General features: G+C 62.4%; 49 protein-coding genes (1 of these 49 running past the window's edge). 22 read left to right on the top strand and 27 right to left on the bottom strand.

The annotated features are described in order from the left end of the window. The 3 genes from CCR95_RS05530 to gyrA form a co-directional block, all read right to left on the bottom strand. Positions 1-819, bottom strand: the 5' portion of a protein-coding gene (locus CCR95_RS05530; RefSeq protein ID WP_201092623.1) for a phosphoglycerate dehydrogenase. The gene continues 351 nt to the left of window position 1, outside the view; the window shows 819 of its 1,170 coding nt (coding positions 1-819); it begins with the start codon at positions 817-819; its stop codon lies off the left edge, out of view. A 105-nt stretch (positions 820-924) separates the two neighbouring features. After that, positions 925-2,007 carry a 3-phosphoserine/phosphohydroxythreonine transaminase gene (gene serC, locus CCR95_RS05525; RefSeq protein ID WP_201092621.1) on the bottom strand — a complete coding sequence of 361 codons (1,083 nt, stop codon included), beginning with the start codon at positions 2,005-2,007 and terminating at the stop codon, positions 925-927. Positions 2,008-2,448: 441 nt separating this feature from the next. Next, the gene (gene gyrA, locus CCR95_RS05520; RefSeq protein WP_201092619.1) at positions 2,449-5,550 is read right to left on the bottom strand and encodes a DNA gyrase subunit A; all 3,102 of its coding nucleotides are present in this window, start codon (positions 5,548-5,550) and stop codon (positions 2,449-2,451) included. 339 nt (positions 5,551-5,889) lie between these two features. Between gyrA and CCR95_RS05515 the strand changes: the two genes are divergently transcribed. Continuing rightward, the gene (locus CCR95_RS05515; RefSeq protein WP_201092617.1) at positions 5,890-6,852 is read left to right on the top strand and encodes a SphA family protein; all 963 of its coding nucleotides are present in this window, start codon (positions 5,890-5,892) and stop codon (positions 6,850-6,852) included. 57 nt (positions 6,853-6,909) lie between these two features. Here the strand turns inward: CCR95_RS05515 and alr are convergent, their stop codons facing one another. From alr to ubiG, 11 genes are all read right to left on the bottom strand, one after another. Next, positions 6,910-8,001 (bottom strand): alanine racemase, encoded by a 1,092-nt coding sequence (alr, locus tag CCR95_RS05510; protein ID WP_201092640.1) that lies wholly within the window; start codon positions 7,999-8,001, stop codon positions 6,910-6,912. A 5-nt stretch (positions 8,002-8,006) separates the two neighbouring features. Beyond that, positions 8,007-9,662, bottom strand: a complete 1,656-nt coding sequence (locus CCR95_RS05505; RefSeq protein WP_201092615.1) for a BatD family protein — start codon at positions 9,660-9,662, stop codon at positions 8,007-8,009. Further along, on the bottom strand, positions 9,656-11,413 hold the full coding sequence (locus CCR95_RS05500; protein ID WP_201092614.1) for a tetratricopeptide repeat protein: 1,758 nt from the start codon (positions 11,411-11,413) through the stop codon (positions 9,656-9,658). Before CCR95_RS05500 ends, CCR95_RS05505 begins: the two co-directional genes overlap by 7 nt. After that, positions 11,410-12,486 carry a VWA domain-containing protein gene (locus CCR95_RS05495; protein WP_420825645.1) on the bottom strand — a complete coding sequence of 359 codons (1,077 nt, stop codon included), beginning with the start codon at positions 12,484-12,486 and terminating at the stop codon, positions 11,410-11,412. Before CCR95_RS05495 ends, CCR95_RS05500 begins: the two co-directional genes overlap by 4 nt. Then, positions 12,479-13,519, bottom strand: coding sequence for a VWA domain-containing protein (locus CCR95_RS05490; protein ID WP_201092613.1), 1,041 nt, complete (start codon positions 13,517-13,519; stop codon positions 12,479-12,481). The genes CCR95_RS05495 and CCR95_RS05490 overlap by 8 nt, the downstream gene beginning before the upstream one ends. Continuing rightward, entirely contained in the window at positions 13,512-14,051 is a 540-nt protein-coding gene (locus CCR95_RS05485) for a DUF4381 domain-containing protein (RefSeq protein WP_201092611.1), read from the bottom strand. Before CCR95_RS05485 ends, CCR95_RS05490 begins: the two co-directional genes overlap by 8 nt. A gap of 253 nt (positions 14,052-14,304) precedes the next feature. Beyond that, positions 14,305-15,222, bottom strand: a complete 918-nt coding sequence (locus tag CCR95_RS05480) for a DUF58 domain-containing protein (RefSeq protein ID WP_201092609.1) — start codon at positions 15,220-15,222, stop codon at positions 14,305-14,307. A gap of 172 nt (positions 15,223-15,394) precedes the next feature. Next, entirely contained in the window at positions 15,395-15,877 is a 483-nt protein-coding gene (locus CCR95_RS05475; RefSeq protein ID WP_201092608.1) for a response regulator, read from the bottom strand. 214 nt (positions 15,878-16,091) lie between these two features. Further along, entirely contained in the window at positions 16,092-16,862 is a 771-nt protein-coding gene (locus CCR95_RS05470; protein WP_201092607.1) for an SDR family NAD(P)-dependent oxidoreductase, read from the bottom strand. A 114-nt stretch (positions 16,863-16,976) separates the two neighbouring features. Next, the gene (locus CCR95_RS05465) at positions 16,977-17,654 is read right to left on the bottom strand and encodes an HAD family hydrolase (RefSeq protein ID WP_201092601.1); all 678 of its coding nucleotides are present in this window, start codon (positions 17,652-17,654) and stop codon (positions 16,977-16,979) included. Further along, complete coding sequence (gene ubiG, locus CCR95_RS05460; RefSeq protein ID WP_201092599.1) at positions 17,647-18,369, bottom strand: bifunctional 2-polyprenyl-6-hydroxyphenol methylase/3-demethylubiquinol 3-O-methyltransferase UbiG; 723 nt, start codon at positions 18,367-18,369, stop codon at positions 17,647-17,649. Before ubiG ends, CCR95_RS05465 begins: the two co-directional genes overlap by 8 nt. 219 nt (positions 18,370-18,588) lie before the next feature. Between ubiG and glyA the strand changes: the two genes are divergently transcribed. Beyond that, positions 18,589-19,845 carry a serine hydroxymethyltransferase gene (gene glyA, locus CCR95_RS05455; RefSeq protein ID WP_201092597.1) on the top strand — a complete coding sequence of 419 codons (1,257 nt, stop codon included), beginning with the start codon at positions 18,589-18,591 and terminating at the stop codon, positions 19,843-19,845. A 130-nt stretch (positions 19,846-19,975) separates the two neighbouring features. Here the strand turns inward: glyA and CCR95_RS05450 are convergent, their stop codons facing one another. From CCR95_RS05450 to CCR95_RS05440, 3 genes are read right to left on the bottom strand one after another with little or no spacing between them, the layout of a single operon-like run. Continuing rightward, the gene (locus tag CCR95_RS05450; protein ID WP_201092594.1) at positions 19,976-23,107 is read right to left on the bottom strand and encodes a helicase HerA-like domain-containing protein; all 3,132 of its coding nucleotides are present in this window, start codon (positions 23,105-23,107) and stop codon (positions 19,976-19,978) included. Between the two features lie 14 nt (positions 23,108-23,121). Further along, complete coding sequence (locus CCR95_RS05445; protein ID WP_201092592.1) at positions 23,122-24,177, bottom strand: hypothetical protein; 1,056 nt, start codon at positions 24,175-24,177, stop codon at positions 23,122-23,124. Continuing rightward, complete coding sequence (locus CCR95_RS05440) at positions 24,174-25,487, bottom strand: DUF559 domain-containing protein (RefSeq protein WP_201092590.1); 1,314 nt, start codon at positions 25,485-25,487, stop codon at positions 24,174-24,176. Before CCR95_RS05440 ends, CCR95_RS05445 begins: the two co-directional genes overlap by 4 nt. Positions 25,488-25,599: 112 nt before the next feature. On the opposite strand from CCR95_RS05440, the gene nrdR reads away from it, so the two are divergent. Together nrdR and ribD are read left to right on the top strand one after the other, a co-directional pair. Further along, positions 25,600-26,115 carry a transcriptional regulator NrdR gene (gene nrdR, locus CCR95_RS05435; protein ID WP_201092589.1) on the top strand — a complete coding sequence of 172 codons (516 nt, stop codon included), beginning with the start codon at positions 25,600-25,602 and terminating at the stop codon, positions 26,113-26,115. After that, entirely contained in the window at positions 26,112-27,323 is a 1,212-nt protein-coding gene (gene ribD, locus CCR95_RS05430) for a bifunctional diaminohydroxyphosphoribosylaminopyrimidine deaminase/5-amino-6-(5-phosphoribosylamino)uracil reductase RibD (RefSeq protein WP_201092587.1), read from the top strand. Before nrdR ends, ribD begins: the two co-directional genes overlap by 4 nt. A gap of 34 nt (positions 27,324-27,357) precedes the next feature. Here ribD and CCR95_RS05425 read toward each other — a convergent pair whose 3' ends face one another. Beyond that, on the bottom strand, positions 27,358-27,600 hold the full coding sequence (locus tag CCR95_RS05425) for a CopG family ribbon-helix-helix protein (RefSeq protein ID WP_201092585.1): 243 nt from the start codon (positions 27,598-27,600) through the stop codon (positions 27,358-27,360). An 86-nt stretch (positions 27,601-27,686) separates the two neighbouring features. On the opposite strand from CCR95_RS05425, the gene CCR95_RS05420 reads away from it, so the two are divergent. The 11 genes from CCR95_RS05420 to soeC all read left to right on the top strand — a co-directional run bounded on the left by CCR95_RS05420 (position 27,687) and on the right by soeC (position 38,485). Next, positions 27,687-28,349 carry a riboflavin synthase gene (locus CCR95_RS05420; protein WP_201092584.1) on the top strand — a complete coding sequence of 221 codons (663 nt, stop codon included), beginning with the start codon at positions 27,687-27,689 and terminating at the stop codon, positions 28,347-28,349. A 54-nt stretch (positions 28,350-28,403) separates the two neighbouring features. Beyond that, complete coding sequence (gene ribBA, locus CCR95_RS05415; RefSeq protein WP_201092583.1) at positions 28,404-29,534, top strand: bifunctional 3,4-dihydroxy-2-butanone-4-phosphate synthase/GTP cyclohydrolase II; 1,131 nt, start codon at positions 28,404-28,406, stop codon at positions 29,532-29,534. Between the two features lie 42 nt (positions 29,535-29,576). Continuing rightward, positions 29,577-30,050 (top strand): 6,7-dimethyl-8-ribityllumazine synthase, encoded by a 474-nt coding sequence (gene ribH / locus CCR95_RS05410; protein WP_201092582.1) that lies wholly within the window; start codon positions 29,577-29,579, stop codon positions 30,048-30,050. Between the two features lie 4 nt (positions 30,051-30,054). After that, positions 30,055-30,606 carry a transcription antitermination factor NusB gene (gene nusB, locus CCR95_RS05405; protein WP_201092581.1) on the top strand — a complete coding sequence of 184 codons (552 nt, stop codon included), beginning with the start codon at positions 30,055-30,057 and terminating at the stop codon, positions 30,604-30,606. A gap of 41 nt (positions 30,607-30,647) precedes the next feature. After that, on the top strand, positions 30,648-31,613 hold the full coding sequence (gene thiL / locus CCR95_RS05400; RefSeq protein ID WP_201092580.1) for a thiamine-phosphate kinase: 966 nt from the start codon (positions 30,648-30,650) through the stop codon (positions 31,611-31,613). 42 nt (positions 31,614-31,655) lie between these two features. Then, positions 31,656-31,811, top strand: coding sequence for a hypothetical protein (locus CCR95_RS05395; protein WP_201092579.1), 156 nt, complete (start codon positions 31,656-31,658; stop codon positions 31,809-31,811). 90 nt (positions 31,812-31,901) lie between these two features. Then, positions 31,902-32,993 carry a homoserine O-succinyltransferase MetA gene (gene metA, locus CCR95_RS05390; RefSeq protein ID WP_201092577.1) on the top strand — a complete coding sequence of 364 codons (1,092 nt, stop codon included), beginning with the start codon at positions 31,902-31,904 and terminating at the stop codon, positions 32,991-32,993. A gap of 396 nt (positions 32,994-33,389) precedes the next feature. Next, positions 33,390-33,665 carry a hypothetical protein gene (locus CCR95_RS05385; protein WP_201092575.1) on the top strand — a complete coding sequence of 92 codons (276 nt, stop codon included), beginning with the start codon at positions 33,390-33,392 and terminating at the stop codon, positions 33,663-33,665. Between the two features lie 166 nt (positions 33,666-33,831). After that, positions 33,832-36,732 (top strand): sulfite dehydrogenase subunit SoeA, encoded by a 2,901-nt coding sequence (soeA, locus tag CCR95_RS05380; protein WP_201092573.1) that lies wholly within the window; start codon positions 33,832-33,834, stop codon positions 36,730-36,732. Then, positions 36,729-37,451, top strand: coding sequence for a sulfite dehydrogenase subunit SoeB (gene soeB, locus CCR95_RS05375; RefSeq protein WP_201092570.1), 723 nt, complete (start codon positions 36,729-36,731; stop codon positions 37,449-37,451). The genes soeA and soeB overlap by 4 nt, the downstream gene beginning before the upstream one ends. Positions 37,452-37,507: 56 nt before the next feature. After that, on the top strand, positions 37,508-38,485 hold the full coding sequence (gene soeC, locus CCR95_RS05370; protein WP_201092568.1) for a sulfite dehydrogenase subunit SoeC: 978 nt from the start codon (positions 37,508-37,510) through the stop codon (positions 38,483-38,485). Positions 38,486-38,492: 7 nt separating this feature from the next. On the opposite strand, the gene hflD is transcribed toward soeC, so the two are convergent. Together hflD and mnmA are read right to left on the bottom strand one after the other, a co-directional pair. Then, on the bottom strand, positions 38,493-39,113 hold the full coding sequence (gene hflD, locus CCR95_RS05365; protein WP_201092560.1) for a high frequency lysogenization protein HflD: 621 nt from the start codon (positions 39,111-39,113) through the stop codon (positions 38,493-38,495). A 96-nt stretch (positions 39,114-39,209) separates the two neighbouring features. Further along, complete coding sequence (gene mnmA, locus CCR95_RS05360; protein WP_201092558.1) at positions 39,210-40,334, bottom strand: tRNA 2-thiouridine(34) synthase MnmA; 1,125 nt, start codon at positions 40,332-40,334, stop codon at positions 39,210-39,212. A 1,036-nt stretch (positions 40,335-41,370) separates the two neighbouring features. On the opposite strand from mnmA, the gene CCR95_RS05355 reads away from it, so the two are divergent. The 5 genes from CCR95_RS05355 to CCR95_RS05335 all read left to right on the top strand — a co-directional run bounded on the left by CCR95_RS05355 (position 41,371) and on the right by CCR95_RS05335 (position 46,674). Beyond that, positions 41,371-42,435, top strand: coding sequence for a hydrogenase small subunit (locus tag CCR95_RS05355; protein WP_201092556.1), 1,065 nt, complete (start codon positions 41,371-41,373; stop codon positions 42,433-42,435). Between the two features lie 58 nt (positions 42,436-42,493). Further along, a complete protein-coding gene (locus CCR95_RS05350; RefSeq protein ID WP_201092554.1) occupies positions 42,494-43,144 on the top strand; it encodes a respiratory nitrate reductase subunit gamma in 651 nt (216 codons plus the stop codon). Then, the gene (locus tag CCR95_RS05345) at positions 43,141-44,544 is read left to right on the top strand and encodes a (Fe-S)-binding protein (RefSeq protein WP_201092552.1); all 1,404 of its coding nucleotides are present in this window, start codon (positions 43,141-43,143) and stop codon (positions 44,542-44,544) included. Before CCR95_RS05350 ends, CCR95_RS05345 begins: the two co-directional genes overlap by 4 nt. Next, positions 44,541-46,271 (top strand): nickel-dependent hydrogenase large subunit, encoded by a 1,731-nt coding sequence (locus tag CCR95_RS05340; protein WP_201092550.1) that lies wholly within the window; start codon positions 44,541-44,543, stop codon positions 46,269-46,271. Before CCR95_RS05345 ends, CCR95_RS05340 begins: the two co-directional genes overlap by 4 nt. Positions 46,272-46,380: 109 nt before the next feature. After that, the gene (locus tag CCR95_RS05335; protein ID WP_201092638.1) at positions 46,381-46,674 is read left to right on the top strand and encodes a hypothetical protein; all 294 of its coding nucleotides are present in this window, start codon (positions 46,381-46,383) and stop codon (positions 46,672-46,674) included. Between the two features lie 331 nt (positions 46,675-47,005). On the opposite strand, the gene CCR95_RS05330 is transcribed toward CCR95_RS05335, so the two are convergent. The 3 genes from CCR95_RS05330 to CCR95_RS05320 all read right to left on the bottom strand — a co-directional run bounded on the left by CCR95_RS05330 (position 47,006) and on the right by CCR95_RS05320 (position 50,763). After that, positions 47,006-48,835, bottom strand: a complete 1,830-nt coding sequence (locus CCR95_RS05330) for an AMP-dependent synthetase/ligase (RefSeq protein ID WP_201092548.1) — start codon at positions 48,833-48,835, stop codon at positions 47,006-47,008. Then, positions 48,819-49,901: a Clp protease N-terminal domain-containing protein gene (locus CCR95_RS05325; protein ID WP_201092546.1), complete on the bottom strand. Its 1,083-nt coding sequence runs from the start codon at positions 49,899-49,901 to the stop codon at positions 48,819-48,821. Before CCR95_RS05325 ends, CCR95_RS05330 begins: the two co-directional genes overlap by 17 nt. A gap of 547 nt (positions 49,902-50,448) precedes the next feature. Then, positions 50,449-50,763, bottom strand: coding sequence for a hypothetical protein (locus CCR95_RS05320; RefSeq protein ID WP_201092544.1), 315 nt, complete (start codon positions 50,761-50,763; stop codon positions 50,449-50,451). Positions 50,764-50,802: 39 nt separating this feature from the next. Here CCR95_RS05320 and CCR95_RS05315 point away from each other — a divergent pair, with 39 nt between their 5' ends. Beyond that, complete coding sequence (locus CCR95_RS05315; protein WP_201092542.1) at positions 50,803-52,830, top strand: C1 family peptidase; 2,028 nt, start codon at positions 50,803-50,805, stop codon at positions 52,828-52,830. Between the two features lie 19 nt (positions 52,831-52,849). Next, positions 52,850-53,353, top strand: coding sequence for a protease inhibitor I42 family protein (locus tag CCR95_RS05310; protein ID WP_201092540.1), 504 nt, complete (start codon positions 52,850-52,852; stop codon positions 53,351-53,353). 445 nt (positions 53,354-53,798) lie between these two features. Here CCR95_RS05310 and CCR95_RS05305 read toward each other — a convergent pair whose 3' ends face one another. The 4 genes from CCR95_RS05305 to CCR95_RS05290 all read right to left on the bottom strand — a co-directional run bounded on the left by CCR95_RS05305 (position 53,799) and on the right by CCR95_RS05290 (position 57,362). Next, on the bottom strand, positions 53,799-53,954 hold the full coding sequence (locus tag CCR95_RS05305; RefSeq protein ID WP_201092538.1) for a hypothetical protein: 156 nt from the start codon (positions 53,952-53,954) through the stop codon (positions 53,799-53,801). A 55-nt stretch (positions 53,955-54,009) separates the two neighbouring features. After that, complete coding sequence (locus CCR95_RS05300) at positions 54,010-54,249, bottom strand: CCDC90 family protein (RefSeq protein ID WP_201092536.1); 240 nt, start codon at positions 54,247-54,249, stop codon at positions 54,010-54,012. A gap of 646 nt (positions 54,250-54,895) precedes the next feature. After that, positions 54,896-55,588, bottom strand: coding sequence for a class I SAM-dependent methyltransferase (locus tag CCR95_RS05295; RefSeq protein ID WP_201092534.1), 693 nt, complete (start codon positions 55,586-55,588; stop codon positions 54,896-54,898). A gap of 241 nt (positions 55,589-55,829) precedes the next feature. Next, entirely contained in the window at positions 55,830-57,362 is a 1,533-nt protein-coding gene (locus CCR95_RS05290) for a hypothetical protein (RefSeq protein WP_201092532.1), read from the bottom strand. Positions 57,363-57,671 lie beyond the last annotated feature (309 nt).

Raw genomic sequence — 57,671 nt, 5'->3', positions numbered from 1 at the left:
CAGATGCGGCAGGGTCACGACGCGCGGATGGTTTTTCAGCAGGTTACTCGGAAAATCGCAGCAATAGGCGTAGAGATGGCCTTGATCCAACGCGGCAACCACGGCGGCATCGTCGAGAATGCCCTCGCGGGAGAAGTTCAGCAGCACGGCGCCCTTGGGCAGGGTGCGGATGCGCTCGGCGTTGATCATGTGCCGGGTCTCGTCGGTGAGCGGCACATGGAAGGTCACGAAGTCCGAGCGCGAGAGCAGATCGTCGATGCTCAGGGCCGGCTGGACATCGCTGGCGAGCTGCCAGGCGCGGTGGACGGTGATGGTCGGATCGTAGCCGACGACCTTCATCCCCAGGGCGCGCGCGGCGTTGGCCACCTTGACGCCGATGGCGCCGAGTCCGACCACGCCGAGAGTGCGACCGGGAAGCTCGAAGCCGCCGAATTGTTTTTTGCCGGATTCGACCGCCTGATTGATGGCGGTGTCGTCGCCGTCGAGCCCGCGCGCGAACTGCCACGCTTGCGCGATGTTGCGGGCGGCGATCAGCATGCCCGCGATCACCAGTTCCTTGACGGCGTTGGCGTTGGCGCCGGGGGCGTTGAAAACCGCCACGCCGCGTGCCGTCATGGCCGGGACCGGCACATTGTTGGTGCCGGCGCCGGCGCGTCCGATGGCCTTGACCGTGGCGGGGATCTCCATGTCGTGCATCTTGGCGGAGCGCACCAGGATGGCGTCCGGATGGGCGATCTCGGAGGCGACCTCGTAGCGGTCGCGCGGCAGGCGCTCCAGTCCGGCGACGGAGATATTATTCAGCGTTTGGATTTTGAACATAAGATCAAAGGTGTCAGTTTTTAGTTGTCAGGTGTCAGGTGTCAGTGATCAGTTGTCAGTGAAGAGGTCGTTGCCAACTGACAACTGCCACCTGACAACTTGCGTTTAACCTTGTCTGCGCTCGAACTCCCGCATGAAGGCCACCAGCGCCTCGACGCCCGCCTCGGGCATGGCATTGTAGATGCTCGCGCGCATGCCGCCGACTGACCGATGCCCCTTGAGCGTGGTCAGATTTGCCGCCTTGGCCTCCTTGAGGAAGGTTTCGTCCAGCTCGGGATTGGCCAGCGTGAAGGGTACGTTCATCCAGGAACGCGCATCCGGCTGGACCGGGTTGGCGTAGAAACCGGACGCATCGATGGTGTCATAGAGCAGCTTAGCCTTGCGCGCGTTGATCACGGCCATCGCCTCGAGACCGCCCAGATCTTTCAACCATTTGAACACCAATCCGGCCAGATACCAGGCATAGGTGGCCGGGGTGTTGTACATCGAATCGTTGTCGGCGTGGATCTTGTAGTCGAACATGGTCGGCGTGCCCGTGATCGGTTGACCGAGCAGATCCTCGCGGACGATGACGATGGTCAATCCAGCCGGGCCGATGTTCTTCTGCGCGCCCGCGTAGATCAATCCGAAGCGCGAGACATCGATCGGGCGCGACAGCAGGGTCGATGACATATCGGCCACCAGCGGAATGCCGGCAGTCTCGGGCACGTAGGGGAACTCGACGCCCTCGATGGTTTCGTTCGGAGTGTAGTGAACGTAGGCCGCGCTATCGCTCAGCTTCAGTTCGTCCTGGGACGGCGCGCGGGTGAATTTGCTGTCCTCGGTGTTTGCCGCGACGTTCACGGTGCAGTAACGCCGCGCCTCCGAGATGGCCTTCTTGGACCAGGAGCCGGTGTTCAGATAGTCGGCCGCGCCGCCGCCGCGCAGCAGGTTCATCGGGACCGCCGAGAACTGGCTGGAGGCGCCGCCCTGCAGGAACAGCACCTTATAGTTGGCCGGAATCTTCAGCAGATCGCGCAGGTCCGACTCGGCCTGGGCGGCGATGGACATGTATTCCTTGCCGCGGTGGCTCATCTCGGCCACGCACATGCCGCTGCCCTGCCAGTCGAGCATTTCATCCCGGGCCTGGCAGAGCACCGACTCAGGCAGCATCGCCGGACCGGCGCTGAAATTAAAGACGCGAGCCATATTGACCTTCCTCATGCGGATTGCAGTTGTTCATTGCTATTTTCGACCCTTCGGCTCCGCTCAGGAGTCAGGACGAACGGAAAATCAGTCAAATTTTTTACCTGAAATGACCTGGGGCGCGCCATCAATTGTTTTCGTGTGGGACGATCATCGCCCCGCCAGGCTGTTCCAAGGTGCGGATGTTACGCGCCCAACGCGGCGAATAAATTCGCCCCTACATCCCCTCGATCAGTCAGGAGTTAAATCCTTTGGCGCAAACCGCCTAATGCACCTGTGCGAAAGTCCCAAGGCCGTCTCAGGTCGTTGTCGTTGTCGTAATCGTAATCGAATATTCGCCATGTCGAGACCGCGACAACGACAACGACAACGACAACGACAACGACAACGACAACGACAACGACAACGAGGATGCCCCGGTCTCGGAACTTGAGCAGCGAAGCACTAATCTTCCGCGTCGGTTTCCGAATCGCTGTCGTCTTCCGGATCCGGTTCGCCGTTTTCAATGGGATCGTCTTCAGGTGCGCGATTCTGAAGCGGATCTTCGGTCTCGCCGTTCTCCCCATCGCTCTCCAGGGCCACGATTCGCTCGACATAGACCAGACGCTCGCCCTCGCCCAGGTTGATGAGTTTAACGCCCTGCGCGCTCCGACCGACGACCGGGATCTGATCGACGGTGGTTCGGATCAGGGTGCCGCCCTCGGTGATCAGCATGATCTCGTCGCCGGGGCGCACCAGCACCGCGCCGACCTGGGCGCCGTTGCGCTCGGAGGTGCTGATGCCAATCACGCCCTGAGTGCCGCGCCCCTTGGTCGGGAAATCCTCGACCCGGGTGCGTTTGCCATAACCGTTTTCGGTCACGCTGAGTACGGTTCCGGGCTCCGGCACCAGCAGCGAGATGACGCGCTGACCGTCCTGCAGGCGGACACCGCGCACGCCGTGCGCGGTGCGTCCCATGACCCGGACATGTCCCTCGGAAAAGCGCACCGCCTTGCCGTCGGACGTAAAGAGCATCAGATCCCGCTTGCCGTCGGTGATGACAACCCCGACCAGCACCTCGTCCTCGCGCAGATCGATGGCGATGATGCCGCGCGACAGCGGTCGCGAGAAGTCCGTGAGCGGGGTCTTTTTCACCGTCCCGGCGCTGGTCGCCATGAACACGAACAACCCTTCCTCATACTCGCGGATCGGCAGCAGCGCATTGATGCGCTCGCCCGGCTCCAGCGGCAGCAGGTTGACCATGGGCCGCCCGCGCGCGCCCCGCCCGGAATGGGGCAGTTCGTAGACCTTGAGCCAATAGACCCGGCCGCGGCTGGAGAAACAGAGCACGGTATCGAGCGAGTTGGCGACGAAGATGCGATCGATGAAATCCTCTTCCCGGAACGAGGTCGCGCTCTTGCCCTTGCCGCCGCGCCGCTGGGCCTGATAATCGCTGATCGGTTGGGCCTTGACATAGCCCTGATGCGAGAGCGTCACCACCACATCCTCGGGATTGATCAAGTCCTCCAGGGTCAGATCCGTATGATCGACCTGAATCTCGGTGCGCCGGGCGTCGCCGAACTGGTCGCGGATGGCGACGAGTTCCTCGCGAATCACCTCCATCAGACGATCCGGATCCGACAGGATCAGCAGCAGCGCGGCGATCTGGTCCAGAATCTCCTCGAATTCCTTGAGGATCTTCTCCTGCTCCAGGCCGGTGAGCCGATGCAATTGCAGATCCAGGATCGCCTTGGCCTGACGCTCGCTCAACCGATAGCCCGAGTCGGTCAGACCGAATTCGCGTTCGAGATCCTCCGGACGGGTTTGGTCGGCCCCCGCGCGCGCCAGCATGCCGCTGACGGCGCCGGGCGCCCAAGCCCGCGTCATCAGGCGCTCGCGCGCATCGCTCGGACTCGCCGACGCCTTGATGGTGGCGATCACCTCGTCGATGTTCGCCAACGCGATCGCATAGCCTTCCAGGACATGTGCCCGATTGCGCGCCTTGCGCAGTTCGAACAGGGTACGGCGCGTCACCACATCGCGGCGATGGCGCAGGAAATATTCGAGGATCTGCTTGAGATTGAGCGTCAGCGGCTGGCCGTCCACCAGCGCGACCATGTTGATGCCGAACACCTGCTGCATCTGGGTGTGCTGATACAGATTGTTCAGCAACACCTCGGCGTGTGCGTCGCGTTTCAGCTCGATGACGATCCGCATGCCGTCCTTATCGGACTCGTCGCGCATGCCGTCCTGCGCGATACCGTCGATCTTCTTTTCCTTGACCAACTCGGCGATGCGCTCCAGCAGGCGTGCCTTGTTGACCTGATAGGGAATCTCGGTGACGACGATCGCCTCGCGTCCGCTGCGCTTCTGCACCTCGGTGATGGTGCGCGCGCGCATCACGCAGCGCCCGCGCCCGGTGCGATAGGCTTCGCGGATACCGCGTACCCCATTGATGAGCGCCGCCGTCGGGAAATCCGGCCCCGGCACGATCTCCATGAGTTCCTCGATGGCGATCAGCGGGTTCTCGATGATCGCCAGGCAGGCATCGATGACCTCGCGCAGGTTATGCGGCGGGATATTGGTCGCCATGCCGACCGCGATCCCGGACGATCCGTTGACCAGCAGATTCGGAAAGCGCGCGGGCAACACCGTCGGTTCGTGCTCGGTGTTGTCGTAGTTTGGAATGAAATCGACGGTTTCCTTGTCCAGATCGTCCAGCAAAGCATCGGCGAGGCGCATCATGCGCACTTCCGTGTAACGCATAGCCGCCGGCGGATCGCCATCGACGGAGTTATGGACGAACACGCCAGCGGCTAACAGGAAATTGTGGTGCTCGTCGACCGTGATGTCGTAGGTGTCCGCCGTGTCATCGAGCATGCGCATCGCGACGACGCGGTAGTCATTCATGCCCTGCTTGACTGGCGCCGTGTCGAAAACCCCCGGCATCAGGCTGTCGTCGGGCGTCAGCACCTGGGCTGCCTTATAGGTTCCGTCACGCAGCATGAACCGATGGTCGGGTGTGCAGCGGATGGCGACACCATGATCGAGCGTCAGCTCCATGAGCGCGGTCTCGGGACGGGTCACGCGCGAATAACGACCCTCGGCGATGACGATCTTGCCGGTCTTGTCGACCGCATAGACATGGAAAATCTCGTCCGGTGGCAGCTTTGCCAGTTCCGCGAAGGTTTTTTCGGTGCCGTCGGCAAGTTTGATGGCGGTATCGCCGGTAAAACACCCGAAGTTACCTTGGCCATCGACCAAGAGATAGCGCAGCGAGAAACGTTGGGCCATGCGGACCATGGTGTCGTAGATGGCCGAGTCGCCATGCGGGTGATACTTACCCATGACATCGCCGACCACGCGGGCGGACTTGCGATAGGCGCGGTTCCAGACGTTGCCCTGCTCGCTCATGGAGAACAGAACCCGTCGATGCACGGGCTTGAGACCGTCGCGGACATCCGGCAGGGCCCGCCCCACGATCACGCTCATGGCGTAATCGAGGTAGGACTTGCGCATCTCGTCCTCAAGATTGATGGGTATGACTTCTCTGGCGAAATCTGGCATGGGCGTGATAAACCGGCTGTGATCTAACTGCGCGATCCTAAAGCATGGATCGCGTTATGCTTAATCTCAAAAACAGTCAATTCTATCATGCTGGCAGGTTCCTCGCTCCCACCCTGTTACCTTGCGATTGCTGGCATGAAACTGGCTTGAATTCAACCGGCGTGATTATCCCCGGCGAGAACGTGGCAGTGGATGCGGGCGACTGGCGCTAGGAAATATGCCGGTTCGGTGGATACCCTGACCCTGATCAAGCGACAGTCTTCCCGGCTTGGGTTTCCGGATTAACCTTATGGTAATGTTCCGCCCGTTTTCATCTCCAGAGAAGAGTAGGGCGCGACGATGCAATATTCCGGCTTGAAGGCGTTGGCGGTGACATGTGGACTGGTCGTGGCGCCGCTGGTGTCCGCGTATGATCTACCGGCCGTCAACATTGGTTTCACTAGCTTTCTGGACGGCGCACCGCCTGCGGGTCCAGGCTGGTATGTCCAGCAATATGTTCAGTTCTACCGGAGCGGCCGACTCAAGGACTCCGACGGCGACGATCTGCGTCTGCCGACCCTGCGTGGTCTGGAAAAGGCCGAGGTGGATGTCAACATCGGCATCACTCAACTGACGTTCCAGTCCGATCAGGCGCTGGCGTTCGGCGGCAAATGGGGGATGAACCTGATGCTGCCCTATGCCGCCTTCGATCTGGAGCCCGAAGACAATTTTGCGCTCTCCGCCAACAGCGCCAATCTCGGCGATCTGCTGATCGGTCCTTTTCTCCAGTGGGATCCCATCATGGGGCCAAACGGACCGAGGTTCGTGCAGCGGGTCGAGTTGCAGATGCTCCTGCCGACCGGCGCTTATGACGAGGACCATGCGCTGAATCCGGGCAGCAACTTTTTTTCGTTCAATCCCTACTGGGCCGCGACCGCCTTCCTGATGCCGAAATGGACGCTCTCCTGGCGTCTGCATTATCTGTGGAATGCCGAGAACGAGGATCCCTACCGACCGCTGGGCGCCGACGATGCGCAGGCTGGACAGGCCGTCCATCTCAACTTCGCGAGCGAATACGAGGTGCTGCCGAATCGGCTGCGGGTTGGAATCAACGGCTACTATCTCAAGCAGTTCACCGACAGCAAACTCGACGGTCATGACGTTGCCGATAGCAAGGAGCAGGTGTTCGGGATTGGCCCTGGACTCGTCTACCACTTCTCGCAACACGACCATGTGTTTCTCAATGCCTATTGGGAGACCGGCGCGGAGAATCGTCCGGAGGGATCGCGGATGAACCTGCGGTATGTTCATCACTTTCATTGAATCAGAACCGGCCCGCTTGAAGATCCCCGCCCTGAAGGGCGGGTTTTGTCGTGGCGGTCAAACGCCCTCATGAATTAAAGGCACCCGACGCCCGATTCCGGTAAAGAGCTGATAGGCGATGGTGTCGCTGGCCTGGGCGACCTCATTGGCCGGGATGGTCGCGCCCCAGAGTTCCACCGGAGCGCCGATGTGGGCATCCGCTATCCCGGTCAGGTCGAGCGTGATCATATCCATCGAGACGCGGCCGATAATCCGGGTACGTTGTCCATTGACGGCGACTGGGGTGCCGTCGCGCGCATGCCGCGGGTAGCCGTCCGCATAGCCGACGGCGGCTACGCCAACGCGGGTCGGCCGCTCGCAGACGAAACGCCCGCCATAGCCAACCGGTTCGCCCGGCGCCAGATCCCGGATCGAGATCAGCGCGGACTCCAGCGTCATCGTGGGGCGTAGCGCCGTTGCTTGTGGATGCGCGCCCGGCAGCGGCGAGACGCCATAGATCATGATGCCGGGTCGCGTCCATTCGCCATGCGATTGGGGCCAGGCCAGGATGGCGGCCGAGTTGGCGAGACTGCGGGGGATCCGGAGCCCGCCAAGCGCCTGACCGAAGATCGCGATCTGTCGCTCGGTATAGGGATGCTCCGGCTCGTCGGCCCGCGCGAAATGGCTCATCGCGACCAGCTCGCCGATCTGGGGCGCGGCGGTCAGCGCGGCATGGGCGGCCGCGAAATCGTCCGGCGCCAGTCCGACCCGGTGCATGCCCGAGTCCAGCTTGATCCAGCAATCCAGGCGGCGCGCCGGACGCGCGGCCAGAATCCAATCCAGTTGTTCGCGGTTATGGATCACTGTGGTCAGTCCGGCGCGGTCGACCAGCGCGATTTCGTGCGGCGCGAAGACGCCCTCCAGTAACAGGATCGGATGGCGAATGCCCGATTCGCGCAACTCCATCGCCTCGTCGACACAGGCCACCGCGAAACCGTCGGCCTCGTCCGCCAGCGCGCGTGCCACGGCAACCGCCCCATGACCGTAGCCGTTGGCCTTGACCACGGCGAGCGCGCGCGCGGCTGGCGCCAAACGCTTGGCATGACGATAGTTATGGATCAGCGCATCGAGATGGATGCGCGCGCGGAGCGGGCGGGCTGGTGCGTTCATCATGTTCAGCTCGGATTCAACTCCGGTAGGCCCACCCAGCGGACCTTGCTGCTTTCTCGCGGTCGTTTCCGAAATCCAATCCCGCGTCCGATCTGATGCATGAACTCGCGCTTCCAGCGGGGGAAGTCGAGCGTCCGTCGGCCATAGAGCGCGGCGTCCAACTCCGCGATCAGGCGCGCGAGGGTCTCGCGATCCGCACCGGGGCGTAGCGCGAGGATGCCTTGCGTCAAGGCGGATGGCGTGAGATCGCCCTGGTCACAGAGTCGCGCCCGCGCCTCCCGCTCGAAGCGTTCGCGCCATTCGCCAGGGCTCGTGGCCCGATTCGCGCGGTGCAGACAAGTACGGAAATGACGGCTCGCCGGAAGCCGGCGCGACCAGCTCACACGCGCCCTGGCTAGGATGGGTTGGGGATTCAGTCGGGTCAGCGCGCGTCGAAATTGTCTCAAGGCGCTCGACAGGGCGGTGCGCAATCGGCGGCCCAGGGCGATCTTCAACGCGAGCCCGGGTTGCCCTCGATGTTCGCGATAATAGACGCCGCCCCAATAGCCGGTCAGCAGGAGCAGCAGTCCGGCCAGGGGTAGCCAGAAGACGCCCAGTCCCGGTCCGGACAGCGCGGACGCCGAGAGCCCCAGCGGTCCGCCGCCGCGCACGTTCAGCGTTTTGATGGGCAGACGGGCGACTTCGCGTACCTCCCGATCGACATTCCACCAGGGGATACTCATCTCGGGCAGGGTGAGCCGGCCGCCGGTTTGGGGCACCAGGGTGTAATACTCGGTGCGCCTGGCGAACAAGTCGCGCCCCTCCGGCGACAGGCCGCTCTCCGTCAGCGTTTGCTCGCGGTAGAGGCGAAAATCCGGCCCGGTCAATTGTCCTTCGAGGCTTGGTAGCTGGGCCTCGGTGGCGCCAATCGCGGCGATTTCCAGCATCAGGGTGACGGGCTGGCCCGGCTCCAGCGTCCCTTCGCGGTCGATGCTGGATTTCAGGGTCAAAGACCTCAACGGCAGCCAGGGTTGCACCGAACTCAGTGGAGGGCGCACGCGCAGAGCGATGGGGCGCGCGGTGACGGACTCGAAGCGCTGTGCCATGCCGCCGCCGGCTTGGGTGCCGGTGATTTTGAGCGGCGGCAAATCCAGGTTTCCCGAGCGCAAGGGGATGACGCTGAGCACGAAGGCGTTGACGATCTCTCGCTGCCCGCCCGTGGTGCGGGCACTGGTGGTGGGTTCGCCCACTTGCTTGATCAGAACATCGTTGCTGGCGGGCAACTCCAGGTTTGCCGTGCTGAGGTTGCCGCGACTGATCAGGTCCAGCCGCAGAATGACGGGCTGTTGCAGATAGGGTTGGTTCTCGTCGAGCGACCATTCGAGTCGCGGCGGCGCGGTTTGCGCGGCTGGCATGAAACCCTGCGGATAGCCTGGCGGCCAAGAGGGTTGGTAGCCGGGCATCGAGTAGGGCCTCTGGCCCGGATTGGGCGCGAACTGGTCGCTCGGCGGAACGCCTTGGGCATTCGTGGGGGGAATGGGCCGGAATCCCCATTGGGTCGCCTGCGGCGGAGGCTGGCCGTATTGCGCTTGGGGCTGACCATAATAGGGTTGAGCCTCGACGCCACCGATGCAGAGCCAGAGTAAGGCGGTCGCCAAGCGGGCGGTTTTCCAGATCACCATGGTCGATTCTCCCGCCAGGGGCCGGTCAGATCCTGCATCTGGCGCATCTCTTCGAGCCGGAATTGATTGCGGATGAGCAGGGTCGGATCGCCTTCGACCTGTTGCAGCCGCTGTTCCATCACGGCCATGCCCGCCCCGCCCATCGCGGTCGGACCGTCCAGCGAAAGTATCCGGCCTTCCTTGGTCTCGGACTCCCGGTCCACGCCGGGCTGACGACCGAGCTGGTCGAAGTCTTCGACCGCCTCGGCCTGACGGTCCTTCAGCGCCGCGTCGGGAGGCGGAACCTCCGCCCGGCCGCGCCCGTTCGCGCGACCGCTTTGCTCGGGTGGGGGTTCGGTCTTCCGGTTTTGATCGGCATCCCTGGCGTCGCTCTCCTGTCGGTCTCCACCGGTGCCCGCGTCCGAGCGGTCGCGATCCTGACGGTCGCCAGCCCCCTTGTCGGCATCGTCCCGATCGCCGCCGGTCGGTTGGTCGCGTGTGTGTTCCCCGCCGCCGGCCAAGGTGTCCGTGTCTTGTTCTTTCGACTCACGCTCGCCGGACTCTTCGCCCTCGTTGCCGGATGTCGACTGATCGGGCGGCTCGGAAGACGTCTCGCGGGATTTGCCACTTTCGGTCTCCGGGCGTGATTTCTCGCCATCTTCACCCTGCTCGCGCGTCTCCTGTGACGATCCGCTCTCTTCGGATGGTTTCCGGTCGCGCGATGTTCGCGTCCCCTGTTGATCCTCGGACGACGGCTCGTCATCGCCTTTGCCCGAATCGGTTTGTTCGCCGGCTTTGCCGCCCGAACCGGATTCTTGGCGATCTTTTGCCTCTTGACCAGCGTTCTCGTCCTGGCCTTGCTTGGTACCCTGGGCGCTGTCCTGCTCGGCACCCGTGCCTTCGGATGCTTTCTCCGATTGGCTCTTGCCCGTCTGCTCATCCTGCTCGCTTGAATCGTCGCCCTTGCCGGTCTGTGACGAATCCTTGCCGCCGGCCTGATCCTTGGATTCGGACCCTTCGGAAGACGATTCCTGGGAGTCGCCTTCGCCGGACTCCTGTTGTTCGCTCTCCTGTTGTTGACCGGATTGCTGCTGTTCGCTGGACTGTTGCTGTTGATCCGACGCTTGCTGCTCGCTGGATTCCTGCTGCTCCGACTGTTGTTCGCTGGACTTTTGCTGCTCGTCCGATGGCTGCTGTTTGCTGGATGCTTCCTGCTTGTCTTTGCTCTTTTCCTGTTTCTTTTCCTTTTCCGTGTCCTTTTTCTGTTCGGACTGATCGCGGAATTGTTCCTGCTCCAGTCGTGCCAGCCGGGCGCGGGTCAGCGCCAGATTCTGGGCCGCATCCTCATGGGCGGGATTGGCGCTCAGGACGTCTTCATAGGCTTGAGCCGCGCTGGCGTAATCGCCAAGCTGAAAGCGGGCGTTCCCCTGATTGTAGCGGGCGGACTCGGCCTGACTGCCGCTCGCGGCCTCGCCGAAGGCTTGCGTGGCTTCCTGATACTGCCCGGCCCGATAGAGCGCGACGCCCTGACGGTACGGATCCTCGAAGGACTTGGCGGCGGTTTCATAGTCGCCGGCGCGATAGGTCTCATAGGCCGCCTGCTCCTTGTTCTTGAACCAATCGGCGCTCACCGGAGCGGCGGGAAGCAGGATCAGGCCGCAAAAAATGGCCAGCGTAGGATGGGCAAAGCGCAGCATGCCCATCCTAACCACGCCGAGGAAAAAGATGGGCACGCTGCGCTTTGCCCATCCTACGTTCTGGTATTTGCTCATGAAGAGAAATCTCCGCGAGTCTGGCGGCGCGCGCCTTGCCAACGCGGCAGCCGACGAAACCGAGGCAGCAGCAGCCCGGCCAGCACAAGCACCGGCAGCCAATACCGCTCGTTCCAGATTCGGGTGCGCGTATCGCTGGCCTCCGGGGGCAGACGGCTGACGGCGGCGGCCTTCAGAATGGCGTCGGTGTCCGCGTCGCGATAATCGGCGCGACGATAGAGCCCGCCGCCGACCTGGGCCAGGGCTTCAAGCTGCGCTTCGTTCAGACGCGAGCGTACCGGCTGACGTCCGGGATCGGCGGGATCGACGATGAACCCGCCCAGCGGCGCCGGCACGCTCGCGCCGTCCGTTGTCCCCATCCCGAGCGCATGCAGCCGGATGCCCTGTTCGGCCAGTCGAGCGATCCGCTCCGTCAGGCCGGGCTCGTCGAAATCGCCGTCCGAGATCAGCAGAATGGCCCGCGCGCTGTCCTCGGGCAGACCGGCGAGCAGGCTTTCGGCACGGTCCAGCGTGCGCGTCAGGCTGCTGCCTTGCAGGTTAGGGCTGGCGAGATCCGCCGACAGCGCGGGCAGGGTATTGAGCAGGCTGCCGATGTCCTCGGTGATGGGCGAGAGCACATGCGGCGTCGAGGCGAAGACGATCAGCCCGAGTCGCACCTGTTGGTCTCTGGCGATCAGATCCTGCAACTCCTGGCGGGCGCGTCCGAGTCGGCTCGGGCTCACGTCCTGGGCCAGCATGGAGCGCGAAATGTCCAGCAGAACCAGCAGATTGTTGCCGGGATGGAAGAGTCGCACATCGGTCGAATCCCAGCGCGGGCCGGCCATCGCCGTGAGCAGCAGCGTCCAGAGCAGCGCCCAGCGCAGAAAACGCCCCCAGCGCTCGGTGGTCCTGAGATCGCGGGTCCCGCTGAGGTGCGGGAGCAGATGCGGATCCGCGTACCGGTGGATGGGACCGCGCGCGGCGCGGGCGGCGCTGCGCATCAGCCAGAGCGCCACCGGGAGGATGACGAGCAGACCCAGAAACCAGAGCGGCTGCTCGAAGTGGAAGACTTGATCGACGATGGGGTTAGTCACTGGCGAGCCTGCGCACGAAGCGTTTGCGTCCTTCCGGGAAGAGCCCCAGCCACAGCAGGGCCAGCAGGGCCACCCCCAGCGGCCAGCGATAGAGCGGCCGGGGCAGATAGGCGGTGCGTGCCTCGGCCTCGGTCTTTTCCAACTGACCGATACGCTCGGAAATCTCCTCCAGCGCGCGGGTGTTGGTGGCGCGGAAATAGCCGCCGCCGGTCAGGTCGGCGATCTGCTGGAGCGTGGCCTCGTCCATGGTGAGATCGTCGCGAAACCGCACCGCGCCATCCTCCAGGATGGGGATGCTGGTCTGCTGGCTGCCGACCCCGATGACATAGATCCGCACCCCCGCGAGACGGGCAAGCTGGGCCGCTTCCTTCGGGGCAAAACCGCCGGCATTGTTGTCGCCGTCGGCGATGACGATCATCACTCGGGAGCCCTCGGGGCGGTCGCGCAGCTTCTTAACACCGAGCGCGATGGCGTCGCCCAGCGCGGTGGCCGGACCGGCGATGCCGGGAATCACGCCGTCGAGCAGCAGACGCACGGCATGCCGGTCGAGACTCAGGGGCGCGAGGACGAACGCCTGACTGCCGAACAGGACGAGTCCGACGCGATCGCCCGCGCGGGTGTCGATGAAGCGGCCCATCACGCCCTTGACCACCGACATGCGGTTGACCTGGCGGCCCTCGACGGTGAAATCGAGCGCCTCCATGGAATGTGAGGCGTCCACGGCAATCATGAGGTCATAGCCCGGCGTGCTGACCTCGGTGTAGGGCGTCAGCCACTGCGGGCGCATCAGGGCGAGGATCAGACTGATCCAGAGCAGGAACAGCAGCGCCCAATAGAGCCAGCCGCCGAGTTGCAGGCGCGGCTTGCGGAGACTGAAGGCCGCTTTCAGATCGTCCAGATGCGGGTGCAGCAGGGTTTGACGCTGACCTTGCAGGGTCTCCTCGCTCTGGCCCCCCGGTTCGGGCCACAGAAACGGCAGGAGCAGTGGCAGCGGAAGCAGGAGTGCGGCCCAGGGCCAGTGGAATTCAAACACCGGATGACGCCCTCGCACGGAACCAGCGGAAGGGAATGGTCGTGGGCTCGCGGGTCGTCACCCAGCCCTCGACCGCCTCGATCAAATCCAGCAGATGAGCGTCGCTGACCTGGCCGGCTGGCGCATAGGGCGCGTTCAGCAGAATCCGCCCGCGCTCGCGCCACCGAAAGCCCCTGGGATCGTTCCTCTCCAGCCAGTCGAGCCAGTCGTTTCCGGTCAAGCCAGCGCAGGCGGGGCGTCCGAGCCGCGCCATGGCGATGCGGCGCAGCAATTCGGACAGCTCGCTGGCGGTCGTCTTGGACGACTGCCCGGCGCGCGCGCGCCGTCGCAGATCGCGCAGCGCGCCCGCGGCATCCCAGCGCCAGCTTCCGAGCGTGAGCCCTGGGATCGGAATGCGCAGACTGAGGACGGCGCGCCAGCGCCAGAGGGCGAAGGCGAGCAGCAGGATAGCAAGTGCCAGCAGCCACCAGCCGGGCGCGAGCGGCCACCAGGGGACCGATTGGATGTCGTGGATATCCCGAAGCTGTTGCATGGGTCATGACCCTGAAAAGCGCAGTTGAACCGCGTCCAGCGCGATATTCGTAATTTCCAGTTTGTGTTTGGCTCTGGGGATTTCACCAGCCTCACTAGAGACGCGGTTTAAAATTATATATTTTTTAATACCTTAAACCGCGTCTGCTCCGACTATCGTCGATGCGGCCAAGGTTAATCCAATCCAAGAACATCGCATACCGCACTGGACGCGGTTTAAACCGAATACCGGCTTCAGGATGGCCGGTCCGAATTCAGACCGCCCGCGAGCGCGCGCGCTGTTCGAGATCGCGGATCAGGGTGAGGTGGATTTCCGTATCCGTGCGCACCGGCAGCAGCACGATACGCAGACGATGGGCCATCGCCTGAAGCCGTTCGCGGCGCTCCTCCCAACGTTGTCGGTAGAGCCGTTTTGCATGCGGATCGTCGGTATCGATCTCGATCAGTGCGCCATCGGTGCCGGTGAAGGTGGTCACGCCCATGGATGGAATCTCCCAATCGGCCGGATCGTCCACTGGAATCAGTGCGACGGTGTTGCGTTGGCTGAGATCGCCGAGCACCTGCTCCAGCCCTAGCGTATCGCGGTTCAGATCGGCGATCACGAACACCAGCGATCCGGTCGGCAGACCCGAGCAGGCCCGTCGCAACGCGCCGCCCAAACAGTCGATGGACGGGTCCAGGTCGGCGCCCGGTTCGGTCAGCGTGCGCAGCAACTGCCAGAGCGCCCGCCGACCGCGCGAGGGCCGAAAATGCTGGAGACCGGTCTTCGGATCGCCGAACACCAGACCGCCGACGCGATCGTTCAGACGACTGGCGGCCCAGCCGATCAGCGCCGCCGCCCGCGCCGTCTGGACCGACTTGAAGGTGCCGCGCGTGCCGAAGCTCATGTGCGGCCCTTTGTCGACACAGAGCACCACCGACCGCTCGCGTTCTTCGCGAAAGATCTTCAGATGCGGCTCGTTGGTGCGCGCCGTCACCTTCCAGTCCATATAGCGGATATCGTCGCCCTCGCGGTACTCGCGCACCTCCTCGAAGTTGACCCCAGCGCCACGGAACACCGAGGCATAGAGCCCGGCAAAGGTCGAGTTCACCAGATGATGCGAGGGCAGGCCCAGGGTGTGGGCCTGATGGCGCAGCTCCAGCAGGTCATCGAGTCGGGGGTAGAGGCTCATTTATGAATAAAGTTATCAGTTGCCAGTTGGCGCGTTGATGCCTTTGCTATCCTGATAATAAAACGGACCCCATGTCCAGTTCGGTTTTTCCCCAAATTGGCAGCAATTCTCATTTTGGCGCCGCTCGGCCTGTTTTGGGCTTCACTGTGTCATCCAGCGGTGAGGGGGGGCATCAATCCTGTGTCAAACCTTCCGGATCAACGCGGGGATCGCGGTCGCTTGCGACGAGCACACAGGACGCTTCCGGTTTGAGCGGAATCCATCCCGTGGACGGAAAGAGCGCTTCCTCCAGTGCATCCAGGTCGAGTGGCTTGCGCAGACAGATGCCGACTGACGGTTGATCCTCCTGAGTCCAGGGTTCTTTATCCCGACTGGTGACGAGGACGACCGGCAGATTGGGCGACAGGTGGCGCAATGCCTGTGCCATTGCGATGCCGGACATGCCGGGGAGATCGAGATCGAAGATCGCGCCGGTCAATGGAAAAATCGCGGACCGGTTGATCCCGAGATGCAGGGTCAATCGTCCGTCATCCTGGCGGATTGCCCGCAACAGACTTTCGCCCGAACGGTAGTGGGTCGCCCGCAGGCCATGAAGATCCAGCCATGCCCCCAGCGCACGCGCGAGACGCGGGCCGTCGTCGACAATGGCGACCATGCCGGACATTCTCATGAGCCTGCCCACCGCAACCGTCGTGCAAATGGACGTTTCTGTACCATCACCGTCTCCCAAGAAAATACGTTTCTCAACCGTGTCCGGTTGCGTGAAGAGTCGGATGGTAGCGATTGGTTGGAGAAGCGCAATTGCCCCAAGGGGCAAAAGGGGCGAAAGGCAATCGAACAAATCCGACGCGCCAGCTTCCTGTCGGGTGTCAATGTTCCGGCGAACGCGTCGGTCTGGCGTCCTGGGCGTGACACGCCTGACCGGTGATGCCCCGGCTCTCTGAGCCTAAGAGCTGAATGTAACGGTTCGCGACGGTCTCGGGCGCGGGATGGATGCCGGGATCCTCGCCCGGATAGAGGGTTGCCCGTAGCGCGGTGCGCACGAGGCCGGGGTCGAGACTGTTGACGCGGATCTGGCTGCTGTCGCGGGTTTCTGCCGCCAGCACCTGCATCAGTCCTTCAATCCCGAATTTGGCGGCGGCATAGGCACCCCAGTAGGCTTTGCCGGTGCGTCCGACGCGATCCGAGGTGAACACGATGGCGGCATCCTTCGACGCGCGCAGCAGCGGCAGACAGGCTTGGGTCAACAGAAAGGGCGCGGTCAGGTTGATCCGGATCACGCGCTCCCACTCGTTGGAGTCATAGTCGTCGATGCGGCTCAGATAGGGCGCGAAAGCGGCGCAGTGGGCCAGCCCGTCAAGACGGACGAAGGTCTCGCCCAGAAGATTCGCTGCGGCGATGAAATCCGCCTCGGTTGCCTTTTCCAGATCGAGCGGCAGGATCGCGGGCTCGGGATCGCCGTGGGCGACGATGGCGTCGTACACCGGCTCCAGATCTGCTTCCTTGAAGGACGACAGAACGACGGTCGCGCCTTGGGCCGCGCACGCGAACGCCACGGCGCGGCCAATGCCCTCAAGGGCGCCGGTGACGAGGATAACGCGCTCTTGCAGCCGCTTCATGTCGGCGGGTATATAGTCCATCGGATGATTGGTCCTCTCTTGATAAAGTCAGTTAAACCGCGTCCGCTCCGACTATCGTCGATGCGGGCAAGGTTAATCCAATCCAAAAACATCGCATACCGCACTGGACGCGGTTTAGGTTCCCGGCAGCCAATCGAGCACGTCGAGCGGATGCTCGATCAGTCCATGCGCGCCCCAACGATCAGGCGCGTCGTCGGTGCCGAGATACCCGAACAGTGCGACCAGCGTGCCCATGCCGGCGGCGAGGCCCGCCTGAATGTCGCGCTCGGCGTCGCCGACATACCAGCAGCGCCGCGGATCGACTCGCAGCAGATCGCAGGCATGAAACAAGGGGTCGGGATAGGGTTTGGGGCGCGCCGCCGTGTCGCCGCTGACCACACAACCGGCGCGCTCGCGCAGACCGAGTAGTTCCATCAGCGGATCGGTCAGCCAGCCGGGTTTGTTGGTGACGATGCCCCAGGAGATGCCACGCCGCTCCAGGGTGTCGATCAGTTCGACGATGCCGGGAAAAAGCACCGTGTCCTTGACTAGCGCCGCCGCGTAAATCTCCATGAATTCCAAGCGTAGCGGTTCGTAATCCTGGTCATTCGGTCCCAGGTCGAAACCGATCCGCAGCATGCCCCGCCCGCCGTGGGAGACGTAGGGCCGCACCCGCGCGAACGGCAACGGCGCTCGGCCATGGCGGTCGAGCAGTCGGTTCAGCGCGGCGGCCATGTCGGGCGCGGTGTCGGCGAAGGTGCCGTCCAGGTCGAACAGCACGGCGCCATCGCGCGGCGCAGGCAGCTCAGACATGCGGTTCGCGCACGCAGGTCACGAGATAATTCACGTCCAGATTGCGCGGGTCGAGGCGGTAGGTACGCGTCAAGGGGTTATAGGTCATGCCCATCAGATCGACGGTGCGCAGCTCGGTGGGACGGATCCAGGCGTCCAGCTCCGAGGGACGGATGAAGCGCGCATAGTCATGGGTGCCACGCGGCAGCATACCCATCACATATTCCGCCCCGATGACCGCCATCAGGAAGGCTTTCGGATTGCGGTTGAGGGTGGAGAAAAACACCTTGCCGCCCGGTCGCACCAGTCGGGCGCAGGCCTCCACCACCGAGGCCGGATGCGGCACATGCTCCAGCATCTCCATGCAGGTCACGACATCGAAACTCCCCGGCTGCTCCTCGGCCAGGGTCTCGACCGTGACGCGCCGGTAATCGACCTCGACGCCGCTCTCCAGGGTATGCAGCTCGGCCACCCGCAGCGGCATGGCGCCCATGTCGATGCCGGTGACTTGCGCGCCGCGCAGCGCCATGCTCTCGGACAGAATGCCGCCGCCGCAGCCGACATCCAGGATGCGCTTGTCGGCCAGCCCGCCCGCGCCCCGTTCGATATAGTCCAGACGCAGCGGGTTGATGTCGTGCAGCGTTTTGAATTCGCTGTGCGGATCCCACCAGCGCGAGGCGAGTTCCTCGAACTTGCTGATCTCGGCGTGATCGACGTTGTGGATGGTCTCGGTCATGGCGGCGGGTCCGGGGATTGAGGGCGGATGGGCGCAAGCGAGGCGCGTCTACCGCGAAATAGCGATGCAGGCGGCTATTCTAAAGCGAACGGCGTTCCTTCATCCAGAAATCGCCACGGGTGCGCAAACCTCGCGATCCCTGCAGGACGCGGTTTAATCGGCGACGTGGGCGCGCGAAATCGCTAAAATACGTCGCTTTGCATGACCGGGGCCGTGAAAATGTTCGAGAAAACCCTACAGATCAGCGATTACGATCCGGAACTCTGGGCCGCCATCCAGGACGAGGAGCGTCGGCAGGAAGAGCATGTCGAACTCATCGCCTCCGAGAATTACGCCAGCCCGCGCGTGATGCAGGCGCAGGGCAGTGTCCTGACCAACAAATACGCCGAGGGCTATCCAGGCAAGCGCTATTACGGCGGCTGCGAGCATGTCGACGTGGCCGAGCAGCTCGCCATCGATCGCGCCAAACAGTTGTTCGGCGCCGCTTATGCCAATGTTCAGCCGCATTCCGGTTCGCAGGCCAATGCCGCGGTCTTCCTGGCGCTCTGCAACGCGGGCGACACCGTGCTTGGCATGAGTCTGGCCCACGGCGGGCATCTAACCCATGGGGCCAAGCCGAACTTCTCCGGCAAGCTCTATCACGCCGTTCAGTACGGTCTGAACCCGGAAACCGGCGAGATCGACTACGACGAGGTCGAGCGTCTGGCCCAGGAGCACAAGCCGCGCATGGTCATCGCCGGTTTCTCCGCCTATTCGCGCATCGTCGACTGGCAGCGTTTCCGCGACATCGCCGACAGCGTGGGCGCGTTTCTGCTGGTCGACATGGCGCATGTCGCCGGACTCGTGGCCGCCGGGGTCTACCCGAGCCCGGTCCAGATCGCCGATGTGACCACCACCACCACGCACAAAACTCTGCGCGGTCCGCGCGGCGGTCTGATCCTGGCCAAGGCCAACCCCGAGATCGAGAAAAAACTCAACTCGGTGGTCTTTCCCGGCATCCAGGGCGGTCCGCTGATGCATGTGATTGCCGCCAAGGCGGTAGCCTTCAAGGAGGCGCTGGAGCCTGGATTCAAGACTTATCAGGAACAGGTGGTGCGCAACGCGCGGATCATGGCCGAGGTCTTCATCGCGCGCGGTTATGACGTCGTGTCGGGCGGCACCGACGATCATCTCTTCCTGGTGAGCTTCATCCATCAGGGCCTGACCGGCAAGGATGTGGACGCCTGGCTGGGCGCGGCCAATATCACGGTCAACAAGAATGCCGTCCCCAACGATCCGCAATCGCCCTTCGTGACCAGCGGGATTCGGGTCGGCACGCCGGCCATCACCACCCGCGGTTTCGGCGCCGACGAGGCGCGCGCGCTGGCCGGCTGGATGTGCGATCTGATCGATGCGCGCGGCGAGCCGGGCACCATCGCAACCGTGAAGGCGAAGGTGCTGGAGCTGTGTAAGCGGTTTCCGGTGTATGAGCGTTGAGGACAGCGCTCGACCCGCGGAATCGACGCCATCGTTACGTCAGACCTGACGCATCAGGCATCAGGCATCAGGCATCAGGCATCAGGCATCAGGCATCGGGCAATGGCGGCAAAGGCGTGAATAAACTTGCTCATGTCCGCGCCGCCAGCGCGAGGATCTCCTCGGCGGGGATCTGCGCGGCGCGGATGAGCGACTGCTCCGCCCGCAGACTGGCGACCTCGCCGTCGCGAATCAGGTAGAACTCGCCGACCGCTTGATGCGGCAGCTTGGCTGTCACGTCCGTTTTCGCCTCGCTCAACATCGGTTTGAGCTTTCTGAGCGCCGTCTCCTCTTTGATCTTGCCGACGAACCATGAGGAAATCTGATCGCGCGACCGGTAATCCAGGTCGCCGGGGCTTTGCGTGGCGAGTAGCAGCCCGATCCCCGCCGAGCGCGCCCGTCTGAGCAGATTTTCCAACGGCTCCTTGGTGGCCGGTTTCGACTGCGCCGGCAGATAGAGATCGGCCTCGTCGAACAGGATGACCGTCTGGAGCGCATCCGACGGGTGCCGGGTGGCGTAGCGGCCAATTTCCAGCAGCAACTGCGCGACCCAAAACAGGACATTGGCATTGCTGCCCAGAAAGGCCGTGCTGACGATCGTCAGGCGGGTCCGCCCGTCTGGCACCCCGGCCCCTCGTCCGAGCAGGGTCGCGATGTCAAGCCGCTCGTCCTCGTGCTGGAACAGTTTGCCATTGTGCAGGCTCAGGGTCTGCAAATCCTCGGCCAAGCGTTTGAAATTCCGGGTGTCCAGGTGTCCGACGGCGTTGACGAGCAGTGGGTCTTCCGTAGCAACGAAGGCCATCAGGCGCTCCAGGTCGAGCGGGGTGCCGGGTTCCAGTTCGGCGAGCAGGCCGATCGCCTGGCCGAGAATGGCCAGGCGTTGCTGATCGCTACGGCTGGTTCGGTAATTCATCAGACCGCCCAATGCGCTCGCCGAGAATTGCGCGAGTTGCTGGCGCTCGCCGCTCGGGAGTTCGCCAAGCCCAGGCGGGGCGATGGAGATCCCGAGCGGACGCCCCCGACCTGCGCTGGCGCCGGGCGTGTAGAGCGCCACCTCGATCCGGGAACGCAAGGCGTCGCGCGCCGGTTGCCGCGCGGCGTCGGCGGCCGGCATCCGCCAGGACCGCGGGCGCGCGTAACCGCACAGATCGCCCTTGCGATCGACCAGCAGCGCGGGGATGCCTTGCAGCAGCAATTGTTCGATGAGATGGAGCGCCAGCGTGGTCTTGCCCGAGCCGGAACCGCCGAGGAAGGCCGCGTGCCGGACCAGACTGGCGGTCACCAGCGAGAGCGTCCGTGGCTGAAAATCGCGCGTTTCGCCGAGCCGGGGCGCGACCTCCTGCCGCGGCGTCCGCCCGGTCTCGCTCCCGTTCCCCGCGGGGGGCGGAGAAAGACGGGCGGGCGGCGTGGGTTCCGCTGGCCTCGCGGGTTCGGTTCCTCCCGGCTGGAGCGTGTGCAGCGCAAGCAGATCCCGCAGTGCCGGCAGGCGCGTCAGCGGACAATCGGCGCGCAGCCAGTCAGGGAACGCGGGGTCGGCGCCATGTTGCGCCAGGAAGGAGGGCATGGCGGCCATGGCCCGCCAATCGGAATCGGCGACCACGACCCGTCGTCCGCCAGCGGCCACGAATTGCCCCAGCCGTTCCGCGATCCTGGTCCTGGGGTTGCTTGGGAACGCGGTCGAGCGGACCGCCACCGGCACGCGCCCGCCAGCGCGTTGCGCGAGTGCCGCGATCTGCTTTTCGAGCGCCCCGCCCAGGGCGGATTTCTGGCAGGGCGCGACCAAGAGCCGTTGCTTCACGACACCGCCGGCATTGGCAATCTCGACGGCCAGCGCGTCGCCCTGGTCAAGGACCGTGAAGCGATGTCCGCTGGTCAGTTCCAGCGCGCCCTGTGCGATGGTCGCGGCCAGCAGACGCAACAGCGCCGCCTCCGTTTCGGGGACCGGGTGAATGCCGGTGAGATGATCGTTCCAGGCTTGCTCCAGTTGCCGCCCGCTGGCGGCGGCCGGCGGCGCGGCGGCGTCATGCACCGCCACCGGCAGATCCTGAAAACCCTGGTCGCGCCGCTCCCGACACCAGTCGAGGATGTGACGGGTCGGCAGACGGGCGAGCGTCGACGGCGTGTCTGGCGGAAAGGGAAACAGCGGTTCCCGCGCGTCTCCAGGAATCTCCTGTTCATCCAGAAAGGCGCTCACGCGACGGGCGATCAGGAGCGAGACCTCATCCGCCGAGCGTTCGGCGATCAATTTGACCGGCGCGGGGTCTTTTTCGAGACGATCGCGCTGGGGTTCCGACATGTGCTGGCGAAGCGTCGTATAAAAATCGGCCAGGCAGGCGATCACCGCAATCACATTCGGCACCTCGGCCAGGGTGACGACCGTGCGGATGGCATTGCGAAATTTCTGCTCCGCCGCCTCCATCTGCAGGATGTCCTCCAACTGATCCAGACAGATGACCAGCGCGCCGGCGCCAAGGGCCTGGATCAACTGCGCGAGGGCGACGAGCATCCGCTGCGGGTCGTCCTCTTCGGTGCGGGGCGCGAGCAAACCCCCCAGAAGCTGCTGGTCCTGCTGGGCCAGCGGCTCGCAGCGCAGAAATCGGAACACCCGGTGATTGATGGCCGGGTCGCTCGATTGCAGAAACAAGAGTGCGCGCACCAGGTCGAGGTCGACCTGGCGAAAAGGCGTGAGCTTGAGCACGCGGTCGGCGAGCCGGTCGATCAGATCGCGACGATCCCGCGCGGACAACCGACCGCTGCGCAGGAGTTCCAGGGCGGCCGGCGTGACGGCCGTCGTGTTCTCGACCAGTGCATTGGACAGACGCAGCAGGCCCGTGGTCGCGCCCATTGGCATGAAATAGGGCTTGTCCAGCGAGTCGATGGTCTGACGCAGCACGTAACGGGCATAATTCGGGACCGCCGAGGTCATCTGCATGTAGCTGAAATAGCCGCTGGCCTGGGCGTGCGTCGTGTTGCGCAGGGCGCGCACCAGGTGTGTCTTGCCGGCACCGGAATCGCCGAGCAACAGCAGGATGCGCCCCGCATCGGGCGCGTGCGACGGCGCCACGCGATGCAGCAGGCGCCGATAGCCGTCACGCGCCTCCTGATGGATGGTCTCCACATCGAAAGGGTCCGGCAACCAGATCTGATGCTGATGGGTGACGGAGTGAAAAAGCCCCTCGCCGCGCGCGGAGCAAAGGGCATGCAGGCGTGGATCGGGTTCCATGCGCGACGGGTGTCTCAATCCAGCCGAATGAAGTGGAAGGTGGCGGTGAGATAGCGAAGCTCGGAGCGGGCGACGTCGTCCGGGTCGAGCGTATAGGCCAGATCGGCCCGGCTCAGACGCAACAGCCCCTGGCGATTCGCCTCGGCAAGCCGCTCCTTGAACTGGGTCTCGGTGAGTTCGGCGTCCCGACCTGCTTCGCGCAGGCGCTCCCAGACATGAGAAATGAAGATCTTATCCTCGCCAAAACGGCCCGTGGCGGTTGTCCGCGCGGTTTGTATCACCGTCGCGGCAAAGGCGGCGAGGTCGACCGACGCTGGCGTGGCCTGGTCCGGCGCCGCCAGCGTTGCCGGCGCGTCCGGGACCGCGTCCGCCAGCGCGCGTCGCAGCACCGTGAGCCGCAGTTCGTTCACGTCCGTGCGGCGCGCGCCGATGGACTGGGCGACGAGTTGCTTGAGCGCGTTGTCCACCGGCAGGTCGCTCGCGGTGCCGAGTAAGTCGTTCAGCAGGATCTTGGGGGCGTTGTGCATAAACCGCTGACCGCTGACGGCCGGCCACCGCTCGCGCCGGTGGCGCGGGTTCTCGGGCGCGGCCAGCAGCAGCCACCAGAGCAGCGCGTTGCGGGCCTGCGCGAGCGTCGGATAGGGTCCGCCGGGCAGCGAATACTGCACGGCCAGAATCGCCGCGCGCAGGCCGTCGGCGCTGGCAAGTTGCTTGCGTTCCTGATCGGTCCTTGGCGGCGGCAGGCCCAACGCGCGGGCTTGCAGAGCGATGTTCCTCACCTGTGGCCAGGACAGCGGCTTGGCGGTTTGCCGCACGGACAGCCAGGCGAGCCCCGCCTCGCGACCCGCCGTCGTCAGGCGCCAACGGGAGGCGCCTTGCCGTTCAAGCTGACCGGTCTCTTGCAGCGGCGCGAGCGCATCGGCCAAGGCGCGCGACCAGGCCGCGCCGGTGGTGTCGGGCCGCAGCGGTTGCAGCGATTTCGTCATTTCGCTGGCGGTCAATCCCGCTGGCGCGGCGGCCAATAGGCGGGCGCGGAGCAACTCCGTCAGGGTGAAGGCGGGGGCGTTCATTCAGGGGGCCTCCGAGCAGGCAAGATCGTTGGGTGTTGAAGCGCATGACGCAGCGTATCGAGAATCGACTCCAGATCGCTGACCACATCCTCGGCGAGAAAGCGCAACACGAGCAAGCCCTGTTGTTGCAGCGCCAAATCCTTACGGCGGTCGCGCCGATAGCGTGCGGCGTCCTGAAAGTGATGATACCCGTCAATCTCCACCGCGACACCCGGCGGATCGGCCAGGAGGTCGACCTCCAGCGGGCGGTTGCCGAACGGGATAGCGAGTTGGGCGTTGAGTCGGAACCGGCCGGCCAGCTCGGGGATGGATTCGAGCAGGCGGAAGAGAAACCGCTCGGCCTGACTACGCGCCGCCGCGCTGTCCTCCGGGGTGGCGCGCGCGTGCAGACAGCGCAGCAAAGACACGGCCTCGCGCAGCACCGTCGGGGCCGCGCCATGACGCGCCAGAACGGCGATCAGCGGACGCGGATCGGGATCGCTGCCCAGCGCCTGCCGGACGAACCAGTCCTGGAGCCGCTCCTGGCTGGGCGCGGCCAGTCGGACGACGCCTTCGCGCAGGATCGCCTTGTAGCGGGATTCTGGCGCGGTCTCCAGATAACGGTCGTACCGATCGGTCGCGATCGCGACCGCCAGCGGCAACCGCGGCGCCTGCTCGGCGATCCGCGCCGCCATCTCCAGGGGCGCCGCCGACCGGGTCTCGCGCGCCACGACGATCAGCAGGCCCGGCAGGGTCTCCGCCGACAGGCGCGTCAGTAGCCAGGCAAACGTTCGCGCCTCGCCCCAGGGGGCATCGTCAGGCGGTTGCCGGGCGAGCGCCACGGCCACGTCGGACACCCGCGCGGCACGCTCGGCGCGGCGCTCCCGCAGCCAGGGCGGCAATTGCGCCAGGATGTCCTCGTCCGCGCCTGAAATGCCGTCCTGGGTCGGGGCGCGCAGGAGGACGTCGCCGCCCGCGCGCAGTGCCGCCAGCCAGACATCCAGGCAGGTGTCGGCGCGATCGGACGACCAGACGGCCCCGCTGCGCCGCGCCCGTGCGTTCCATTGGGTCCAGGCGCGGTACGCGGTCGCGGACGGGCCGGCCAGTACGGTGACCGTTGGCAGTTGTTGTCGCCGCCGACAGTGGTGCGCTTCGAGCCGCGCCAGTACGTCGCGCGACGTTTCCGTGGCTGATTGGGGGCGGTGGTCCAGGGTCTTTTTTCCCATGGCCTGGATGTTACCGTGAAACACCGCCGCGGGCGCTCCCTGGGCGAGACGTTGCCCCGGACGCGCGGCGCTCGCGAGCGATGCGCTTTGCTTCGTTTCGCGCATCCCTGTATCTTCGCTTCCCTGGATCATGGTGCTGCCGTGGTCCCCCGCGACGGCAGGCTCGCTGTCTGCGTGTCGCGACCACTCTCACCACGACCTAACTGACCACGACCACATGCGTTGTCCCTTCTGCGGTGCCCAGGATACCAAGGTCGTCGACTCGCGCCTGTCGGGCGAGGGCGATCAGGTGCGTCGACGGCGCAAATGCGTGGTGTGCAAGGAGCGTTTCACGACCTACGAATCCGCCGAACTCAATCTGCCGCGCATCGTCAAACGCGATGGCAGTCGGGTGCCTTTCGACGGTCGCAAGCTCCGCTCGGGGATGATTCGGGCGCTGGAGAAGCGCCCCGTGAGCACCGAGCAGATCGACACGGCGATGTCGCACATCCAGCGGCGCTTGATGTCGAGTGGGGAGAGCGAGGTGCCCTCGTTGCGGATCGGCGAGTTGGTCATGGACGAACTGCGCCAGCTCGATCAGGTCGCCTATGTGCGCTTCGCCTCGGTCTATCGGAAATTCGAGGACGTGGCCGCCTTCCGCGAGGAGATCGAACGGCTCGAACGTCAACCCTCGCCCGAGGCCAATCGTCATCAGATGGATCTGCTCAAGGAATTGGAGTCCAACGCCGAATGAACGGCACGGCGGACTCAGGCGCGCAGCGGGTCTCCGATGAGGTTGTCATGGCGGAGGCGATCCATCTGGCCAAACGGGGGCACTATAGCGCCGACCCCAATCCGTGCGTGGGCTGCGTGCTGGTGCGCGACGGTCTACCGGTCGGCGAGGGCTGGCATCGTCGCGCCGGCGAGCCGCACGCCGAGCGCAACGCGCTGGCCCAGGCGGGCGAGGCCGCGCGCGGGGCGACGGCCTACGTCACCCTGGAGCCCTGCTGTCATCATGGCCGCACGCCGCCCTGCACGGACGCGCTCATCGCGGCGGGCGTGACGCGGGTGGTCTGCGCCATGGCGGACCCGAATCCGCTGGTCGCCGGCAAGGGGATCGCCAGTCTGCGCGAGGCGGGCATCGAGGTGAAAACCGGCGTGCTGGAGGATCTGGCGCGGGCGTTGAATCCCGGTTTCATCAAACGCATGGAACAGGGGCGGCCCTTTGTCCGCTGCAAACTGGCGGCGAGCCTGGACGGTCGCACGGCCATGGCCAGCGGCGAGAGCCAATGGATCAGCTCGACGGCATCGCGACGCGAAGTGCAGCTCTGGCGCGCCGCGAGTTCGGCCATTCTGACCGGGATCGGCACGGTGCTCGCGGACGATCCGAGCCTGAACGTGCGTCTGTCGGCGGACGAGGTGCCGGAACTGGATCCGCTGGATCGGATGGAGATGGAACTGGAGTTGAATCTGGAGCTGAAGCCGGAGCCGGGCGTCCCGCTCCGTCAACCGCTGCGGATCGTGGTCGACAGTCATTGGCGCATGCCGCTGCAGGCGCGGATGCTGACTCTGCCCGGCGAGACGCTGGTAGTGGGCGTGGACGACGCGCCCGCGCGGATGGACGCGCTCGCGGCCGCCGGCGCCTTGGTGTATCGCTGTCCGCAACGCGAAGGGCGGGTGGATCTGGCGGCGCTGATGGGCGAGCTGGCGCGTCGGGACATCAACGAGTTGCTGCTGGAAACCGGCGCGACCCTGGCCGGAGCCATGCTGGCCGCCGGGCTGATCGACGAGATCGTGCTCTATCAGGCACCGCATCTTATGGGCGATGCCGGGATGGGGTTATTTCATCTGCCGGGGGTCACGACGATGGCCGAGCGGATTGCGCTGGAGATCGTCGATGTGCGGCGGGTTGGGGTTGATCTGCGGGTTCGGGCGCGGCCGGTCATGTCGCGCGAGGATTAAAACCTCGATGGCGCTCAAATCGCGCGCGGCGCTTTTAGTCCAGCGAATTCGCAAGCCTGGACTCCCAATGCTGCTTCAGAGCGGAGTGCTCAACGAAGTTTCCGACGTCGGCTTCGCTGACGCCCTGCTCGATCGCTTCGACTTGCCAGGCGTTGAGCTTGACGAAGTCATCGATGGCCCGCGTTGCCAGGTACGATGTCGAGCGGTCCATTGCCTTGGCGAGCACCTCAAGGGATTGGCTGGTTTTTTCATCGAGTCGTAATCTCATCGTCGGCATTGTGCGTATCCTGTTTGCATGCATTCGATTGCAAGTGTATTGCCACGATTGATACCGTCTAGTTTCTGGAGCCAGCATCGAACATCATGTTTACCGGAATCATTCAATCCATCGGCCAGATCCAGCGCCTTGAGCCACGCGGCGGCGATGTCCGGCTGACGATCGACACCGGCAAGCTGCCGCTCGCCGAGGTGGCGATCGGCGACAGTATCGCCGTCAACGGGGTCTGTCTGACCGCCGTGGAGCTGACCGGCCGGGGCTTCTCCGCCGATGTCTCGCGCGAATCGCTCTCCTTGACCACCCTGGGTGCGCTTGGCCCCGGCGGCCGGGTCAATCTGGAAAAGGCGCTGACGCTCTCGACGCCGCTCGGCGGACATCTGGTCAGCGGTCATGTCGACGGAGTCGGCGTCCTGCTGGAACGTCACGAGGACGCCCGCTCCTGGCGGCTGCGCATCCAGGCCCCCGACGAACTGGCTCGCTATATCGCCCAGAAGGGATCCATCTGCGTCGATGGCGTCAGCTTGACCGTCAATCGGGTCGATGGCGCGGTCTTCGAGTTGAACATCGTCCCGCACACCATCCGGGAGACCATTATCGGCGGTTATCGGACGGGCGCCCGCGTCAACCTGGAGGTTGATCTGATCGCCCGCTATCTGGAGCGACTCCTGTTGGGCGAGCGCGCCGCTACGCCAACCTCATCCGGAGTGACGCTTGAGTTTCTCGCGGAGCACGGTTTTGTCAATCCATGAACTCAGCCTTTTTTGTTAGTCTAACGGGCTTTCCCACACGAAGACATCCAGTCCATGAGCAGTAGCCGCGTCAACAGCACCGAGGAAATCATCGAGGATCTGCGCCAGGGTCGCATGGTCGTGATCATGGACGACGAGGATCGCGAAAACGAGGGCGATCTGCTGCTCGCCGCCGACTGCGTCACCGCCGAGGCGGTGAATTTCATGGCCAAGTACGGACGCGGTCTGATCTGTCTGACACTGACCAAGGAACGCTGCGAGCAACTGCGTCTGCCGCTGATGGTCAGCGACAATCAGGCGGCGCATTCAACCGCCTTCACGGTGTCCATTGAGGCCGCGCGCGGCGTCACCACCGGGATTTCAGCCGCCGACCGCGCGGTCACCATCCGCGCCGCGGTCGCGCCCGAGGCGAGCGCTCGGGATCTGGTCCAGCCCGGCCATATCTTTCCGCTCATGGCCCAGCCGGGCGGGGTGCTGGTGCGCGCCGGACACACCGAGGCCGGCTGCGATCTGGCGCGACTGGCCGGGTTCAGCCCGGCGGCGGCGATCGTCGAGATCCTGAACGAAGACGGCACCATGGCCCGTCGTCCGGACCTGGAGATCTTCGCCCGCACCCACGGCATCAAGATCGGAACCATCGCCGATCTGATTCAATACCGCGTTCGCCACGAAAAGGCGGTGCTGCGCGAATGCGAGTGCGAACTGCCGACCGCCGAGGCGACCTTTCGTCTGGTCGCCTACCGTGACAGTATCGACAACGAGATTCATCTGGCCCTGACCCTGGGCGACATCAGCCCGGAGCGCCCGACGCTGGTGCGGGTGCATCTTCAGAATACGCTCTGCGATCTGTTCGAGACCTCGCACAACGCCTGCGGCTGGCCGCTGCGGGATGTGATGCGTCAGGTGGCGGCGGCGGGCGAAGGCGTGATCGTGGTGCTGCGCAATCGCGACAGTTCCGCCGACCTGCTGGCGCGTCTCAAGGACTTCAAACTGCATGACCGCGACGATCCGGTGCCCGTCCGTCAACAGGATCGCCGCGAGCTGCGCACTTATGGGATCGGCGCGCAGATTCTCTCGGATCTCGGGGTGCGCAAGATGCGGGTGATGAGCGCGCCAAAGTCGATGCACGCTATTTCCGGATTCGATCTGGAAGTGGTCGAGTACACGGGCGGCAGGGCTGCCTAGTGCTTCGCTGCTCAAGTTCCTATTCGTTTAGGTAATCAATGTATGAGTATCAATGTCATAGAAGGCGCGCTCCGCGCCGACGAGAACGCCCGCTTCTGTCTGGTGGTCTCGCGCTGGAACAGCTTCGTGGTGGAGAGCCTGGAAAAAGGCGCCATCGATACGCTCCGGCGTCATGGCGTCGCCGATGAGAATCTAACCGTCGTGCGGGTACCCGGCGCCTTCGAGATGCCGGTGGCCATCGAGCGGATCGCCGCCAAGGGCGGATTCGACGCCATCGTCGCCCTGGGCGCGGTGATCCGTGGCGGCACGCCGCATTTCGAGTATGTCGCCGGCGAATGCGTCAAGGGTATGGCCCAGGTCAGTCTGAAATACGGTCTGCCGGTCGCCTTTGGTGTGCTGACCGTCGACAGCATCGAACAGGCGATCGAGCGTTCCGGCACCAAGGCCGGCAATAAGGGCGCCGAGGCGGCGATGTCCGCCCTGGAAATGGCCGATCTACTGAGACAGATCAACTGACCGAATGACGAACACCGACAAGGTAAGCCCCCGCAGCCAGGCACGCCGCTATGCCGCGCTTGCGCTCTATCAATGGCGTTTGACCGGCGAGGATCCGATGTCGATCAAACGCCACCTGCTCGACGATCCCGAATGGCTCGATGCCGTCGCGATGTCCCTGAGCGGCGCCGACGATGACGCCCCGCCCGATCCCAAGCAGCGTTTCAAGTTCAATCTGGAACTCCTGGAGCAACTGCTCACCGGCGTGCCAGCGCGGGTCAAGGAGATCGACGCCCAACTGGATCGTTTCCTGGATCGTCCGATCACCCAGGTGGATCCGGTCGAACTCGCGATTCTGCGTCTGGGCGCCTTCGAGATTCTATTCTCGGACAATATTCCGAATCGCGTCGCCATCAACGAGGCAATCGAGTTGACCAAGCTGCTTGGCGCCCATGAGGGGCACAAGTATGTCAACGGTGTGCTGGACAAAATCGCCCGCCACCATGCCGTGGCGATGGAGCGGAGTTCGCTGCAAACCACGCCCTCCGCCAGCGAGGAACCGTCCTCCGATGCATAGAACCCGATCCGGAATCGCCGCGCATCCGCCAGCCTTGCAGCGTGTCTGAATTCGATCTGATCCGCGCCTTTTTTGCCGACATCGGCCCACGGCGGGCGGATGTGGCCTTGGGTGTCGGCGACGATTGCGCACTGCTCGCGATTCCCGAAGGGCAGTGCCTGGCCGTCAGTATCGACACGCTGTCCGCCGGAATTCATTTCTTCCCCGACTGCGCTCCCGAGGCCATCGGCCATAAAGCGCTGGCCGTGGGACTCAGCGATCTGGCCGCCATGGGCGCCGCGCCGGCGTGGTCGACGCTTGCCCTGACGCTGCCGTCAGCGGATGAAGACTGGATCCGCCCCTTTACCGCCGGCTTCGCCGCGCTCTCGAAGACGCATGGAATCCGGCTGGTGGGCGGCGATACCACGCGCGGTCCATTGAGCGTGACGGTGCAGGTGCATGGCCATGTGCCGGTCGGCGCGGCGGTGCGGCGCAGTGGCGCCCGTCCGGGCGATCTCGTCTGCGTGAGCGGTACTCTGGGCGATGCGGGGCTGGCACTGCGCGGTTTGCTCGCGGGCGAGGCGGTCGACTCCGCGTTGCGCTGGCGCCTCGAGTATCCGACTCCAAGGGTCGAACTAGGGTTGCGGCTGCGCGGGCTGGCGACCGCTATGATCGATCTCTCGGACGGCCTGGCCGGGGATCTGGGGCACATTCTGGCCGCCTCCGGGGTGGGAGCGGAACTGGATCTGGCGCGCTTGCCGCTCTCGCCGTCGGTGGCCGAGGTCGTGGCCCAAACGGGCGACTGGACGCTACCGCTGTCCTCCGGGGACGATTACGAACTCTGCTTCTGTCTTCCAGCCGAGCATGCTCGGGAGGTTCGGGAGTTGGGCGCCGGGCTGGATTGTCCGATCCGGACGGTGGGACGGATGCGGGCGAAAGCGGGTCTGACGTGTCGATTGCCGGATGGCGGGTTATTCGCAATCGATGGGGGAGGTTACGATCACTTCGCCGCTGGAGGCGGCGGTTAGTGCAGATCCGCAGATATCCTGAGGCCATTCGTTGTCGTTGTCGTGATCGCGGTCTCGACATGGCGAATATTCGATTACGACAACGACAACGACAACGACAACGACAACGACAACGACAACGACAACGACAACGACAACGACAACGAGGATGCCCCGGTCTTGGAACTTGAGCAGCAAAGCAGTAGGAGTCACGGCTAACACGGATTTGCCACCGGTTTTACGGTTTGCCTCCCGTTTCCGCATCCCCCATGACTTTATCTTAAATTCCCTTAGGAGCCTAAGCCTCCCATGCCAATCGTTGCCCATAACGACCTGCCCACCTTCGCCCGACTGCGCGAGGAGGGCCAGCAGATTCTCGACCCGGATCGGGCGCTTCAGCAGGATATCCGCGAGTTGCACGTCGGGTTGCTCAACATGATGCCCGATGCGGCCCTGGCCGCGACAGAACGGCAGTTCTTTCGCCTGGTGGGGCAGAGTAACCCGATTGCGCAGTTTTACGTGCATCCCTTCACCCTGGATACCCTGGCGCGTGGCCCCGAAACCCAGGCGTATATTCAGCGCTATTACGAGCCTTTCGAGAAGATTCGCGAGGAAGGGCTGGATGCGCTGATCATCACCGGGGCCAATGTCACCGGCTCGGATCTGTCCAACGAACCCTTCTGGGAGCCGCTGATCGAGGTGGTCGACTGGGCCTACGACAAGGTGTGCTCGACGCTTTGTTCCTGCCTGGCGACCCATGCCGTGATGCAGTTTCGCTACCGTCAGGCGCGCCAGCCCTTGCCGGCGAAGTGCTGGGGGGTGTATGCGCACCGGGTGGTGGAGCGGACGCATCCGCTGGTGAGCGATGTCAATACGCGCTTCGATGTGCCGCATTCGCGTTTCAATGACATCAGCCGCGCGCAGTTCGATGCCGCCGGGCTGCATGTCCTCACCGAGAGCGACGACGCGGGCGTTCACCTGGCCGTCAGCGCGGACGGCTTCCGGCAGATCTTCTTTCAGGGGCATCCCGAATACGACATGATCTCGCTGCTGAAGGAGTATAAGCGCGAGGTCAAGCGGTTTGCCGCCGGCGCGAGGGTCGACTATCCGCCTTTCCCGGAGAATTATTTCAGTCTGCAATCGCGCGCCATTCTGGAGGAGCATCGCGGGCAGATTCTGGAGGCGCTGGATCAGGGGCGCGAGTTACCCGTCTTTCCGGAAGACCGGATCGTGGCGCGGCTGCACAACACCTGGCACGACACCGCCCAAGGCGTGGTCGGCAATTGGATGGGGTTGGTCTACCGGGTCACCAATAATGATCGAAGGCTGCGCTTCATGGCGCATGTGAACCCGGACGATCCGCTGGCGCTTGGGTGGAGCGGGGCGCCCGTGCTTTATTAGGATTCGTTTGCGTCGAGCTGCCTCAACCGATGCGTTCAGGCGACATGCGCCATTGTTCCAGTGTCCTCCCGGCCTGTTTCAGCGCGGTGATGCGCGCCTCCAATCGGTTCTTCGCCGCAAAAGTTGCATAAATGTAACAGTTTTCGCGGCTCTCGCCCTTGCGGGTTTTGTGGAATCTGCGTTAATTCGATAGGTGTATCACGAAATTTTCTGACGAGCAGAGTTGTTGTTTGTTGCATTTCAAACTAAACTTTACGCTATGAGATGCGGCATGTGACCAAAAAGGAACGCCCTGTTGTGCGGTTGCTCCAAAATTGGGTGCGGTGGGCAGCTCAGCCGGTTTCCCGGGCGGGATAACCAGCTACTCTAAAAAAGATTCCACTGAGAAGGTCAGCCATGTTTGACAAAGCCGAAAACACGATCCGCTATAAATGGGATCCAAAAACCTACACCGGCTTCAAATTGCGTTTTGATGCCGACGGCGCGGCCAAGGGCGGCCACTGCTGCTTTCATGTCGAAGACTGGACCTGCCGGACCGTGACCAACGAATGGCCGTGCGAGGATCTGGATGAGGCACTTGAAGTGCTCAACCATTTCTTCAGTGTCGACATCAACAATGAACGCGAGCGTTTGAGCGCTTGGTTGCCCACTGATTACCGCGCGGCAGCCTAGTTCTTCAGCGTCATCAAGCATTCGTCAGGGGCCGTTCGCGGCCCCTTTTTTTGTCTCGGGCGCCTCGGTTTCTTAATTCCTAATATTGTGTGGGTTTGAAACATCCACTGTCTGGCGCTTAGAATGCGGGCCTTGTCTCGTTTCGTTCCCGCCGAAGGTATCCCTCATGCAGGACCCAGTTGCTTACTCGGACAGTCTGGTTGGCCGAGTCGAGGTCAAGGAAACCACCTGTTACATGTGTGCCTGCCGCTGCGGCATCCGGGTGCATCTGCGCGACGGCGAGGTTCGCTATATCGACGGCAATCCGAATCATCCGCTCAATAAGGGTGTGATCTGCGCCAAGGGCAGTTCGGGGATCATGAAACAGTATTCGCCGGGGCGGATCACCCAGCCGCTGCGGCGCAAGGCCGGGGCCGAGCGGGGCGCCAGCGAGTTCGAGGTCATCTCCTGGGACGAAGCCTTCGGGATGCTGACCGAGCGATTGGCCAAGCTGCGCGCCGAGGATCCGAAAAAGTTCGCGCTCTTCACCGGCCGCGATCAGATGCAGGCGCTGACCGGCATGTTCGCCAAACAGTTCGGTACACCGAACTATGCCGCCCACGGCGGTTTCTGCTCGGTCAACATGGCCGCCGGGCTCATCTACACCATCGGCGGCTCCTTCTGGGAGTTCGGCGGGCCGGATCTGGAGCGCGCCAAGCTGTTCGTGATGATCGGCACCGCCGAGGATCATCATTCCAACCCGCTCAAGATCGACATCGCCGCCTTCAAGCGCCGGGGCGGGCGCTTCATCTCGGTCAATCCCATCCGAACCGGTTATTCGGCCATCGCCGACGAATGGGTTCCGATCAAGCCGGGTACCGATGGGGCGTTGTTGCTGGCCATCGTCAACGAGATCATCAAACAAGGTCTTTATGACCGTGAGTTTCTGGTTCAGTACACCAACTCCGCAGAGTTGGTGATCGACGACCCGACGCGTGACAACCACGGCCTGTTTTACCGCGCCGAGATGCACATCGAAGAAGGCTGTTTCGATCCGCAAAATAAACTGTGGTGGGATCGTGAACTGAACATTCCGATCAGCACCCACACGCCGGGCGTTGAGCCGCGTTTAATGGGCAGCTATACGCTTGACGATGGCACCCCGGTCAAGCCCGCCTTCCAGTTGCTGAAAGAGCGCGTCGAGCAATATACCGCCGAGTGGGCGGCGCCGATCACCGGCATCCCCGCCGAGACTATCCGCCGCCTGGCCCACGAAATGGGCGTGACCGCGCGCGATCAGAAGATCGAGCTGCCGATCACCTGGACCGACTGCTGGGACAACGAACATAACTCGGTGACCGGCAACCCGGTCGCCTTCCATGCCATGCGCGGCATGGCCGCCCACTCTAACGGTTTCCAGACCATCCGCGCGCTTGGCATCTTGATGACCGTGCTCGGCACCATCGACCGTCCCGGCGGGTTCCGCCACAAGGCGCCCTATCCGCGCCCCATCCCGCCCTGTCCCAAGCCGCCGCACGGCCCCGAGGCGGTGCAGCCGAATACCCCGCTCGACGGCATGCCGCTCGGTTGGCCCGCCAAGCCCGAAGATCTGTTCGTCGACGCGGACGGCGAGGCGGTGCGCATCGACAAGGCGTTCTCCTGGGAGTATCCGCTTTCCGTTCACGGCCTGATGCACAACGTCATCACCAATGCCTGGCGCGGCGATCCCTACCCGATCGACACCCTGCTGCTGTTCATGGCCAACATGGCCTGGAACTCGTCGATGAACACCAGCGAAGTGCGCAAGATGCTGGTCGATAAGCAGCCGAACGGCGAGTACAAGATCCCCTTTCTGGTGGTCTGCGATACCTTCGCCTCCGAGACGGTGGCCTTCGCCGATCTGGTGCTGCCCGATACCAGCTATCTGGAGCGTCACGACGCGCTCTCGATGCTCGACCGTCCGATCTCCGAGTTCGACGGTCCGGTGGACGCGGTGCGCATCCCGGTGCTGCCGCCCAAGGGCGAGTGCAAGCCGTTTCAGGATGTGCTGGTCGAATTGGGCTCCAGGCTCAAGCTGCCGGCCTTCACCAATGCCGATGGCAGTCGCAAGTATCGCGATTATCCGGATCTGATCGTCAACTACGAGACCTCGCCCGGCTCTGGGATCGGCTTTCTGGCCGGCTGGCGCGGCAAGAGCGGCGATCAGTTTCTCAAGGGCGAGCCGAATCCGCGCCAGTGGGAAATGTACGCGCAGAACGGCTGCGTCTTCCACCACGAACTGCCGCGCAGCTACCAGTACATGCGCAACTGGAACAAGGGCTATCTGCACTGGGCGCGCGCGCACGGCATGATCCGTTATGCCGAGCCGATCGGGCTCCATCTCTATTCCGAGGTACTTCAGAAGTTCCGGCTCGCCGCGCAGGGCAAGTGGCCCGGTCGCCAGCCGCCCGAGCGTCTGCGCCAGCGGGTCGAGACCTACTTCGATCCCTTGCCCTTCTACTACGATCCGCTGGAGACGCAGGTCACCGATCCCCGGCGCTATCCGCTCAATGCGCTGACTCAGCGCCCCATGGCCATGTATCACAGTTGGGACAGCCAGAACGCCTGGCTGCGCCAGATCCACAGTCACAACTATCTGTTCCTCAATCCCCGCGTCGGCCTGGAGAACGGCTTCGGCGACGGCGACTGGATCTGGGTCGAGTCGCCGCATGGACGGGTGCGCTGCATGTGCCGCTTCTCCGAGGCCGTCGAGCCCGGCACCGTCTGGACCTGGAACGCCATCGGCAAGGCCGCCGGCGCCTGGGGGCTGGGAGCGAACGCCGACGAGTCGCGCAAGGGCTTCCTGCTCAACCATGTCATCGCCGAGGAACTGCCGCCCAGCGCGGCGGGCGATCACCTCTCCAACTCCGACCCGATCACCGGACAGGCCGCCTGGTTCGACGTGCGGGTGCGGGTCTACAAGGCCGCCCCCGGCGAGGAGAAGATCACCTCGCCCCAGTTCAAGCCCATGCCCCGTTTGCCGGGTCAGGAAAAGCCGCGTGGCAAATGGCAGGCCTATGTGGCTGGCGCCTTCGGAAAGAAATCATGACTCAACTCGCACTCGTCATCGATCTGAATGTCTGCGTCGGCTGCCATGCCTGCGTGACCTCGTGCAAGGAATGGAATACCTCCGGCTGGGCCGGTCCCATGGTGGACCAGAACCCCTATGACGGTTCCCCGACCGGTACCTTTTTCAACCGGGTGCAGACCTTCGAGGTCGGCGTCTATCCCAAGACCGAAACGGTCCATTTCCCCAAAAGCTGCCTGCACTGCGAGGAGCCGCCCTGCGTGCCCGTCTGCCCGACCGGCGCCTCCTACAAGCGCCCGGACAACGGCGTCGTGCTGGTCGATTACGACAAGTGCATCGGCTGCAAGTACTGCTCCTGGGCCTGCCCCTATGGCGCGCGCGAGTTGGACGAGCAGCAGCAGGTGATGAAAAAATGCACGCTGTGCATCGACCGTATCACGGACGCGAAGCTGTCGGATCGCGATCGTCGGCCGGCCTGCGTCCTCGCCTGTCCGACCAGCGCTCGACTCTTCGGCGATGTCCATGATCCGGATTCCGAGGTCTCGATCGCGATCCGCGAGCGCGGCGGTTATCAGCTCATGCCCGAATGGGGCACCAAGCCGGCCAATCATTATCTGCCGCGTCGTAAGACGGTCATGCACATCGACCAGGACGAACTCACGCGCGTCGACAATCCGCTGCGCAAGGAAGACCTCACCACCTACACCGGCGAGGAAACCCTCGACGACGTGGCTTGGTAAATTTGGCGTAAGGTACGCATCGCGTACCGTTCTCCTGACCAACTTGGAACGAATCTATGCATCCCGCCTTTTCAGTCATCTTTCTGACCACACTGATCGGTGCCGGTCAAGGTCTGTTCCTGGCCATGGTCACCGGTCAACTTTACGCCATCGCGCGTTTTCTGCCGGTCCAGGCGGATCGTTTCTATGCCGTCGGCAGTCTGGTGGCCCTGATCCTGCTGCTGGCCGGGCTGGCGTCCTCCTTCTTTCATCTCGGCCGTCCCGAGCGCGCGTGGCGGGCCGCGGCCAAGTGGCGGACCTCCTGGCTGTCGCGCGAGGTCATCGTCCTGCCGATCGTCATGGCCCTGGTGTTTGCCTATGGCATCGCACACTGGATGGCGTGGACTCAACCGCTGTTTCGGGTCGGCGAATCGCTCCAGGTGGACGCCACGCTTCTGCTGGGCCTGCTGGGAACCCTGGCGAGCTTCGCGCTCTTCGTCTGCACGGCGATGATCTATGCGGGCGTGAAATTCCTGCAGGAATGGCATACCCCGCTGACGGTGGTGAATTTTACCTTCCTGGGGGCCGCCTCCGGATTCATGCTGGCCGCCGCCTATTCCGCCTATATCGGCAACCCGCTGGTGACCTTTTTTGGCACCTGGGCGGTCATTTTGACTTTGGTCGGTCTGATCTCGCGACTGGCGCACCTGTCACGCAATGCCCATCTCAAGCACAAAAGTAGCGTCCAGACCGCGATCGGCGTGCGTCATACGGCGGTCGTCCAGAAGGCCCAGGGCGCCACAGGCGGAAGTTTCAATACCCGAGAGTTCTTTCATGGACGGAGCGAATCGACTGCCGGCACCGTGCGGCTGGTCTTTCTGGTGCTGGTCTTTCCGGTCCCCATCCTGCTGATCGGCGCCGCCTATGTTACTGCCTCGCCGACCCTGCCGATCCTTGCCTTCGTCGCGCAATATGTTGGTCTGATGGCCGAGCGCTGGTCATTCTTTGCCGAAGCGAGGCACCCGCAGAATCTGTATTACCAGTCGGTGGCTTGACCTAAGTTTAATGGGCGTTGATATAGCGCCGAGCATCTTCAAGAATCTGTTTGTTTTTGAGCAGGATCTGCCAGCGGGAGCCGCCGACCTGTCGCCACAGCATGGCGGCGCGCACCCCGGCGAGGAGCAGTGCGCGAATCCGGTTCTGATTGTCTTGATTGCGCAGATGCGAGGATTCGCCGCGAACGACGATTCGTGGCTCCAGTTGGCTCAAGGTCTCGCTGTAGAGATCGGCGAAGTGCGCGAGCAGGGTAGGGTGGAGCAGGGCAAAATGTTCGCGTTTGAAGGATGCCGCCTCGATACCCTCGCCAATGCGCGTTAAAAGATCTGGGCGTCCGGAGAGGGTGCGTTCCAGCCGCATTAAGAGCACGACATAGCGAGTCAGTTCCAGATTGCGCTCGGGGACGCCGGTCAACGAGGAAACGATCTGACGCGAGCCATTCGCAACCGCGCCCGGCTCGCCAAACACGGCATCCACGTTCTCCGCGTTGACCTGGAACAGGCTGTGAATGCAGGGCTCCATGGCATCCGTGTCGGTCGTTCCATGCCGGGCGATCTGGATCACGCAATGGACGGCTTGATAGATGCCGGCAAGGGCGATGACACGGTCCAGATTGTCGTGGGGCATACGTTTGGAATCTCTAGTGTGATTAAGCCAGTCGGCATTTGCATCCGAAGGCATGGTGAAACCGGAGTGTATACCGCGTCGAACCTGAAAATCACGCTACTGACTTGCAGCGACCCATCCCAGGTCGATCACGGCTCCACCCAGGCACTCGCCATCGCGATAAAAAACGATTGACTGTCCAGGTGTCACTGCGCGCTGCAGCTCTCTGAAACGCACCTGACAGCCGCCATCCTCCGTGCTCAGTACCTCACAATCCTGCAGTGGCTGGCGATGGCGCAGCCGGGCCTGGCAATCAAAGGGGAGTTGCGCCGGTGGGAATCCAGCGATCCAATGCGGGCGCAGCCCGCTCAAACCCCATGACATCAATAAGGGGTGATCGCTGTGCTGGACCAGAATCAGCGCATTGCGTTCCGCATCCTTCACCGCGACGTACCAGGGCGCCTCGCGTCCGCTGGCGATGCCGCCGATACCAAGTCCCTGACGCTGACCGATCGTGTAATAGGAGAGCCCCTGATGCTCGCCCAAGGTCACACCCTCGGGCGTTTCGATCGGTCCAGGTTCGCGAGGCAGATACTGGGCCAGAAAGTCCCGAAAACGCCGCTCTCCGATGAAACAGATGCCGGTGCTATCTTTTTTCTCGGCGTTCGCGAGTCCAATCTCGCGGGCGATAGCCCGGACTTCGGCCTTGGTCAGGTCATGCAGCGGGAACAGGCTGCTGGCTAGTTGAGCTTGATCGAGCAGATGCAGGAAATAGGTTTGGTCCTTCTCTCCATCCTGGCAGAGCAAGAGATGACTGCCCGCGTCGTCGTGCTCGACCCGCGCATAGTGACCGGTCGCGATGGCATCGGCGCCTAATCCGAGTGCATGATCCAGAAAGGCCGCGAACTTGATTTCCCGGTTGCACAGGGCATCCGGATTGGGTGTCCGCATGGCTTGGTACTCTCTCAGAAATTCGGCGAAGACCCGATCCCAGTATTCGGTGGCGAAGTTCACGGTATGCAGCCGGATGCCGAGTCGCTCGGCGACGATTCGGGCATCGGCCAGATCGCTGGCTGCGGCGCAGTAGCCGGCCCGGTCGTCTTCCTCCCAGTTTTTCATGAAAAGCGCCTCGACCTCGTAGCCCTGTTCGAGCAGGAGATGGGCGGCGACGGCCGAGTCGACCCCTCCAGACAGGCCGACAATGATGCGTTTTTGCAAGCTGGTCGATGGTTTAGGGGTCATGACAACGATCTTAACCTTGTAGGTATGCGGCCTTGGCAGGCATCAAGATGCGCCGCGGCAGACGTGACAGTGAAGATGCAGGCTGTCGCAATTTTAAAAAATATACAGAAAATATGTTGACACTAATATGCTAATACTCTAATAAATAGAGCTGTGGCTTGCATGATCAAGCCTTGCGGCTCGGAGTCAGATTCCCGCAACTGTTCGTGTGAATCGATTTCGACTCTAAAACTCTGTTTATTTGGGAGTATGTCATGAAGTACGCAGCTATTCTGAGAGAACTGACCGGTAGCGAGATGGTGTCGATCGCAGTCGTTGTGGTTGCACCCTTGATGATTGCGTATACCTTGCTGTTTTGAAAAAGATTTCTGTTTTCTGGTTGAGCCACGGCACGCGTTGCAGCCGCCTTGATGTCTGGCGGCGGTGTGCCGTGTTGGATCTGCTTTTAGAATTGCCCGGGGCCGGCCTTAACCCTGCTTGATGCCGTCTGCATTCACCTGACCTCGAAACGCGCTCCTTCACCTCGAACGTTCACCGTCAATCCCACCATTGGAACCCGTTTTTCGGTTCACATTCCCGCTGCTCCTGGCACGGCTAAACGCCTGAAGCCTTCGTGTTCCTTCCTCATTGAAGAAGTCGCTGGATCGCTCATCCTGGCAATGCAATAACCAACGATAAACGGTGGGCGTAAAGCAGTTTGCATTGGGATTTTCGACTGGATAAATGGCGCAGATAAAAAATCTATAATCGGTAATTAATAATCTGCTTATAACGCGATTTAACGAATTTGTTTTATATTGATTTTAGATGGTTAGGTCTTCCCCCAAAGACTGCTTTCAATAGTATCTTTACGCATCTCTGATCGATTAAAGCGTGTTTCGATCAAGATCTGTCGATCACTAGGGTTTTTGATTTGAGTCAAATGACTTTTCGTCATTAACGTGCCTATACTCCCTGCACCTAAGAATAAGCGCGATCAAATCTTGTATAGGTTTCTCTTATACAGATTGATTCATCGAAAACGATGGGGGAGTGAATGGCCAAAGAAACGACCTTAGGCGATCTATTGCGCAGTCAAGGCGTGAGCCGGCGCGCCTTTCTCCAGTTCTGCACGACGACGGCGACCATGATGGCCCTGCCGGCGGCGGTCATCCCAAGCATGGCGCGCGCGCTGGAACAGGCGCGCCGGCCCTCCGTGATCTGGCTGTCCTTCCAGGAATGCACCGGTTGCACCGAGGCGCTGCTCCGCTCGCACGCGCCAAGCATCGAAAGCCTGATCTTCGATTTTATCTCGCTCGATTATCACCACACCCTCCAGGCCGCGTCCGGCGACGCCGCCGAGAAGGCGCGCGAGCAGGCGATGCACGAGCACGCCGGCGAGTATCTGCTACTGGTCGACGGCTCGATTCCCACGCTTAAGGGCACCTCGACCATCGCCGGCATCAACAACCTCGACATGCTGATGGAAGGCGCGGCGGGCGCGGCGGCCATCCTCGCGGTCGGCACCTGCGCGGCCTATGGCGGTCTGCCCAAGGCGGCGCCCAATCCCACCGGGGCGCGCTCGGTCGAGGAGCTGATTACTGACAAGCCGATCGTCAATCTCCCCGGCTGTCCGCCGATTCCGCTGGCGATCACCGGCGTGATCGCGCATTACCTGACCATGGGCGCGCTGCCGGAGGTCGATCATCTGAAGCGTCCGCTCGCCTTCTACGGCGAGAACGTCCACGACCGTTGCTATCGCCGTCCCTTCTATGATCGCGGCCTCTTCGCCGAGACCTTCGATGACGAGGGCGCGCGCAAGGGCTGGTGTCTCTACAAACTCGGTTGCAAGGCGCCGGAAACCTACAACGCCTGCGCCACGATCAAATGGAATCAGGGCGTGAGCTTCCCGATCCAGTCGGGTCACGGCTGCATCGGCTGCTCCGAGCCGAACTTCTGGGACAAGGGCGGCATCTACGATTCAGTTCCGATGGCGCAGTTCGGTTCTGGCCCCAAGATCGCGGTGGCTGGCGCGGTCGGCGTTGTCGCGGGCGCGGGTGCCGCGTTGCTCGCACGCACCAAGAAACACAAAAAAGAGGCGGAGCTTCACGCGGACGAGTGATTCGTTCGGTTTGCGGTATCCATCCAATCCAAAGGATGCATAGAGAGGAAACGACACCATGTCACTGTTAGATTTCGCGCGTGGTCCGGCGATTCACTGGGCGCTGATCATCCTGGTCGCTGGCACCATCTGGCGTCTGCTGGGCGTGCTGGTCCTGACCCGTGGCGCCGATCTGTCCCGCCCTCGGGACGCCTTCGGTAACTTCAAGGGCTATCGAACCGTCTTCAGCCGCGCCTGGCCGAGCGGCGAGTTCACGACCGCCACCCGCTATCAAACGGGGATGGCCTATGTGTTTCACATCGCCACCCTGATCGTCGTGATCGGGATCGTGCCTCACATCGAGTTTATCACCGGGCTGACCGGCGCCTCCTGGCCGGGCCTGCCCAATGCCGCTGGCGTGGCCTTCGGCATCATCGCGCTGGCCTCGCTGCTGGCCCTGATCCTGCGCCGGATCGCCAAGCCGGCGGTCTACTGCTCGAATTGGGGCGATTATTTCGCCTGGTTCGTGATGGCCGCGCCGCTGGTGACCGGCCTGATGGCATTCGCGCACATCGGTCCCCGCTACGAGACCATGCTGGCCATTCATATCCTGAGCGTCGCCCTGCTGTTCGCCTGGTTCCCGTTCGGCAAGCTGATGCATTCCTTCTGGTTCATCTTTTCGCGCGCCCAAAGTGGCGTTGCCTATGCGCACAAAGGGGTTCGGATATGAGCACGACCGCCACCACAGCACCCATTTTCCCGAGCTTCGAGCAGGTGGTTCAGGGCTTTGCCGGTCAGATCGGTCAATTGCGCGAGATGGCGCCGAAACCGACCCTGTCCGACGCGGTTCGTGTGCGCCGGGCCATCGATACCCTGATCGCCGAGACCAATGCCGACGAGGCGGTCTGGCTGGAGAGCTGTATCCGCTGCGGTCAGTGCACCACCGCCTGCCATTATTTTCAGGCGACCGGCGAAACCAAGTACGCGCCGATGCGCAAGATGAATCTCTATCGCAAGGTCTATCAGCGCGAGATCGGGCCGTTCCGCTGGTGGTATCAACTGGTCACCCGCGAGGTCAAGCTCAAGGATCTGGAGGAATTACAGGAACTGGTCTACGACTCCTGCTCCGAATGCGGCCGCTGCACCATGGTCTGTCCGATGGGGATCGACACCGCCTCGCTGGTCCATCATCAGCGCAGTGCGCTGGTGGCCGCCGAGCTGGTGCCACCGGAGCTGGCGGCCCTGCGCATGGAACAGAAGCACGCCGGGACGGTGTTCGGCGCCTCGGCCGACTCGCTGCGGAAGATGGTCGATACGATTCGGGAAAAGGCTGGCGTGATCATCCCGCTCGACAAGGAGCGCGCCGAAATCATGGTCCTGAGTTCCGCTGTCGATCTGGTCGGCAACGGTAACGGCCTGCTCGCGACCGCCAAGGTGATGAATCATCTGGGCGTGGACTGGACTGTTTGTAGCGACGGCTTCGAGAGCGCGAACTTCGGTCTCCTGTCTGGCGATATGTCGCTCTGGAAGAAGCAGGTCGATCCCATTGTCGCCGCCGCGCAACGTATCGGCGCCAAGATGTTGGTCATCGCCGAATGCGGACACGCCTATCCGGCGCTGCGCTGGAATCCGATGCTCAAAAGCGACGATCTGCCCTTCGAGATGATGTACATGTCGGAATATCTCGGGCGTCAGGCCAAAGCTGGCAAGCTGAAGCTGACCCCGCTCAAGGGCAAGATCACCTATCACGATCCCTGCAAAACGGGACGTCGCGGCGGCGCCTTCGAGGAACCGCGCGCGGTGCTGAAGGCGATGGACGCGGATTTCGTCGAGATGCCGGCGAACAAGGAATACAACTGGTGCTGCGGCGGCGGCGCGGGGATCTTCCTGCTGGAGCGTGCGACCCGGCTGCGCGACGAGTCGTTCAAGATCAAGATGGAGCAGGTCAACATCACGGGCGCCGAAACCGTCGTCGTCAGTTGCGCGAGTTGCCGACTGAATTTTGAGGCCGGTCGCGTCAAGAACCATTGGGATCGCAAGGTCGAAAGCCTGGTCGAGTTGGTTGCGGAGCATCTGATCGAGGATCCGCGCACCGTCCCAATCAATCCAGCCCAGGGAGTGAGTGCATGAGTACGCGAATCGTTGTCGACCCCATCACCCGAATCGAGGGGCATCTGCGCATCGAGGCGCAGATGGAAGGGGGTGTGATTCAAAATGCCTATTCCTCGGGAACCATGGTGCGCGGAATCGAGACCATCGTGCAGGGTCGCGACCCGCGCGATGCCTGGGCCTTCGTGCAGCGTATCTGCGGCGTCTGCACCCTGGTGCATGGTCTGGCCGGCGTGCGCGCCGTGGAGGATGCGCTCAAATATCCGATTCCGCCCAATGCGGAGCTGATCCGTAATCTGATGGTGGCGGCTCAGTACGTGCACGATCATGTGATGCATTTTTATCACCTGCACGCGCTGGACTGGGTGGATCTGGTCTCGGCCCTGAGCGCAGACCCCCAGGCCACCTCAACGCTGGCGCAGTCCATCAGCCGCTATCCGCGTTCCTCGCCGGGCTATTTCTCGGATGTGCAGAAGAAGCTGAAGGGGTTCGTCGAGAGTGGACAGTTGGGGATCTTCGCCAACGGCTACTGGGGACATCCGGCCTACAAGCTGCCGCCCGAGGCCAATCTCATGGCCGTCGCGCATTATCTGGACGCCCTGGCCTGGCAGCGCGATGTCGCCCAGCTTCATGCCATCTTCGGTGGCAAGAATCCGCATCCGAACCTGGTCGTCGGCGGCATGCCCTGCGCCATCAGCATCGACTCGGGCAATCAGGCCGGAACCGCGGTGGATGTCGTCGGTCTGGAGCTGGTGCGCAGCCTGATCGTCAAGATGCATGAGTTCGTCGAACAGGTCTATGTGCCCGACACCGTGGCCATCGCCGGGTTCTACAAGGACTGGTTCACCCAGGGCGAAGGGGTTGGTAACTTCATGTGTTATGGCGATTTCCCGGCCAAGGGTTTCGGCGACCGGAGTTCCTATCGGGTGCCGGGCGGCGTCATTCTGAAGCGGGATCTCTCCAAGATCCACGAGGTCGATCTGCACGCCGAGGACGAGATCCAGGAATTCGTCACACGCGCCTGGTACGACTACAAGGATGGCAAGAACCAAGGGCTGCATCCCTATCAGGGCGAGACCGAATTCGCCTATACCGGCCCCGAGACGCCCTACAAACACCTGGACGTGGAGAATCAATACTCCTGGCTCAAATCGCCGCGCTGGCGCGGTCAGCCGGTGGAGGTCGGGCCGCTGGCGCGCATCCTCATGCTCTACGCCACCGAGGATGCGCAGACCAAGGAACTGGTCGATGGGACGCTCAAGACGCTCGATCTGCCCTTCGAGGCGCTCTACTCGACCATGGGTCGCACGGCCGCCCGCACCCTGGAGACCCAGATCATGGTCGACGCCATGGACGGCTGGTACGACCAACTCCTGGCCAACATCCGCGCGGGCGATGTCAGAACCTTCAACGAGGAACTCTGGGATCCCGCGACCTGGCCCAGCCAGGCCCAGGGCGTCGGCCACATGGAAGCGCCGCGCGGCGCGCTCGGTCACTGGATCGTCATTGAGAATGGCAAGACCGCCAACTATCAAGCCGTGGTTCCGAGTACCTGGAACGCCGGGCCGCGCGACGCGCAGGGCCAGACCGGACCCTATGAGGCCGCGCTGCAGGGTCACACGCTCCTCGATCCCGAGCAGCCCATCGAGATCCTGCGCACGGTCCACAGCTTCGATCCCTGCATCGCCTGCGCGGTGCATCTGACGGACCCCAATGGGGAGGAGGTGCTGAAAATCCATGTGCGCTGAACCGAGCCGATGGCGGACGGCCGGCAAGTCGCGCACGGCGTGGCGAGTCGGTCATCCGGACCATCGAGGAATGCAGAGAACCGAATAAAAAAACAAGAGGATGATGGAGATGAAAGGTTTAGACAGACTCGCTGAACAGCATATCCGTGAGCATCAAGTCAGACAGCTCAAGTTTGACGAGATCGAGGCACGGGAACACGCGGAAAGACTGCGGAGCCTGGCGGCGCAGGCCGAGATTTTGGCCGATTGGCGCCAGAAGAGCATCAATCAGGCGGGTCCGATGGGCGTTCTGGACATCGTCGCGCAGGATCTGGAGAGCTTTGTCGAGTTATTCGAGCATGCTCCGCGTTGCGAGCTGCCGGCGATGTCACTCGAACTTCGCCGTCCTGTGCAAGTGTCCTGAGCTCACCGAGACCCGCCCGGATCGCCCCGCCCGTATGGGGGGCGGGCTTGGCCTTGTCTAGACCGCCCCCGCATGCCTTGAAATCCCGCCTTGCATGAAGATAATCGCTTTCGTCCGTCGCGCCAGTTTTGCGCGGCAGTCACGTCGAACACGGATGTCACCATCACCGCCTTGCTGGCCAGCGAAATCAATCCACCTGCCGATGAAGACCCGCTCGATGATGGGATGTTCGACTTGTCGTCGGCCTTTTTCGGTTATCGCCGAGGTGTTCCGGTTGGTCGTGCCCCATCGGCGGCTGATCGAGCGGGCGGTTTTCGAGAACCTCTAAGCACTAATCGTGATCGAGATAGAGCCTTCGGATCGCCTCGGCATAGCGCCGTTCCACTTCCTCTCGCTTGACCTTCAGCGTTGGCGTCAGAAGGCCGTTGTCGAGGGTCCAGGGGCTCAGCAGCAGATGCACGCCATGCACCTGTTCATGCGCCGGAGATGCGCGCAACAGTCCGGCAATGCGTTCGATGACCGCCGCGTTGGCGCGCGCGTCCCGCAATGACCCTTCATCCTCTGCATCCAGCGACAAGCTTTCCGCCAGCGCGCTCCAGGCCTGGCGCTCCAGAACCAGCAGCGCGGTGACAAAGGGCTTGCCTTCGCCCACCACCAGCGCCTGCTCGAACCAGGGATCCTCCAGGATGGTCCGCGCCAGATCGCCCGCCGGGACTTTCTCTCCGGTGGACATCACCAGAATGTCCTTGAGACGCCCGCGGATGAAGAGATGTCCGTCGCGCATCTCGGCGAGGTCGCCGGTATGCAGCCAGCCGTCCGGCTCGATGGCTGTCCGGGTCTCGTCCGGGCGTTTCCAGTAGCCCAGCATCACGCTCGGGCTGCGCGCCAGGAGTTCCCCGTTGTCAGCGATCCGGACCTCCATCCCAGGGATCGGCACGCCGGCCGAGCCGGGCACGTTGTCCTCGGCCGGGTTACCGGCGATCGTGGGCGCGGCCTCGGTCAGTCCGTAACCTTCGAGCAGATTGAGCCCGAGCCCAATGAAACAGCGCGCGACCTCCGCCCGCAGGGGCGCCGCGCCGCTGATGGCGATCCGCAGACGCCCGCCCAGCCGCGCCAGCAGCTTGTCCGCCACCAGCGGTCGCAAGAGCCGCCAGAGCAGTCGGTCCAGCAGTCCGGGCGGATCGCCGCGTCCCTGTTCGGCGAGGAAACGCGCCCAACCGAGATCCACTGCCTTGCTGAATAGCCATTGCGCGAGTCGACCCTCCTCGGCCAGCTTCGCCTGAATCCGCGCATAGGCGCGCTCGTAGATGCGAGGGACCGAGATCAGCACCGTCGGGCGGATGGTCAGCAGATCTTCGCGGAGATCCTGCAGCGAACGGGCGTAGGCCACGCAACTGCCGGCCATCATCGGAAAATAGTAGCCAACCGTGCGCTCGAAGGTATGCGACAGGGGCAGGAAGGAGAGAAAGGTATCTTCGTGATCGGTGAGCACCATTTTGAGCTGCGCCTCGGCATTCCACAGGATGCTGAAGTGCGACAGCATCACGCCCTTCGGCCTGCCGGTGGTGCCGGAGGTGTAGACGATGGTGGCCAGATCCTCGGGGGCGGCGCGGTGATCGGGCGGTTCGTCGGTCTCGCGGCGCAGAAAATCCGCCACGGTGCTGAACGTCAGATCGTCGGCCGGCGGCGGTTCGCCGGAAGGTTCCAGGCACAGCACCTGCGCCAGCGCGGGGAACCGCTCGCGCAGCGGTGCCAGGGCCTGCCACTGTGCCAGGGTTTCCACCAGCAGCACCCGGCTGTCCGAATCCTGGAGAATGTAGGACAGGTTCCCTGGATTATCGTCCGGGTACAGCGGCACCACCACCAGACCCAGGGCGAGCGCGGCCTGCTCATAACCGACCCAGTCCAGCCCATTGCGAAGCTGGACCGCCACGCGCTCCCCCGGTGCCAACCCCAGGGTGGCGAGCGACCGCCGCCAGTGTCCGACCCGCTCGGACATCGCTTGCCAGGTGACATCGATCCATTGCGCTCGGGCGATATCGAACTGCCGATAGGCGACGAGATCCGGGGTCCGCCGCACGCGGAGGCGGAAGAGTTCAGGCAGGGTTCCCGCCGCGTCGGCGGGGATGACATCCGAACGAAGATCAGTGCGTGTTTTCATGCGATGCCTCTCCACCGGTTGCGTCAGTGTCGACCCGCAGCATGATCCCTTGTTCATCGAGCCCAACCTGGCCCCGGCTTCCATCCGGACACTGACCGGTGACGATCAGCATGGCCAGCGGGTTTTCCAGTTGGCGCTCGACCTCGCGGCGCAATGGGCGGGCGCCATAGATCGGATCGAAACCGTCCCGAGCGAGTTTGTCGATCACCGTCGGCTCGACGACGACCTCGATCCGGCGCACCGCCAAACGTTGGTCGAGCAGATCGATCGCCTTGTCCGGCAACTGGCGCTCGGTCAGATAGCGCTCGGCAAGCTGGGCCGCCGCCTCCAGCGCCAGCAGACGCTTGTTCAGCAACGTATCGGGCACCTCGGCGTCGGCGATGCGCTGCGCCAGACCCTCGACGATCACGGTCTTGCCCACTCCTGCCTCGCCGATCAGGGCGGGGTTGTTCTTCTTGCGCCGCGACAGCGTCTGGATCACCTGGGCGATCTCGTTCTCGCGCCCGATCACCGGGTCCAGCTCGCGCCGACGTGCCAGCTCGGTGAGATCGCGGGTGAAGCGCGCCAGCACATCCGGCTCGCTCTCGGCCTCGGCGGTGGTGACGGTGCGCCCGCCGCGCAGCGTCTCCAGCGCCTTGCGCGCTTCGTCGAGCCCGATTCCGGCCTCGCTCAAGAGCGTCGCGGTCGGTCCGCAGTGCGCATCGAAGAGCGCCAGGAACAGGGTGCCGGTGGTGATGAGACTGTCGCCGAACCGTTTCGCCTCCGCGCGGGCGATCCGCACCGCCTGCTCGATCTCCTGACTGATGAGGATTTGATTCCCGGTGGTAGAAACGGCCGCGCGATAATGTTCCTGCACTCGGCCGCGGATCCGCGCCACCGCTTGCGCGGGGTTCGACAGCAGTTGCTCCAGGATGCGCATCGGCTCCGCATCCTCCTGCGAGATCAGCGTCATCAGCAGGACATCCGTGGTCAGCAAATTCTGGCGCAGCGCAACCAGCTCGTTCACCGCCGTCTCGAACGTCTGCATCACGCGCAGCGTGCTGAGTTGGTTGATGTTCTGGATCATGGCCGGAGGATCGTCAGCGCGTTTTGGATCGGTGATTGCGCGAGTGAGCGCCCGATTGCCTTCAACTATGACTATAGCCTTTCGTCGCGCGAGTGGCGGCGGGATGGACTCTGCGATTGCTGGGTTGTGCCCGGTTGCCCCGGCAATGGTCAGCCCCAAATGGCGGAACTCCGCTCGGAGTTCCGCCTTTCGCGTACAACTCTATTATTGACGCTCGCGTACCCGACCAACCAAGGCTTAGGGCGGATGCCCGCTCAAGTAATCGCCCTGACTGCCGTTACATGTAGTCGCGGTACCCGCGTCCGGTCGTCATGCCGTGTCCCGGACGGGTGATTCGCGTATCCGCAAGCACTACCCGCACTTGAAAAACGGGAACGAAGTGAACGATAAAAGCGCCGATAGGCGCACGACGTCCCGGATCGCAGGCCCTATGGATTACATCTATGGGAATGCCTTCTTTTGCCTGGTTCCATTGAAGATTCGTCATTTGCCGGAGTTCGGCACCGGATGAGTAGGGTTTTGGAAAACATTGCCTATCCTCACACAGTCACGCGATCAGGAGATTGTCATGTTTAGATCGTTCGGTTTTGTTCTTGCGGCCTGTGTTTGCGCGACGCCTGCTCTCTTCCCCGTCGAGGCGCGGGCTGCCAGGCAAGCAGAAGTGCAGTGGCAGGCGGAGATCGAACTGGCGCCGGACGCGCGCCGAGAACTGGCCGACGAGGCCGGGCCCTGGCACGACTCGGCGGAGTCGGTCGCGGCTTCGATGCAGCACCTTGGAATTAAGGCCAGTCTCGACGCCGACAAGCTCGCCCTCGCCGGCGCTCAGGACGTCGAGTCGCTGCGCCGCGCGCTCTTTGATCACGTCGGTGAATGGGCCGATTTTCTTGGCGGTCCCGTGGAGTTGACGCTGGAACTGCCGGCCGGCAATCAGCCCGTGACATTGGAACTGCAGACCCGTTTGTCAGCGGGTTATCGTTGGGAGGTGATACCCACCAGGCAGGGGCGCTACGCCGAGTCGGACGAGTCCCGCTTCGAGATGCGTTATCCCGGATTCGGTGCGCCCGCCATTCAGACGCTGGAGCTTCAATCAACCGGTGCGGGTGACGGGGTCGTGCAGTTGGTTTACCGCCGTCCTTTCGACACGCAAGAACCAATTCATGCGCGGCTTCAAATGCGCGTTGTCCGCAATGCCGGCTTGATCGAAATCACGGATCCGACGCCAACCGAGCTGCTGCTCGAGGATGCCAGTCAAACCACCGCCAACGGCGACCCCTACGCCCAACTCCTGGCCAAGGCGCTACCCGCGTCCTACGACGCACGCACCTTGGGCATCGTCCCGCCCGTGCGAGATCAGAAAACCTGCGGTTCCTGCTGGTCCTTCGGGACGGTCGCCGTCATGGAAACGGCGATCAAGAAGGGCGGCGGTCCCCTCGCTGACCTCTCCGAGCAGTTCCTGATTTCCTGCAACAAGAACGGCTGGGGCTGCAATGGCGGACTGACCGCCAGCCAGTATCACTACAATACGCTCGGCTATTCGCAGACCGTCGCCGGCGCGGTGCTGGAGACGGCCAAACCCTATCTTGCGACCAATGGCTCCTGCCCCTCCGCCTATCCGCACCCCTACAAAGCCTCGGCCTGGCAGTTTATCACCGGCTCGGAGTGGACCATGCCCACCAATGATCAGATCAAAAACGCCATCATCACCTATGGGGCGGTGACCGCGGGCGTCTGTGTCGACAATGGCTGGGATTCCTATACTGGCGGCGTTTATCGTTCGACCTCGAATGTGTGTAATGGCAGTACGAATCATCAGATTGCTTTAGTGGGCTGGAACGATGCGACGCAGAGCTGGATTCTGCGCAACAGTTGGGGACCGAACTGGGGCGAAAGCGGTTACATGCGGATCGCATACGACCCCGCTGGCAAAACCTCGCGGGTGGGCGAGGGCACGTCCTGGATCAAATATGTTGGCACCACGCCGCCATCGACGATTCCCACGACCTACACGCCCTCCGGCATCACCTATTCCAATACGCCGACCTACACCTGGTCCAGGATAGCGGGTGTCAATGCCTACCGGCTCCGGGTCAGAAATGTCGCGACGGGCCTCTATCCAATCAATGGCGTGACCGTTAGCAGTGCGTTCTGCAGCACCGTGACCAATCGCTGTTCATACACGCCAATGACCGCCTTGCCCTATAACACCTCTTACCAATGGCAGGTTGCCGCCGGTAACGGCGCTTACAGCGCATTCAAACCGTTTGCACCGGCCCCCGGCTTTGTCTCGCCATTCAGCGGCAGCGCCCCGGGTTGGATCGTGCGTCCCGGTGGTGCCTGGGCGAATTCCGGGATAACGCAATTCACCAACGGCATGGCCTCAAAATGGTCGACGATTAGCTACAATCAGCGTTTCCAAAACTTCACCTACGAGGCGCGCATGAAGCGGCTGGACACCTCGGGTTGGTCCAGTGGTGTGCGCATTCGTGGAGACGCCACCTTCGATGCCGATAATGACCAACGCAACGATTACCAGTTAGTCTACGCCGTGTCTGGGGTCAGCAAGTACTTCAGTGTGTGGAAGCACACTGGCGGGGTCGAGACAGCGCTCAAGGGCTGGACCACAACAGCCGCCGTGAAAGCAAACGATTGGAATACCCTCAAGGTCTCGACCTGGGGAGCCACGTTGCGCTTTTACATCAATGGCATCCTGGTGTGGAGCGGGAGTGACGCCGCGATGGCAACCGGTCAAGTGGGATTGACCATGTATCGTGGGTCCACGCCATCGCGCCTCGACGTCGATTGGGCCAGGCTGGGCATGTCCGATGTCTACAAAGCGGCCGCCGTGCGCCTTGAGGAGGGTCAGGTGCCATTGGCCACCGGCGCAGCGATTGACGCGGCAGGGTCGTCGCGCATGCCGCTGCGCCACTAAGTCGATCTGGGAGTCAGGCATGCACACTCAAGGCATCCGGCAGTCGCTTGCAGCCATGGCCATGATGGTGTCGGGATGGAGTGGCCAAGCCCTCTCGACCGACAGCGCAGGTCAGCCCCTCCCGGCAGCCCCTGAGCCGACGGTGCAAGCCGTTGGCGGGGGCTTGGGGCCGGACGGCCAGCAGGCGCAGAACCCCAATGGAGCGCTTGTGCAAATCACCGAAGAGCAGAACGGTGGTCTCGTGGCGCTGGCCCCCATGGATGAACTGCAGGTGCTGATCGAGGGCAATCCGACGACAGGATTCGGCTGGCTGGCCGATCACCTGGAAGAGGCCATGCTGCAACCGGTAGGCGTGCCTGTCTTTCTGCCATACAGCGATCTGGCCGGCAGCGGAGGCAATTTCATGCTCACCTTCAGGGCGTTGAAACCCGGGGCGACCCGGTTACGTCTCCTCTATCGGCGACCGTTCGAGCCGGATCGCCCGCCCGAACGTCTCTATGAAGTCGCGATCGAGATTCAATGAAGTTTTCTCGCCCAGGGTGTGTTTTGAGTGAGGTTCCTCCGAAATTTCGTCTTCCAAGGGTGATATAACCTGACGTTCACACGAGAGACGATGATAGCGAAACCCATCATTCCCCACGCCGACGTTACGATTCGCGCCCAAGCAAAAACGCCCTCGGTTTCCCGAGGGCGTTCAAAGGTCAGGCGTTGGTTCGGTGGGTTTCGTGACCAATCGGCATCCGTGCCAACGATCGGCGTCATAACGTGGTCACTCTACCCACCCTTGCTACCTTGCTGGCTATCCAATATCAAGACGCCGCTCATTTTCAGTCACGGTGTTTTTCAGCAAATAGGTATCATTGGTTGAAGTATAGAGCAGTCGTCAGCATCCATGCTACGTCGCCACGTCGGATGGTGGAGTGCCCTCCAAGCGTTGGTGCAGTGAACGATGGGTTCGCTATCGCTTGCTACCCAGCAAGATCCAATCGTCGTTCAATACGCTCAAGTCGCTCTTCGTGATGGTCGAGACGTTTATGGGTGATCGCAATGTCCCCGTGCAGAAGAGATAAATCCTGGCGCATGCCCGCAATATGTTCTTCAATCGATCCAACATGCAGTTTCAAATCCGAAAGATCCAATCTTCAAGGTCATACCCTGGCTGTTCTACTCATCCACCTGCTAAAGAAATTTCACCAGTGCCGCAATGGAAAGGACGGCGGCCATCATCATTGCACCCATTTTGATGATCAAACGATATTCGAGTTCACGCAAGCGCATATCCAAATGATCTTTCGTCACCAAGGAATCTTCAATGATTCGCCGATGTTCAGAGGCAAACACTTCGGCTTGTTCTTGTGTAAAACCCACGGATTGCAGTTTTTTGACAAATTCATGGGTGTCAAAACTGATCGTCGTCATGATATCGACTCCATCAAGATGCAACGCCGTTCAATATAGCATTACCGCACGGAAACAACTCAGATTCGCGAGACTGGCTGAGTTGCTGTGGTCGTGGCGATGGTGGGCGTAAGTGGGTGCATGCCAGAGCGGTACATCGAATCCCGCATCGGCGTGTCGTCACGACTGTCAGAAAAAACGACCCGCCCGGCCAATCGCAACGGCGATCATGCCACATGATCAAGCGATTCCGTTGTCGACCAAGCGACATCTTACCATCCTGTGGTACGCATCGCGTGCCGTCCAGCGACCCACGCCAACACGCGTACCGCGCACCCTTTGCCACATAAAAAACGTCACGTTTCGGAGGATTCGCGGCGGTTTAATCATGCGTTCAAGCCATTGATCGGCGTCCGTGCCGATTGTGAGGGCGTAAGGTACGCGATGCGTACCCTGGCTCAACAGAATCAAGAGTGGCGAATGAAAATGTCGACTTCAATTCAGTATTTTAAAAAATCTTTAAAAATCAATATATATTATATATATGTTATTTATAAACAAATGATTAGATCCTACAAACAATTGTGATGAGGTACTTACTGTACTGAGGTAAAACCCACGGATTGCAGTTTTTTGGCAAATTCATGGGTGTCAAAACTGATCGTCGTCATGATATCGACTCCATCAAGATGCTAAATGCCGCCATTTTTTGATTTCTTGGATGCTGCCAGTCGCCAATGACATCGAGTTCAAGTTTTGCGAGCTTTGCCATGTCAGCAAGTTCTTCTATTGAATAATGAAAGGGATCGGCGTCGTACTTGGTGACAATGCCTCCTGGCTGATGAACGATCGGGTCCAGGTGTGAAGGACTGGGCGCCTGAAAAAACGTCGAGTAATAGATGCCATGTGGTAACAGGCTTTCTCTTGCTCGATGTAAACATCGCACGATGACATTAAACGGAAGATGGGTAAATAATGAAACAGAAACGATAAAATCAAATTTTTCGCCAAACCTGCCGCACGCAAATTCATCATCAACGATCAGCGTTGGGTGCTTGCGAGAAAGACCGGCTTGCTCGACTTCGATTTTCCCTGCCTCAATTAATGAGGCATTGATATCGAGACCGAAATAATTCCCCTCGTCAAGATATCTTATGTAGTGAACGCCGCCTCTTAAACAGCCGCAGCCGATATCCAGAAGTTTATGATGCGGTTTTAGTCCGTGCTGGATTAAAAAATTCAGTTGCAGCTCTCCCAGCTCATCCCACAACCCGCCGACAAATTCTCGATGCGCTTGGTGTTTTATTTCTTCGTCCGATAATTGTCTGAAATAGGCATTCACGCCTTTCATGGTGCTCATAGGCTGAGACTCCAGCTTGGGGGAGGTTCGCGGGCCGCTGAGATCCGGAGACAATCCGTCTCTTTCCGTTGAAGTATTCATCAAAAATCCGATGCGTTCAACCGGCGCATAAAAAAACCGCCGCGTTGCCTCAAGGCACGCGGCGGTTCAATCAGGCTATCGCCCCCTCAATCAGCGCCCATGCCGGTTGAGAGGGTGTCAGGTACGCGATCCGTACCTGACCGGGCAGACTGATTTAATCTTATGGTGCTGTTTTTCCTACGTCTTGTAGGGTATGAGGAATGATCGAGCCAAACGCCGTATTTGACTGACCAATATTGCGGCGGGTGAAGGCGAAGCCATCAACCGCGACATCGGCATTAGTACCCAGATTGAGCGAGGCCCAGCCATAAGGCTGCACTACCCCGGTGGTGTCAAACAGCATGTCGAGATCGTCCTTGGCGCGCAGGACGGGATTGAAGTTGCCGCTGTCATCGCTGAAGCTGAGGACGTTGACCTCATTGCAGAGATAGGTCGGATCCTCCGAGGGGGAGGGCGAAATGATTGCGCCGCCGCCTTCGACATCGCCTTCCTCGCGATTGTACAGCTTCACCGTGGTCTCAGTGCAGCGAAGCTCGAGATTGGAATCCTCTGTATCAAAGGGCGGGGCGTAATCGCTCTCGACGACCTTGAGACCATTCACCGTCGTCGCGTTTCTAGATGTGCGATACAGATACTTTGTGGGGAAAGTCACGACCCAGTCCGTGCCGACGCCATTACCTGGATTCACCGACCAGTTGTTGGCCACACTCGCGGCGGCGATGGAGCCATTGTCCAGCGCGGATGCTGTAGCCTTACCGCCGCCGGTCACCACAGCGGAAGAGTCACCCAAATGTGGATGGTAGTATTGCTTGTTATCGTAATTGTCTTGCAATGTGGATGTCGCTGCAAGTGATCCAAGCTGGAAGAAGAGCAGCCCGGGCAGCCCGGAAATACTGGGGGCGGGGGTAGTCCAAACTGCATCGTCCCAGTTGCTCAACGCCATCGCGCTGCCGCCGCCGGAGAAGCCGCTCGCCTGCGCCGTGATGGTATAGGATCCACGCAGGTCGTTCTCGACCGCCGTCGCGCCGCCAGCTGCACCTGCAAGCGTCGAACGGAGCAATGCCTCGGTAGTCACGCCTGCCACCAACCCTCCGAACAGCTTGTTCAGTGTCGAGCAATCGGCTGGCAGGGGCGGATTTTTGGTCTGGTCATGGATAGCCATTAAACCATACGTTGATGCAGGGTCCAGGGCGGCCATCGGGATCACTTCCATGTGACCTTCCTGGGAGGCGGCAAGATTGGGCACGTCGCCTTTCGATGCGGTGTAACTGCTCTTGCCAAAGGGAACACGGCAGGAGTTTTCATCGGCGGGGAAATTGACGCGGGGCGTGCCGTCGGCGGTGCGGTCCATATAAGCGACCACCTCGTCATGCGGGGACATGATCCACATGAAGTCGAGCACGTCATCGGAATTTTTGCTGTCGCGCAGCCGGAACTTCAGGACCAGTACATCATCGCCCGTATTGGTGACGGTGAACGTGGTGATCAGCGGGTTGCCGCTGGCGTCATCGCGTACCGTGTAATAGGGGAACAGGAGGGTATCGCCGGTTTGACTGGCTGTGTCCCACTCGGAAGTGGTAGGGGTAGCAATGTCGAGCGCCGGGTTGGCCGATGCCTGGTAGGCGGTGCCCATGCCAGCCGCCAACGCCAAGGCGATGGAAGAGGCCAGGGTGAGTTGCGAGAATTGCTTCATGTGTGAACGCTCCTTAAAGAGTTGCAGTTTGCCGAGCTACCTTAAAAAAACCACTTGTCACATCGCCAGACGGGGTTTGGATGGATGCCGCGCCTGGGATGGATAAAGCCGCAGACGCGCACTGAATAACCCGGCAGTGAACTTCCGTGTCATCCACCACCCGCGCCGAAACGCCATCCAGGCAGGGCGAGCGCGCTTAAATCCTCAGCCGAACACCACCTTGGCGCGATAGTCATCGTTCCACGCGGCCTTGCGGCGCTTCTTGGCCAAGCTGATCGCCGACCCCTCCTGTTCGAACAGGTTCATGCT

Source organism: Thiocystis minor (assembly GCF_016653465.1).
GTDB lineage: Bacteria > Pseudomonadota > Gammaproteobacteria > Chromatiales > Chromatiaceae > Chromatium > Chromatium minus.
Note: the sequence above shows the minus strand (reverse complement) of the source record. Positions and strands in the feature narration are given on the sequence as shown.

Coding starts and splice junctions, on each gene's coding strand:
- ribH (WP_201092582.1), top strand. CDS start 29,577: ATGAGTATCAATGTCATAGAAGGCGCGCTCCGCGCCGACGAGAACGCC.
- CCR95_RS05445 (WP_201092592.1), bottom strand. CDS start 24,177: ATGAACGCCCCCGCCTTCACCCTGACGGAGTTGCTCCGCGCCCGCCTA.
- CCR95_RS05470 (WP_201092607.1), bottom strand. CDS start 16,862: ATGGACTATATACCCGCCGACATGAAGCGGCTGCAAGAGCGCGTTATC.
- soeB (WP_201092570.1), top strand. CDS start 36,729: ATGACTCAACTCGCACTCGTCATCGATCTGAATGTCTGCGTCGGCTGC.
- CCR95_RS05295 (WP_201092534.1), bottom strand. CDS start 55,588: ATGAGCACCATGAAAGGCGTGAATGCCTATTTCAGACAATTATCGGAC.
- CCR95_RS05450 (WP_201092594.1), bottom strand. CDS start 23,107: ATGGAACCCGATCCACGCCTGCATGCCCTTTGCTCCGCGCGCGGCGAG.
- metA (WP_201092577.1), top strand. CDS start 31,902: ATGCCAATCGTTGCCCATAACGACCTGCCCACCTTCGCCCGACTGCGC.
- hflD (WP_201092560.1), bottom strand. CDS start 39,113: ATGCCCCACGACAATCTGGACCGTGTCATCGCCCTTGCCGGCATCTAT.
- CCR95_RS05440 (WP_201092590.1), bottom strand. CDS start 25,487: ATGCGCGAAACGAAGCAAAGCGCATCGCTCGCGAGCGCCGCGCGTCCG.
- ribD (WP_201092587.1), top strand. CDS start 26,112: ATGAACGGCACGGCGGACTCAGGCGCGCAGCGGGTCTCCGATGAGGTT.
- CCR95_RS05505 (WP_201092615.1), bottom strand. CDS start 9,662: ATGGTGATCTGGAAAACCGCCCGCTTGGCGACCGCCTTACTCTGGCTC.
- CCR95_RS05340 (WP_201092550.1), top strand. CDS start 44,541: ATGAGTACGCGAATCGTTGTCGACCCCATCACCCGAATCGAGGGGCAT.
- CCR95_RS05485 (WP_201092611.1), bottom strand. CDS start 14,051: ATGCAACAGCTTCGGGATATCCACGACATCCAATCGGTCCCCTGGTGG.
- ubiG (WP_201092599.1), bottom strand. CDS start 18,369: ATGACCGAGACCATCCACAACGTCGATCACGCCGAGATCAGCAAGTTC.
- glyA (WP_201092597.1), top strand. CDS start 18,589: ATGTTCGAGAAAACCCTACAGATCAGCGATTACGATCCGGAACTCTGG.
- CCR95_RS05385 (WP_201092575.1), top strand. CDS start 33,390: ATGTTTGACAAAGCCGAAAACACGATCCGCTATAAATGGGATCCAAAA.
- CCR95_RS05500 (WP_201092614.1), bottom strand. CDS start 11,413: ATGAGCAAATACCAGAACGTAGGATGGGCAAAGCGCAGCGTGCCCATC.
- soeC (WP_201092568.1), top strand. CDS start 37,508: ATGCATCCCGCCTTTTCAGTCATCTTTCTGACCACACTGATCGGTGCC.
- CCR95_RS05515 (WP_201092617.1), top strand. CDS start 5,890: ATGCAATATTCCGGCTTGAAGGCGTTGGCGGTGACATGTGGACTGGTC.
- CCR95_RS05290 (WP_201092532.1), bottom strand. CDS start 57,362: ATGAAGCAATTCTCGCAACTCACCCTGGCCTCTTCCATCGCCTTGGCG.
- CCR95_RS05425 (WP_201092585.1), bottom strand. CDS start 27,600: ATGCCGACGATGAGATTACGACTCGATGAAAAAACCAGCCAATCCCTT.
- CCR95_RS05330 (WP_201092548.1), bottom strand. CDS start 48,835: ATGAAAACACGCACTGATCTTCGTTCGGATGTCATCCCCGCCGACGCG.
- CCR95_RS05335 (WP_201092638.1), top strand. CDS start 46,381: ATGAAAGGTTTAGACAGACTCGCTGAACAGCATATCCGTGAGCATCAA.
- gyrA (WP_201092619.1), bottom strand. CDS start 5,550: ATGCCAGATTTCGCCAGAGAAGTCATACCCATCAATCTTGAGGACGAG.
- CCR95_RS05350 (WP_201092554.1), top strand. CDS start 42,494: ATGTCACTGTTAGATTTCGCGCGTGGTCCGGCGATTCACTGGGCGCTG.
- CCR95_RS05480 (WP_201092609.1), bottom strand. CDS start 15,222: ATGAGCCTCTACCCCCGACTCGATGACCTGCTGGAGCTGCGCCATCAG.
- CCR95_RS05325 (WP_201092546.1), bottom strand. CDS start 49,901: ATGATCCAGAACATCAACCAACTCAGCACGCTGCGCGTGATGCAGACG.
- soeA (WP_201092573.1), top strand. CDS start 33,832: ATGCAGGACCCAGTTGCTTACTCGGACAGTCTGGTTGGCCGAGTCGAG.
- nrdR (WP_201092589.1), top strand. CDS start 25,600: ATGCGTTGTCCCTTCTGCGGTGCCCAGGATACCAAGGTCGTCGACTCG.
- CCR95_RS05420 (WP_201092584.1), top strand. CDS start 27,687: ATGTTTACCGGAATCATTCAATCCATCGGCCAGATCCAGCGCCTTGAG.
- alr (WP_201092640.1), bottom strand. CDS start 8,001: ATGAACGCACCAGCCCGCCCGCTCCGCGCGCGCATCCATCTCGATGCG.
- CCR95_RS05355 (WP_201092556.1), top strand. CDS start 41,371: ATGGCCAAAGAAACGACCTTAGGCGATCTATTGCGCAGTCAAGGCGTG.
- CCR95_RS05465 (WP_201092601.1), bottom strand. CDS start 17,654: ATGTCTGAGCTGCCTGCGCCGCGCGATGGCGCCGTGCTGTTCGACCTG.
- CCR95_RS05300 (WP_201092536.1), bottom strand. CDS start 54,249: ATGACGACGATCAGTTTTGACACCCATGAATTTGTCAAAAAACTGCAA.
- CCR95_RS05310 (WP_201092540.1), top strand. CDS start 52,850: ATGCACACTCAAGGCATCCGGCAGTCGCTTGCAGCCATGGCCATGATG.
- CCR95_RS05345 (WP_201092552.1), top strand. CDS start 43,141: ATGAGCACGACCGCCACCACAGCACCCATTTTCCCGAGCTTCGAGCAG.
- CCR95_RS05475 (WP_201092608.1), bottom strand. CDS start 15,877: ATGGTCGCCATTGTCGACGACGGCCCGCGTCTCGCGCGTGCGCTGGGG.
- serC (WP_201092621.1), bottom strand. CDS start 2,007: ATGGCTCGCGTCTTTAATTTCAGCGCCGGTCCGGCGATGCTGCCTGAG.
- mnmA (WP_201092558.1), bottom strand. CDS start 40,334: ATGACCCCTAAACCATCGACCAGCTTGCAAAAACGCATCATTGTCGGC.
- nusB (WP_201092581.1), top strand. CDS start 30,055: ATGACGAACACCGACAAGGTAAGCCCCCGCAGCCAGGCACGCCGCTAT.
- ribBA (WP_201092583.1), top strand. CDS start 28,404: ATGAGCAGTAGCCGCGTCAACAGCACCGAGGAAATCATCGAGGATCTG.